A 55983-nucleotide genomic window follows, 5' to 3' on the forward strand; every position below is an offset into this window, starting at 1 on the left:
GTCGCCGTGGCCGCCGAGAACGAAGGCGGTGACGTCCTGGACCGAAACGTTGAATTCCTGGGAGAGGAACAGGCGGAAGCGCGAGCTGTCGAGAACGCCGGCCATGCCGACGACCTTGTTCTTCGGCAGGCCCGAGAACTTCTGCAGCGCCCACACCATGGCGTCGAGCGGGTTGGTGATGCAGATGACGAAGGCGTTCGGGGCATACTTCTTGATGCCGGCGCCGACCTGTTCCATGACCTTGAGGTTGATGCCGAGCAGGTCGTCGCGGCTCATGCCCGGCTTGCGGGCAACACCGGCGGTGACGATGCAGACGTCGGCGCCTTCGATGGCGGAGTAGTCGCTGGCACCCGTCAGGTTCACGTCGAAGCCTTCGACCGGGGAGGACTGACCGATGTCGAGGCCCTTGCCCTGCGGAATGCCGTCGGCGATGTCGAAGAGGACGATGTCGCCCAGTTCCTTCAGGCCGGCGAGATGTGCCAGCGTACCACCAATCATCCCTGAACCGATAAGTGCGATCTTGTTGCGCGCCATGAAAGTGCTTCCTTTGTGATCCCAAATCTGATCGAGGCCTGGAACGCGGCAAACGCCAAACCTTCGCCGCAAGCCATTAAACGGCAAACGTTAAAATATCAATCGATACTTTTTGGCGAAGTAATTTCAATCGGTTAGATCATAAAACTCTTACGTAAACGTAAGAGTTTTCGCCACGATCACGTCACGAAACAGCAATATTGGCGGGGTGCGCGGCGGCATACTCCTCGCTTTGCATCTCGATCAGCCGCGAAACCGTGCGATCGAACTCGAAGCCCTCCGTGCCCTTCTTCTGGGTCAGCAGATCCTGCGGCTGCGCCGCAGCCGAAGCAAAGAGCCGGGCACCATTGTCGTAGAGCGTGTCGACCAAGAGGATGAACCGCTTGGTCTCGTTGCGCATGTGCGGACCGAGATGCGGCACATGGTCGACGAAGATCGTCGAATAGCGCTCGAGGATCGCCAGATAGTCGGCAGCCCCAAGCGGTTGCTGGCAGAGGTCGGCGAAATTGAAGCGGGCACTCTTGCCGGACGCGGCCGGCACGGGGATCTTGCGCCCCTTGCGCGGCACCTCCGCCGGAGCGGCCGGTGCATTGCCGGTCTCATGCACCCAGGCCTTCGCCATCGCCGCATCGGCCTCGGGCCCGAGCGGCGAGAGCCACACCGGGCTGCCATCGGTCTTTGTCAGCCGGTAGTCGGTGTCCGTGTCCAGCGAGATGACCTCGGCATTCGCCTTCAGGAGATCGATGAAGGGCAGGAACAAGCCGCGGTTGAGGCCGTCGCGATAGAGATCGTCGGGCGCGACGTTCGAGGTCGCGACCAGCACGCAGCCCTTGGCGAAGAGTTCGCCGAACAGGCGGCCGAGGATCATCGCATCGGCGATATCGGTCACGGTGAATTCGTCGAAGCAGAGCAGCCGCGCTTCACCGAAGAGCTCGGAGGCGACGGGCGGGATCGGATCGGCCTGCTTGGTTTCGCCGTTCTTCAGCTTCTGCCGGTGCTTGTAGATGCGCTCGTGCACATCGGCCATGAACTCGTGGAAATGCGCCCGGCGCTTGCGCTGGATCGGCACCGCGTCGAAGAACATGTCCATCAGCATGGTCTTGCCGCGCCCGACACCGCCGTGGATGTAGAGGCCCTTGACCGGCGGATGGTCCTTCTTGCGCGAGGCAAACAGCCAGCCGAGCGCATTGGTCTTGCGCGACGGACGGCTGGCGAGCAGCTCGGCGGAGAGATGATCGAACCGCCGGGCGATCGTAAACTGCGCGGGGTCACGCTTGCGCTCGCCGCTCGCGACGAGCGCTTCGAGCTTGCGGTAAATGCTGTCGTCAGGATTGAGCACGTCTCACCCGAGATGGGACGGAAAACAAAAGCCCGGCACGAGACCGGGCTGGAGAGACATCAGCGGCTGAGGCTGACCGGCTGGCCGCCATTGGTCGAGCCGTCGAAACGGGCGTCGGCCGTCTTGTAGAGGCGAGCGATGGCATTGCCGTTGCGGTCTTTGAGGACCACCTGCTTGCCGGCCACTTCCCAGGAGCCCATGGTCGTCAGCTCGCCGGCGCATCCGCGGGTACCGCCGCGCGAGCCGGAACCGAGATTGGTGAGCGTCAGGAACATGTCGCAGGAGCTGCCGGCGCTCGAAACACGCCAGTTGCCAACCATCGATTCCTTGGTGACGTCAAGTCCGCCACCCGCCGCCGCAGCGACCTGCGTGCCGGGCTGCTGAACCGTACCGGGCATCGCCGTGCCGCTCGTCGGTGCAGCCGGGAATTGTGAGGTGTTTCCGGTCGGCGCCGGAAGCTGGCTCGACGAAACCGACGGAACCGGTGCTGCCTGGATGGGAGCGGGCGAGGCGTCCTGGGAGCTGAAACCGCCCATCGACGTCCGTTGGCATCCGGTCAGCGCAAGCACAACCGCCAGCCCCGCCGCCGCATGAATTACCCGCATATCCCTACTCCTGTTCGTGTCCGCGAACCATGATGCAACGCGATAATATAGGCCGAAATACAGCAAATCCACCTGACAAATCAAGGGACGACGATTCCTGGCGACCTGTTGCAGGATTGAAACGTCCGAACGGCCCGATCGCGCGGCCACGGCCTCGCCAGGTATCCTCGCCTCGACCGGCAACCCGCCTCTCCCGCACCGGCACAATCACGAATTGTCCGCCGCCCTGGAGAGAGGCAAAACAGAAAACGGCGAGCCATGGCCCGCCGTTTCCAAAAGCTTCATCTCCGGTCCGACCGGTCAGACGCGGCGCTCGACCAGCATCTTCTTGATCTCGCCGATCGCCTTGGCCGGGTTCAGGCCCTTCGGACAGGCCTGGGCGCAGTTCATGATCGTGTGGCAACGATAGAGGCGGAAGGGATCCTCGAGGTTGTCGAGGCGCTCACCGGTCGCTTCGTCGCGGCTATCGATCAGCCAGCGATAGGCCTGCAGCAGAACCGCCGGACCGAGGTAACGGTCGCCGTTCCACCAATAGCTCGGACAGGAGGTCGAGCAGCAGGCGCACAGAATGCACTCGTAGAGGCCGTCGAGCTTGAGGCGGTCCTCGTGGCTCTGCTTCCATTCCTTGGCCGGCGTCGGTGATACCGTCTTCAGCCAGGGCTCGATCGAGCGATGCTGGGCGTAGAAGTTGGTGAGGTCGGGAACCAGGTCCTTCACAACCGGCATATGCGGCAGCGGATAGACCTTCACCGCGCCCTTCACCTCGTCCATGCCCTTGGTGCAGGCGAGCGTGTTGGTGCCGTCGATGTTCATGGCGCAGGAGCCGCAGATGCCTTCGCGGCAGGAGCGGCGCAAGGTCAGCGTCGGGTCGATCTTGTTCTTGATGTAGAGCAGACCGTCGAGCACCATCGGGCCGCAATCGTCGACATCGATATAGAAGGTATCGATGCGCGGATTGGCGCCGTCATCCGGGTTCCAGCGGTAGATGCGGTATTCGCGGACATTGGTCGCGCCGGCAGGCTTCGGCCAGACCTTGCCTTCCGTCATCTGCGAGTTCTTGGGGAGAGCGAGTTCAACCATGTGGCTTGTTCCTCAAGATCAATAGACGCGGGCCTTCGGCTCGATCTTCTTGGGATCGATGCCGTCGGCGATCAGGTCGGTATGGACGGGGCGGTAGTCGAGCTTGACGTCGCCGGCCTCGTTGACCCAGGCGAGCGTGTGCTTGCGCCAGTTGACGTCGTCGCGGCCGCCGAGCGGACCGTCGGTGTAGTCCTCGCGGGCGTGCGAACCACGGCTCTCCTTGCGCGCTTCGGCGCCGTAGATCGTCGTGATGGCGTTGGCCATGAGGTTTTCGAGTTCCAGCGTCTCGACGAGGTCCGAATTCCAGATCATCGAGCGGTCGGTGACCTTGATGTCAGGCAGTTCCTTCCAGATCGCCGAGATGCGCTTGCAGCCCGATTCCAGCGATTCCTGCGTGCGGAACACGGCCGCGTCTTCCTGCATGGCGCGCTGCATCTTTTCGCGCAGCACTGCCGTCGGCGTCGAGCCATTGGCGTTCCGCAGGCGGTCGAAGCGGTCCATGATCCGGTCGCAGGCGGCCTTGTTGATCTCCGGGATAGCCTCGTCGCGGTCGATGACCTGACCGGCGCGGATGGCGGCGGCACGGCCGAAGACCACGAGGTCGATTAGCGAGTTGGAGCCGAGGCGGTTGGCGCCGTGCACCGAGGCGCAGCCGGCTTCGCCGACGGCCATCAGACCGGGCGCGATGCGCTCGGGGTTCTGGGCGTCGGCGTTGAGCACCTCGCCCCAGTAGTTGGTCGGCACGCCGCCCATGTTGTAGTGCACCGTCGGCAGAACCGGGATCGGCTCGCGGGTCACGTCGACACCGGCGAAGATCTTCGCCGATTCCGAGATGCCCGGCAGGCGCTCGTGCAGGACGGCCGGATCGAGGTGATCCAGGTGCAGGAAGATGTGGTCCTTGTTCTTGCCGACGCCGCGGCCTTCGCGGATTTCCATCGTCATGCAGCGCGAGACGACGTCGCGCGAGGCAAGATCCTTGGCGGACGGCGCATAGCGCTCCATGAAGCGCTCGCCTTCGGAGTTGACGAGATAGCCGCCTTCGCCGCGTGCGCCTTCGGTAATCAGGCAGCCCGCGCCGTAGATACCGGTCGGGTGGAACTGGACGAACTCCATGTCCTGCAGCGGCAGGCCGGCGCGCGCGATCATGCCGCCGCCGTCGCCGGTGCAGGTGTGCGCCGACGTGGCCGAGAAGTAGGCGCGGCCGTAACCGCCGGTCGCTAGCACCACCATCTTGGCGGAGAAGCGATGGATCGTGCCGTCGTCGAGGTTCCAGGCGACGACGCCGGTGCAGCGGCCGTCATCCGACATGATCAGGTCGAGCGCGAAATACTCGATGAAGAACTCTGCGTTGTTGCGGAGCGACTGACCATAGAGCGTGTGCAGGATGGCGTGGCCGGTACGGTCGGCAGCAGCGCAGGTGCGCTGTACCGGCGGGCCTTCGCCGTAGTTCTGCATGTGGCCGCCGAACGGGCGCTGGTAGATCTTGCCTTCGGCGTTACGCGAGAACGGCACGCCGTAGTGCTCGAGCTCATAGACCGCCTTCGGCGCTTCCATGGCGAGATACTGCATGGCGTCGACGTCGCCGAGCCAGTCGGAACCCTTGACGGTGTCGTAGAGGTGCCACTGCCAGCTGTCCGGCGTCATGTTCTGCAGCGAGGCGGCAATACCGCCCTGGGCGGCAACCGTGTGCGAGCGGGTCGGGAAGACCTTGGTGATGCAGGCGGTCTTCAGACCCTGCTCGGCCATGCCGAGGGTCGCGCGCAATCCGGCGCCGCCGGCGCCGACGACGACGACGTCGAAGGCGTGATCGACATATTGATAGGCCTTGCCGTTTGCAGCAGGTGAACTGTTCGATGCCATGGCGAAATTACCCTGCAAAAGCGATCTTCAGGATGGCGAAGAGACAGAGCCCGCCAACCGCGATCGTGAAAAATGTATTGAGCATGAGAAGCACGATCTTCATGCCTTCGCCATGCACGTAGTCTTCGATGATCACCTGCATGCCGAGCCGCATGTGAACGAGGCCCGAGAGCACAACGAGCGCCATGACGACGGCGACGAAGGGGTTCGCTAGCGCGGCAAGGACATCCGCGTAAGGGGCGCCTGCGTAGCGAACGAGGAAGATGACGAAGAAGATCAACAGCGGAACGTTGGCGACGGCCGTCAGGCGCTGGCGCCAGAAATGATCCGTGCCTTCCTTGGCTGAGCCAAGACCGCGAACCTTGCCGAGAGGAGTGCGCATATCCATGAGTATTCTCCCCTCAGTCAGCGAACGAGATAGCCGACCACCCAGATCAGCAGCGTCAGCGCCACCGAACCGATGATCGTTGCCTTGGCCATCTTGGTGGCGAAGTGCTTCTCGTAGCCGTAGCCGAGATCCCAGGCGAAGTGGCGCAAGCCACCGAGCATGTGGTGCACCAATGCCCAGGTATAGCCGAACAGCACCAGCTTGCCGATCAGCGTACCGAACAGCCAGCTGACCCAGTCGTAATAGGCAGCGCCCGACGCGGCGGCGATCAGCCACCAGGCAACGAGGATGGTCCCGAAGTAGAGCGCGCCACCAGTGATGCGGTGCACAATGGACATCACCATCGTCGGGATAGGTTTATAGATTTGAAGATGCGGCGAGAGTGGCCGGCTTCTTGTGACATTCGTCATCGGAACCTCACGGAATGCCCGGATTTCCGCCCAAAAAACTGGACGATTTTAGTCCGGTATCGCACCTGATTGTGCGCAATTCAGTCATTCGGACCTTTAATCACCATAAAGCTTAACGACAAGTGTGTTTGCGGTGCAAAATCAATTTAATCGATTAGACGAATTGCGCCATTTTCCTGCCAGCCGGAGACATGGGCGCGCGTTAACGATAGCGACAAAAAGCCAAGCAATTCCGTGACTTTCCCGCCGATGTGGCTCAGAGTGCCCTTAACGATTTGTTAAGCGTCACCCGGAGGGCGGGCAGAATGATTCTGTTCAGGGCAATCCATGCGACCAAAGTGCTAGCGCTTGCCGGCCTGGTCATCGCCACCAGCTACATTCCGATGGAAGCCCGAGACCGGGGCGGACTGCCGGAGGTGCAGACGCGAACGCGCCATGTCAGGCTGAACGCCGATCGTCCCTATCCTCGCCACGATTTCGATCGCACCGGTTATCGCAACGACCGGGACCGCCATCGCGGACCGCGCCGCGACTGGGCGTCCAACGGTGGGCCGCCGGAAGTGAACACGCGCACCCGGCACGTTCGCCTGCCGCGCTACCGCCCCTACCCCGACGCTTACGCCGGACGGTTGGAGCAGCGTGGCGGATGGGTGCGCGACGGCGCCGGCCGCGACTACTGGACGTCCGACGCCCGCAGGCACGACGGCCGCCCTGGCATCTATGACGTGCCGCCGCAGGCCTCGACCCGCACCCGCCATGTCCGCCTACCGCAATATCGGGCCTATCCCGAACGTTGGGGCAACGGCGGCGGATGGATGCGCGATCAGGCCGGGCGGGAGATCTGGACATCGAACAACCAGGGCCGTGACTATCGCCCGAACTATTATGGCGGTGACGAATATCCGGACGTCATTCCCGGCATCGGCACCTATGTCGGCGGCATTTCGGCCTATGTCGACGTCGGCAACGGCATCTATTTCAGCCAGGAAGGCGACTACGGCTATGCGGATGAGGCAGACTTTGCGCCTCAGCCCGAGGCAAGGCGCGGCAAGATCATCGACGTCACGCCACAGACCATGAACAGCTCCTGCACCTACGAACACGGCGTCTGCGTCATCCGCCGGTAATCGCGGCGACGGGCCTTGTCAGGCTGTCAGGTCAGCGGCTTCGATGATCGGGTGTATCGTCGGAGATGCGGGCACGATTAATCGTGTACGGCTGTGCCGAAGCGCCAGACGGTTGTGCGCTTGACCTCGCTGTCCTCCAGCGCCCGGGTGACGGGAACCTCGTAGGTGGCAAGCGACGTCATCATTTCGCGCGGGCAGTAAGAACGGCCGGGATCGCCGACGATCACCGAGACGCCCTTTGCGGCAAGCCCCGAAAACCACGGCTTCAACCGGTCGGCAAAAGCCTTGTCGTAAAAGACGTCTCCGGCGAGATAGACTTCGGCTTCAAGGTCGCGGCCGGTGATATCGTCGCCGGTATAGGAAAGGGAGACGCCGTTGAGTGCGGCATTGAGCCGGACGGCCGTTTCCGCCCAGGGGTCGATATCGGCGGCGAGCACCGATGCTGCGCCCGCCTTCATCGCCGCGATCGCCACCAGACCCGAACCGGAGGCAAAGTCGACGACACGGCGACCGCGCACGACCTCGGGATGATCGAGGATGTAGCGGGCGAGCCCCTGCCCGCCGGCCCAGGCAAAGGCCCAGAACGGCGGCGGCAGGCCGATCTCCTGCAACTCTTCCTCGGTCTTCAACCAGAGCTCATGCGCTTCCGTCGCCAGATGCAGGCGGATCTCCGGCACATGCGGCGGCGTGAGCACGTCGGTGTTTTCGAGGATGAAGCTTTCCGGATCGGTCTTCACGAAACTCTCCACGCCTGCCCGAGCGTCCCGGACAGGCGGAAAACAGGACTAGCGCGGCGGATTGTCGAGCCCGCCCATGCGGCAGACCTCGATCCACTCGTCCTCGGTCACAGGCTGCACAGACAGGCGCATGGAGGTGACGAGCGACATATTGGCGAGCTTCGGATTGTCCTTGATCTCCTTCAGCGTCACCGGCCGCGGCATATCCATCACGGCGCGGATATCGACGCAGTCCCAGCGGGCGTCACCCTCGGCGGTCGAATCCGGATGCGACAGCGCACAGACCTCGGAGATGCCGACGATCTCCAGCCCCTCATTCGAGTGGTAGAAGAAGCCTTTGTCGCCGATCTGCATCGCCCGCATGTTGTTGCGCGCCTGATAGTTGCGCACGCCGGTCCATTCGGTGCCCTTGGCGCCCGCGTCCTTCTGCATCTGCCAGGACCACTTGAACGGTTCGGATTTGTAGAGCCAATGCGCCATCTTGGTCTCAAGCCTCCGGATTGTTGAAGACCCAGTTGAAGGCCTTGATCTCGACATTGGAAAAGAGCCCGGCCTTGGCATAGGGATCGGCTTCGGCGATCGCCCGCGCCTCGTCGATGGTCTCGGCCTTGACGAGCACCAGGCTGCCGGTCGGCTTGCCGTCGTCGCCGAGGAAGGGGCCGGCCATCTTCAGGATACCCTTGGCATTCAGATCGTTGAGATAGGCGACGTGATCGGGACGGGTGTCGAGCCGAAGCTGCAGCGCGCCTGGCTTGTCGGTGCAATGAAGTGCGAAGAGCATGCTTCCTCCTAGAGTTTTCCTTGACGCGGGATGCGGGCGGAAGACCGCCGCTCCCTTCATTCCTGGGTGATCGGGCGGGTCATCAACTGTTCGAGCGCGGTGCGGACATCGAGCTTGCCGTCGATGATCGCCGCCACCGCTTCGGTGATCGGCATTTCGACGCCAAGATCATGGGCGACACGCGCGGCGACCGATGCGGCGAACGCGCCTTCGACCAACTCGCCCTTGCGTCCGCTGGCCCGACCATCCTTGCCGAGCGCGATGCCGAAACGCAGGTTGCGCGACTGGTGGCTGGTCGCCGTCAACACGAGATCGCCAAGCCCAGAAAGACCGCGCACCGTATCGGCCTCGCCGCCTTCGGCAGCAATGAAGCGCGACATCTCGGCAAGGCCGCGCGAAATCAGCGCCGCACGGGCGCTGTCGCCAAGGCCCGCACCCTCGACGATGCCACAGGCGATCGCCAGCACATTCTTCAGCGCGCCGCCGAGCTGCACGCCGATGCGATCCTCCGAGGGATAGAGCCGGAAGGTCGGGCCCGAGAGCACCTCGGCCAGCATCGTCGCCGTCGCGGCATCGGCCGCTGCGATCACCATGGCGGTCGGCAGGCCCTTGGCGATGTCGGCGGCAAAACCGGGACCGGAGAGCACGCCGATCGAACGGCCGGGCAGTTCCTCCGCCAGAACGTCGGTCAGCAAGCGGCCGGTCGCCTGCTCCATGCCCTTGGCACAGGTGACGATCGTGGCTGCAGCGTTGATCTGAGGGCCATACTGCCGTGCCGCATCCCGGTGTGCCTGCGACGGCATGACGAAGAGCACGACTTCGGCGTCCGCGAGCACGGAGACGTCGGCCGTATGTTTCAGCGCCACCGGCAGGTCGATACCCGGCAGGGCATCCTCATTGCGGTCGGTGTCGCGGCAGGCTTCGGCAATCTCCGGACGACGGGCCAGCAGCGTCACGTTGCTGCCTTCAGCCGAGGCGGCAACCGCAGCGAGCGCGGTGCCGAAGGCGCCAGCGCCGACCACGACGATCTTCGGCCCGTTCTTGGAAATGTCGTTCATGCTCTATCCGTATGCTCTAAATCTTGTCACGCCTTGGCGCCGCGTTTGCCGGAACCGAGCAGCGCCTGCGCCTGGGCGTCGAGCGGCCAGCGCGAGCGCGGCGCGACATCAAGGCCGTCGGCTGCCATGCCTGCCGCCAGCCGTTCGGCACCGGCCCAGGCGATCATCGCCGCGTTGTCGGTGCAGAGCGAAAGCGGCGGCGCGATGAACTCGAAGCCGTTCTTGTCACAGAGTTCCTGCAGCGTCGCCCGCAGCACCTGGTTGGCGGCAACGCCGCCGGCCACTACCAGCGCCGGACGCGCAACACCGCCATGCTCCGCCTTGAAGCGCTTCAGGCCGCGACCGACGCGATCCTTGAGCGTGCGCGAGATCGCCCGCTGGAAGGAGGCGCAGATATCGGCGATGTCCTGCTCCGTGACCGGCTCCAGCGATTGCGCCGCCTGGCGCACTGCCGTCTTCAAACCGGAGAAGGAGAAGTCGAGCCTGGCATCGCCGACGAGCGGGCGCGGAAAATCGAAACGCTGCGGATCGCCCGCAAGCGCTGCCCGCTCCACCGCCGGACCACCCGGATAGGGAAGGCCGAGCAGCTTGGCCGTCTTGTCGAAGGCCTCGCCGAGTGCATCGTCGATCGTCGTGCCCCAGCGCTCGTACTCGCCGACACCCTTGACGAGGATCAGCTGCGTGTGGCCGCCGGAGACGAGCAGCATCAGATAAGGGAAGGAGAGCCCGTCGGTCAGCCGCGCCGTCAGCGCATGGCCCTCGAGGTGGTTGACGGCATAGAGCGGCTTGCCGGTTGCCCGCGCAATCGCCTTGCCGGTCATCAGCCCGACGATCAGGCCGCCGATCAGACCGGGACCACTTGTCGCAGCAATGGCGTCGATGTCGGAAAGCGTGACGCCGGCCCTGAGCAGCGCTTCCTCGATCAGCGTGTCGAGCGCTTCCACGTGGGCGCGCGCCGCGATCTCCGGAACCACGCCGCCATAGGCGCTGTGCTCTTCCAGCTGGCTTAAGACCACGTCGCCGAGGATATGGCCCTTGCCGTCGGAATCGCGCAAAATGACGGAAGCGGCGGTTTCGTCGCAGCTTGTTTCTATGCCGAGGATGCGCAGGGGCGGAGACATCAGGGTTTACTCAAAGATTGCGGTCGCACCGAAAGGTGGGTACACGGAACTCCGGTAACAATGGATAGCCTTTGATGCAAACAAAACCTTTCCGGATCGGCACGCGCGGCAGCCCGCTGGCGCTCGCTCAAGCCCATGAAACGCGCGATCGCCTCGCAGCGGCGCATGGTCTTTCGCCGGAAATGTTCGAGGTCGTCATCCTCTCGACCAAGGGCGACCGGATCACCGACCGCTCGCTCGCCGAGATCGGCGGCAAGGGTTTGTTTACCGAAGAGATCGAGCAGCAATTGCTGTCGGGCGAACTCGATTTCGCCGTGCATTCGTCCAAGGACATGCCGACGAAACTGCCTGACGGGCTCTGTCTTTCCGCCTTCCTGCCGCGTGAGGACATTCGCGATGCCTTCATCGGCCGGACGGCAAAAAAACTGATGGATCTGCCACAGGGCGTGACCGTCGGCTCCTCGTCGCTGCGACGCCAGGCGCTGATCCGCCGGCTGCGTCCGGATATCAATGTCATCACCTATCGCGGCCAGGTGGAGACGCGGCTGCGGAAGCTCGCCGAGGGCCAGGTCGATGCGACGCTGCTCGCCTATGCGGGCCTCAAGCGTCTCGGCATGACCGACGTTCCGACCGAGCTGCTCGACCCCCAGCAATTCCCGCCGGCTCCGGCGCAGGGCGCGATCTGCATCGAGAGCCGCATCGGCGACAGCCGCATCAACGACCTGCTCGCAGCCATCGACGATGCCCGCACCCATGAGGCCGTCGCCTGCGAGCGTGGCTTCCTTGCGACGCTCGACGGCTCCTGCCGCACGCCGATCGCCGGTCTCGCCACCTCGGACGGCAGCCATCTGAGCTTCTCCGGCATGATCCTGACCCCCGACGGCCAGACACATCACCGGGTCACGATCGAGGGCAAGGCCACCGACGCCGAAGCGCTTGGGCAAAAGGCCGGCGAAGAGATCCGCACCAAGGCCGGCCCCGGCTTCTTTGCAAGCTGGACCTAAAGCCATGCGCGTGCTCGTCACCCGGCCGCTTCCGGCCGCCGAGGCGACGGTACGCCGGCTCGAGGCCGCCGGACACCGGCCGATCCTGCTGCCCTTGATGCAGGCGACCCATCTTGCTGCTGCCGCCGTCACCGCGCTCGAAGTGCCGCATGCGGCGATCGTACTCACCAGCGCCGAAGCCATCCGGGTGCTCGTCTCGTCCGATGCAGACCTGTCACAACATCTGGCGACCCCGTGCTTCTGCGTCGGCGCGGCCACGGCGCAGGCGGCAGCCGGGCTCGGCTTCACCGATCTGCGCATAGCGGAGGGAACCGGCCAGTCCCTTGCGGAACTGATCGGCGCGACCATCGACACGCTGCCGCCGCTTCCCCTGCTCTATCTCGCAGGAACGCCGCGCTCCGAAGGGCTGGAAATGGGCCTGAGGCAAAACGGAATAGAGCACCGGACGGTCGAGTGCTACCGCATGGAGCCGATCGCCCATCCGCGCGCCGCGATCGAAGATCTTCGGCGAAGCAACCGTCCCGACGCCGTGCTTTTATACTCGCGGGAGACCGCGCGACAGTTCGTTCGCCTGCTTTCCGAAGCCGGCGTCGATGCCGCTTCCTTTGCGCCGCGCTACCTCTGCCTCAGCCCCGTGGTGGCCGAGGCGCTGCCGGGTAACGTCGTGGCAGAGACCGCCGCAAAGCCCGATGAAGACAGCCTTTTCAGTCTTCTCTAACATCGAATTCATCCAAAAACGGAACGGAGGGGCTTTCCCTCACCGTTCCGGCTGACTAGGTTTGAAGGAAGAGCCGACAGGCACCAACGGTAAGAGGTCACCATGGTATCGGAAAACCCGCCGCGCCGCTCGAAGTCCGAGAAGGAACCGCTGACGATCGACCTCGAAGCGGAGAAAACCGTTGCGGAACCGGCCGGCCCGGAAGCAACCGGCGAGACGCTGGCAGACGCTACGACCGAAAGCGCATCGAACAAGACCGAGACGGATGATCCGGTAACGGACAGCAGCGACAACAGCGCCGCCGGATCCCGCCTAGACGAAGAAATCGAGGAGCAGCGCGCCGATGCTGCCGCCGACGCGGCCGCGGCCGCCTTTGCCGAAGAACCGCCGCACGTCGTGACGCGTGACCCGGAACCGGCTCCGCCACAGAAACAGGTATCGAACTCCGGTGCGCTTGCGGCCGGCATCGTCGGCGGTCTCGTGACGCTGCTTGGCTTCGGCGGCCTGCAATATGCCGGCATCGTCCCCGGGCTCGGGCCGACCCGCGGCGTCGAGCAGAACATTTCCGGCGAGCTGCAGGCCCTGCGCGACCAGATCGCGGCGCTGCCCACGCCCGCAGCCGTCGTCGACAACACCGCGCTCGAAGGTCGTATCGCCGCGCTCGAGCAGTCCGCCTCCCAGCCGGCCAAAAACGGCGCACCCAGCGCCGAGGTCGAGACGCTGAAGGCGGAAGTCGACAATCTCACCAAGGAGCTTGCAGGCCTGAAGACAGCGCTCGCCGACGCGCAGCAGGCGGCAACCGCCGAGAAAGCGGAACTGACGAGCCGCATCGAGACCGCCGAGCAGAAGCTCAACGAGCCGGTCAACGATATCCAGATGGCGAAGGCCGTTGCGGTCACCGCACTGAAGTCGGCGATCGATCGCGGCGGGCCCTTCCTCGCCGAACTCGACGCGCTGCGCAGCATCGCGCCGGACGAACAGGCCGTCGCGGCGCTCGCCCAGGATGCCCAGGTCGGCGTGCCGACCCGCACGGATCTGCGCCGCGAATTCCCGAAAACCGCCGACGCCATGCTCGACGCTCTCAACCAGCCCGATCCGAACGAGGGCATCTTCGACCGGCTGGTGTCCAGCGCCATGTCCGGCATCCGCGTGCGTCCCGTCGGCAGCGTCGAGGGCGAAACGCCCGAAGCCGTCATCGCCCGGATCGAGGACAAGCTGAACAATGGCGACCTCAAGGGCGCCGCTTTGGAATGGGATGGGCTGCCGGACGCGGCCAAACCTGTGGGCGAAGCCTACAAGGCCAAGCTCGACCAGCGTTTGCGGGTCGAAGCCGCAATCGATGCCGCCGTCGCTGCGACGATGGCTAAACCAGGCACGGAAGGCTGAGGGAACCAGATATGATCCGCATTCTGATTTTCATCCTGATCGTGCTTGGTCTCGGCCTCGGCTTCGCCTGGCTCGCCGACCGGCCGGGTGAACTCTCGGTCGTCTGGCAGGGCCAACTGATCGAGATGAGCCTGATGCGCGCCGCATCGCTGCTGATCTCGCTGATTGCCGCGGTGCTGATCGTCGTCTGGCTGGTGCGCACCATCTGGCTCTCGCCGCACACGGTCACCCGCTATTTCCGCGCCCGCAAGCGCGACCGCGGCTACCAGGCCCTCTCGACCGGCCTGATCGCCGCCGGCGCCGGCGACGCCAATCTTGCCCGCAAGATGACTGCCCGCACCCGCGGCCTGATCAGCGCCGACCAGGAACCGCTGATCCACCTGCTCGAAGCCCAGACAGCCCTGATCGAAGGCAAGTACGACGACGCCCGACGCAAGTTCGAGCTGATGGCCGACGATCCGGAGACGCGCGAACTCGGGCTCCGCGGCCTCTATTTAGAAGCCAAGCGCCTCGGCGCCCATGAGGCCGCCCGGCAATATGCCGAGCGCGCTGCCGAAAAGTCGCCGCACCTGCCCTGGGCAGCACTTGCGACCCTCGACAGCCAGAGCCAGGCCGGACAGTGGGACGATGCGCTGCGCCTGCTCGACCAGAGCCGTGTCGCCCATGTGGTCGATCGCAAGGAGGCCGACCGCAAGAAGGCGGTGCTCTTGACCGCCCGGGCCATCAGCAAGCTCGACGGCGACATGAAGGCGGCGCGCGACGATGCGCTTGCCGCGCTGAAGCTCGACGAACATCTGGTGCCGGCGGCGCTGACGGCCGCCAAGGCGCTGTTTCGCGAGGACAACCTGCGCAAGGGCACCGCGATCCTCGAGAAGAACTGGAAGCACGAGCCGCATCCTGATGTGGCACGGCTCTACGTGCGCGCCCGCGGCGGCGACACGGCCGTCGACCGGTTGAAACGGGCACGCAAGCTCGAAGCCTTGAAGCCCAACAATGCCGTGGCGATGGCCGCCGTCGCCGAGGCAGCACTTGAAGCGCGCGAGCTGCTTCTCGCCCGCACCAAGGCGGAAGCCGCCGCCCGGCTCGACCCGACCGAAAGCATCTTCCTGCTGCTTGCCGACATCGAAGAGGCCGACACCGGCGACGAGGGTCGCATCCGTCACTGGATGGCGCAGGCGCTGAAGAGCCCGCGCGATCCCGCCTGGACCGCCGATGGCGTGACCTCGCCGACCTGGCTGCCAGTCTCGCCGGTCAGTGGCCGTCTCGACGCCTTCGAATGGAAGGCGCCGCCGCATACGCTTTCGGCCACGGTCGACCACGACCAGTCGAACGCCGACGAGGCGATCCGCAGCCTGCCCGCCGTGGTGGAGGCGCATGTGCACGAGCCGGCACCCGCAGCCCGACGCAGCGAGGCGCCCGTGATCCTGGAGGCCGAGCGCGAGGAACCGCGTCCGGCGCCGCAGCCGATCAAGGTCGCCGAGCGCAAGGCGCCGGAACCGGTCGCCGACAAGCCTCCAGTCAAGGCGGAAAAGGAAGAGGGCGCGAATGGCGAGCACATGCCCGATCCCTTCTTCGGCCGTCCGCCGGATGACCCCGGCGTGCGCGATCCGGTCGCCGGCGAGAAGGCGCCGGAAAAGACGACTTTCCGATTGTTCTGAATTCTCAAGGGGCTGTGGCAAAATACATGTTTGAACGCTTACGGACGTTTCTCGATGGCCTGACCGGCCCGGCGAAGCGCATAGAGCATGGCGATCCGCGCGTGGCGGTCATCGCTCTCTGTTTCCAGGTGATGGAGGCCGACGGCCGGATCCTCGCGTCCGAGCGGCGCAAGATGCGCAAAGTCGTCAAGGAGCACTACAAGCTCGACGATGCCTCGCTCTCCGCCTTGATCGAAGCCGGCGAGACTGCCGAAAGCGAGGCGATCGACTTCTATCAATTCACCGCCGAGCTCAAGCGCCACCTCTCCGAGGAGCAACGCGTCGAACTCGTTGGCATGCTCTGGGACGTCGTCTATGCCGACGGCGAGCGCAGTGAGATGGAAGATCACGTGATCTGGCGTATCGCCGATCTGCTCGGCGTTTCCGGTCGCGACCGGGTGCTGCAGCGCCAGGAGGCGGCGGCCAGAAGCGACACGGTCGAGAAAGCCGAGTCACAACAGGATAACTGAAATGCCGATGCCCGACGACAGCGCGCGAAAACCCGTCCTGATCATCCTGCATCAGGAGCGATCGAGCGCCGGCCGCGTCGGCCAGATACTCGAGCAGAAGGGTTTCGGGCTCGACATCCGTCGCCCGGCGCTTGGTGACGACCTGCCGGAAACGCTGGAACGGCACAGCGGCACAATCGTGTTCGGCGGTCCGATGAGCGCCAACGACGAGGAAGAGTTCGTCCGCCGCGAGATCGACTGGCTTTCCGTGCCGCTCAAGGAAAACAAGCCTTATCTCGGCATCTGCCTCGGCGCGCAGATGCTGGCGCGCAACCTCGGCGGCTCGGTGGCGCCGCATCACGAGGGCATGACCGAAATCGGCTGGTATCCGCTGGTTGCGACCGAAGCCGGAAAGGCGCTGATGGACTGGCCGGCCATGGTCTATCATTTCCATCGCGAGGGCTTCGATCTGCCCTCCGGCGCCGAGCTGCTCGCAACCGGCGACACCTATCCCAACCAGGCCTTCCGCTATGGCGACAATGCCTGGGGCATCCAGTTCCACGGCGAGCTTACCCGCGCCATGATGCACCGCTGGGTCGTGCATGGCGCGCACCGCTTCGAGATGCCCGGCGCCCAGGTGGGCAAGGCCCATCTCGACGGCCGCATGCAGCACGACGGGCCGCTGCGCACCTGGATGGAAAACTTCCTGGAGCTGATCTTCCTGCGAAACGAGCGGCCGGCAGCAAAAGCGGGAAGCGTTTAACGCGTCGTCCGTCCGCACCCGCGACCCTGCTTATTTGTGGTGATCAGGCACGTCGAGCGTGTCGATCTTGCGCAGTTGCGGGAAGCCGAGCGCCCAGAGCCCTGAGACGAGCAGTGTGCCCATGCCGCCGAAAACGACGGCAAAGACCCCGCCGAAACCGGACGCCATCATGCCGGCGCGGAATTCGCCCAGCTCGTTCGACGCGCCGATGAAGACCATGTTGACGGCGTTGACCCGGCCGCGCAGCTCGTCCGGCGTCCAGAGCGTGATCAGCGTCTCGCGCACATAGACCGAGACCATGTCCGCAGCGCCCATGACGACGAGGGCGGCAATCGACACCCAGGGGGTTGCCGAAAGGCCGAAGATAACGGTGCCGAGGCCGAAGAGCGCCACGCCGACGAACATGTAGAAGCCGGCCCGGTGGCGGATCGGATGGGCGGCCAGCCAGATGGCCATGCTCACCGCACCGATACCGGGTGCCGCTCGCAGGAGACCGAGCCCCCAGGGGCCGAGATCGAGGATATCGCGGGCAAAGACCGGCATCAGCGCCACAGCACCACCGAGCAGCACCGCAAAGAGGTCGAGCGATATGGCGCCGAGCACCACCTTCTCCGCCTTGATGTAGCGAAAGCCGGCGGTGATCGTTTCCCAGCTCTGGGCGGATGGCGCGGTGCGCGTCGCCGGCTTCGGAATGGCAAAGACCATGAATGCGGAGGCGAGGAAGAAGCCGAAGCCGATGGCATAGGGAAAGACCGCGCCGAGCGCATAGATGAGACCGCCCGCGACCGGACCGACGATCATCGCGGTCTGCCAGGAGGTGGAGTTCCAGGCGATCGCATTGGGTAGGTCCTCCGGCGGCACGAGGTTCGGCGCCAGCGATTGCGATGCCGGCGCCAGGAACGCGCGTTCGATGCCGAAGACCACGAGAACCGCATAGACCGGCCAGGGCGAAAACAGCCCGGTGACCGTGAGCGCGAGCAGCGCCGCCGCGCAAAGCGTGCTGACGATCATGCAGACACCCATGATCATGCGCCGGTTGTAGCGGTCCGCCACGGGTCCGGTGACGAGGATCAACACCAGCGACGGCAAAAACTGGAAGAGACCGATCAGGCCGAGATCGAAAGGATCGCGCGTCAGATCATAGATCTGCCAGCCGACGGCGACAGAGATGATCTGGATCGCGAAGTAAGCGAGGAAGCGGGAAAAGAAATAGCGGCGATAGCCGACATGCCGAAAGGCGGCAAAACGATGCGAGGCATGAACGGCGGACATGGGGAGGCGCTCCTAAAGCACGTCGCGCAAGAGTGTGTAGCGGCTTTGCGAGAACGACATGCGACAACTCAGAACTTAAAGCGCAAGCGGCGGGTCCGAAAGATCACACCGCGCTTTACTGACACCGACTGTCGAACGGCCTCATGTTAAACATGATCGCGCCCGATAAACCGGCGTACTTGCTCGTTTAGGTCTCAATGTCTACATGTCTGTCAATAACGATTTGGAGACCGGCATGCTTGCTGTCATCGGCACTTTGAATTTCATCATCAACATCGCGTGGTTTCTGGTCATCGCGTCGGCTATCTTTTCCTGGCTCTACGCGTTCAACGTCATCAACGTGAACAACCAGGCGATCAACATGATCGGCCGCTCGCTCTACCAGCTGACCGAGCCGCTCTATCGCCCGATCCGCCGCGTGCTTCCCGACATGGGCGGCGTCGACCTGTCGCCGCTGGTCGTGCTGGTGATCCTCTATTTCATCCAGCTCTTCCTCAACACCACGATCGCACCGGCCCTGCTTGGCTAACCATGGCCAGCAGGGCCTTCACCGCGCACGGCGATCACATTCGCCTGACGGTGCGCCTGACGCCGAATGGCGGCCGCGATGCCATTGATGGCGTGGAAACGACTGCCGACGGAGACGAACACCTGAAGGTGCGCGTCAGCGCAGTTCCCGAGAAAGGCAAGGCCAACCAGGCCCTGCTTGCCTTTCTCGCCAAGAAGCTCGGGCTCGCCAAGAGCAAACTCTCCCTCATCTCAGGCGAAACACAGCGCAAAAAAATCCTCCGGATCGAGGGCGACCCGGAGGATTTGATAAGGCGTCTTGCCGAACTGGCCGGCAGGTAAGGCTTACTTGGCGCCCTTGGCGCGCTCAACCGCTTCCGCGATCAGCTGCTTGGCGACGGAAGCGTCCTTCCAGCCGAAGATCTTCACCCACTTGCCGGGCTCCAGATCCTTGTAGTGCTCGAAGAAGTGCTCGATCTGCTTCAGCGTGATTTCCGGCAGGTCGGTGTATTCATGCACCTTGTCGTAGCGCTGGGTCAGATGAGCCGACGGAACGGCGATGATCTTTTCGTCCTTGCCGGAGTTGTCTTCCATCATCATCACGCCGATCGGGCGCACGTTGATGACGCAGCCGGGAACCAGCGGACGGGTGTTGCAGATCAGAACGTCGATCGGGTCGCCGTCGTCCGAGAGCGTGTGCGGCACGAAGCCGTAGTTGCCCGGATAGGTCATCGGCGTGTAGAGGAAGCGGTCGACAACCAGCGTGCCGGCTTCCTTGTCCATCTCGTACTTGATCGGATGGCCGCCGACGGGAACTTCAACGATCACGTTGACATCTTCTGGTGGATTCTTTCCGATGGAAATCGCGTCGATGCGCATGGATCTACTCCAGGGTCGGTTTGAGAAGTTTGCCCGTCGGATAAAGGGAAACATGCCGCGATGCAACATAACTTTCGTCCGTAGCGCAGATTCAACCGGTCGTTTCGCGGCTGTCGATCGACCGCCAAGGGTCTGCCAATCGCGTTTGAGGGAGTTTCGCATGAACGGAAGGGTTGCATGCCTGGCGCTGGTGCTTTTGTCCGCCGGCCCCGTCTTGGCCAATGAGAGCGTCTATACCGACTTAGGCCGCGACACGTGCAAGACGATCGCCGAAGAAGAGGGCATGTACGCGCTGATGACCTGCCCCGGTCATGCGGACTACCCCGTTCGCTTCAAGGAGGCCGACATCCGCCAGAGCGTCTCGTTCGGTCACCTGAACCAACGCTATGCCGACGATGCTTTCGAGAGTTTCATTCCGTTCAACCACGCCGGCACGACCGTGGAGTGGCGGATTGCCAAGGATGGCAAGGCCGTCGCGACGATCCTGCGCTGGTTCATCGAGAACACCGACGCGTCCGGCGCTTCGGTTCCCGCACTTCAGGGACAGGTGCTTGTCATCTCCAAGGTGGCCGAGAAGGATGACGGCAAGGGCTGCGTCGCCGGCTATGTCGATGCGCTTGCCAATCCCGATCCGAATGCGCTCGCCCGCAAGATCGCCGACGAGGTGGCACCGACCTTCCGCTGCGGCATCGACAAGCCCGCCTATCACGGCACGCGGGGCGACAAGGCGGCCGCCCCCAACAACCAACTGCCTGAATAAGTCTTTGATTTCAGTGTTGCGAAGGCATCGCGCCTAGTTCCAGGCGAAGCCGACCTTCTTCAGGTGCTTGTCGCCGAAATCTTCCATGCCTTCGGCGATATCGGTACCGCCGGCACCCTGGAAGAACTGGTAGGCATGCTCGCTGTCCTCGAGGCACCAGACGACGAGGCCACGGCAGCCGAGCGAGCGCAGCAGGCTCTTGGCCTCGCCGAAGAGGATGCGCCCGAGGCCGATGCCCTGGTATTCCGGCCGAAGGTAGATCTCGTAGATCTCGCCTTCCTGCGGCAGCGCCTTGGCCCGGCTCAGGCCGAGCGTTGCATAGCCGGCGATGGTTCCGGCCACGTCGACCACGAGCAGCGTGGCAGGCCCGCGGGTCGCCTTGCGCCACCAGGTCTCGTCGCGGCGATTGACCATCTGAACGAGCGGACGATGGGGGATGAGACCACCATAGGTCTGCAGCCACGAAACGCGGTGCACATCGGCAATTGCCGACGCTTCCTGCGGCTCTCCGGGCCGAATCTCTATTGAAACAGTCTTCATGACTCGCGACTCTAAACACACACAAGGCGAACAGGAATCCCGCCCGGTTGCCGGCCTGCGTTAACCCACAGGCAACTTTAACGGCACCCAATGGAAGGTTAACGCCTTTTTAACTTTATCCGCAAGTCGCCCATCGGTGGCACACACAGCAAAAAACCCCGGATCGCTCCGGGGTTTTTCTGAAAGTCATGGGATCGATCAGGATCGATCAGGCAGCGCCGGCCGTGCGGGCCTTTTCGAAGCGCTTGCGATCGTTCGGGTCGAGGTGCAGCTTGCGCAGACGGATCGACTTCGGCGTCACTTCGACGAGCTCGTCGTCCTGGATCCACGAGAGCGCGCGCTCGAGCGTCATGCGGATCGGCGGCGTCAGGCGAACAGCTTCGTCCTTGCCGGCGGCGCGCATGTTGGTGAGCTTCTTGCCCTTGAGAACGTTCACTTCGAGGTCGTTGTCGCGGGTGTGGATGCCGATGATCATGCCGGCATAGACCTTCTCGCCGGCGTCGATGATCATCGGGCCGCGGTCTTCCAGGTTGAACATCGCGTAGGCAACCGATTCACCGGCGTCGTTCGACAGGAGAACGCCGTTGACGCGACCACCGATCTCACCCTTGTAGGGCTGGTAGGCGTGGAACAGGCGGTTCATGATCGCCGTGCCGCGGGTGTCGGTCAGAAGTTCCGACTGGTAGCCGATGAGGCCGCGGGTCGGAGCGAAGAACACCAGGCGGACGCGGTTGCCGCCGGACGGACGCAGCTCGACCATTTCGGCCTTGCGCTCCGACATCTTCTGCACGACGACGCCCGAATGCTCTTCGTCGACGTCGATGACGACTTCTTCGATCGGCTCGAGCAGCTGGCCGTTGTCATCCTTGTGCATGACGACGCGCGGACGCGAAACGGCAAGTTCGAAGCCTTCGCGGCGCATGGTTTCGATCAGAACCGCAAGCTGCAGTTCGCCGCGGCCCGATACGAAGAAGGAGTCCTTTTCCGAGGATTCTTCGATCTTCAGCGCGACGTTGCCTTCGGCTTCCTTGAACAGGCGATCGCGGATAACGCGGCTCGTGACCTTGTCGCCTTCGGTGCCGGCAAGCGGCGAATCGTTGACGATGAAGGACATGGTGACGGTCGGCGGATCGATCGGCTGGGCGGTCAGCGCTTCGGCAACGCTCGGGTCGCAGAAGGTGTCGGCGACGGTGCCCTTGGTGAGACCGGCGATCGCGACGATGTCGCCCGCATGCGCTTCTTCGATCGGCTGGCGCTCGATGCCGCGGAAGGCGAGGATCTTCGAGATGCGGCCATTTTCAAGCAGCTTGCCGTCCTGGCCGAGGACCTTGACGGCCTGGTTCGGCTTCAACGTGCCCGAATGGACGCGGCCGGTGATGATACGGCCGAGGAAGGGGTTGGCTTCCAGGATGGTGCCGATCATACGGAACGGGCCTTCGGCAACCGTCGGCTCCGGCACGTGCTTGAGCACCAGGTCGAGCAACGGCGCCATGCCCTGGTCCTTCGGACCTTCCGGGTTGACGTTCATCCAGCCATCGCGGCCCGAACCGTAAAGGATCGGGAAGTCGAGCTGCTCGTCGGAGGCGTCGAGGTTGGCGAAGAGGTCGAAGACTTCGTTGATGACTTCTTCGTGGCGACCATCCGGGCGGTCGATCTTGTTGATCGCGACGATCGGCTTCAGGCCGACCTTCAGCGCCTTGCCGACGACGAACTTCGTCTGCGGCATCGGGCCTTCGGAAGCGTCGACGAGAACAATGGCGCCATCCACCATCGACAGGATGCGCTCGACTTCACCGCCGAAGTCGGCGTGGCCGGGGGTGTCGACGATGTTGATGCGCGTTCCCTTCCACTCGACCGAGGTCGCCTTGGCGAGAATGGTGATGCCGCGTTCTTTTTCGATGTCGTTGGAGTCCATGACGCGTTCGGCAACGCGCTGGTTTTCGCGGAACGAGCCCGACTGCTTCAGGAGCTCGTCAACAAGGGTCGTTTTCCCATGGTCGACGTGCGCGATAATCGCGATGTTACGAATGCTCATTTTTCGTCTCGGAAGGTTCAGGGCAAGCCCCGATGGGCCACGCCGCTTTTTCAATGGTCGCGCTCATACAGGTTTTTTTGCGATTGCGAAAGGGGGGCGCACGCATCAGCGTCGTGGTCAAATGCCGGTAGGCCATGGGTTTGCACTCGCCAGGGGTCTCGCGAACGCCGTTTGGAAAGCTGTTGGCCGCGACCGAATTCCTCATGCAATTGCGGCCGGATCGAGCGTCACGCGCCAGAGTTCCTGGTCCTGCCGGTCCATCAACCGCACCGTCATTTGCTGTGTCTGGCCGTTGATATCGACGATGCCAAAGAATTGCAGGCCGGCCGATGGCGGCAGGTTGCTGTCGATGCCGCCGCCGGACGCCTTGATGAAGCGGACCTCCGGCCCGAAGGTCATGTCGAGCTCCTTCGGCCCGTAGGTGCCGGAATGCAGCGGCCCGGACACGAACTCCCAAAACGGCGTGAAATCCTTGAAGGCGGCGCGACCCGGATCGTAGTGATGCGCGGCGGTGTAATGCACGTCCGCCGTCAGCCAGACGAGATTGTCGATGCCGTTGTCGCGGATGAAGCGCAGAAGATCGGCAAACTCGCGTTCGCGCCCCGTGGGCGGACCGTTGTCGCCATTGGCGATCGCGTCCGAACCGCGCCGGTTGGTGTAATCGTCCCAGACGACGAGACCGATCGGCATGTCGCAGGCGATCACCTTCCAGGTGGCCCGCGAGGCAGCCAGCTCGCGCTTCAGCCAATCGACCTGCCGCCAGCCGAACAGCGCGCCGCCGCCGTCTTCCTGGTTTGCGCCGCGATAGGATCTGAGGTCGACGAAAAACACGTCGAGCAATGGGCCATAGGCGATCTTCCGAAAGATGCGGCCGGGCTGCGTCGCAACGTTGCGGATCGGCGTCATCTCGTTGAACGCTCGTGCCGCCCGCTCGGCATAGACAGCGACATCCTTTTCCGGATAGCGGGCATCGTCGCGAAGGTCGGTCGAGGCCGACCAGTTGTTCAGCACCTCATGGTCGTCCCACTGGTAGAAAGTGGGACAGACGGCGTTCAGCTGCCGCACATGCTCGTCGAGCAGATTGTATTTCCATTGCCCGCGATATTCTTCGAGCGTGCGCGCCACGTCGCGCTTTTCATGCGTCACCACCCGGTTCTTCCAGATGCCGCCGTCGCGAAGCTTGATCTCGTCGGGGATCGGGTTGTCCGCATAGATCGTATCGCCGGAGTGAATGAAGAAGTCCGGCTCGTGCTGGCGCATCGTCGAATAGGTCTTCATGCCGACATCGTCGATGCCCCAGCCCTGCCCGGCGGTATCGCCAGACCAGACGAAGCGGATCGAGCGCTTGCGCAAGGGGGCCGTGCGGAACCGGCCGGTGACCGGCTCGGAGACGCGGTTCACGTCGTAGAGATCCGTGGCGGTGAAGCGATAGAAGATGTCCTGGTCCGGCAGCAACCCATCGAGCGAGCACTTGACCGCACAGTCCGTCTGCGACGTCGCTGTCAGATCGGCAAGGCGAAAGGGATTGGTGAAGCTCTCGGTGGTCGAATATTCGACCGACACCTTCGACGGGCGATCGGCCCGCGCCCAGATCATGCCCGACGACGTGTCGACATCGCCCGATTGCACGCCATGAATGAATTCCGGCCGCCCGTAGCCGCGCGCATAGAACGGCGTCGCGAGACCGGATGAGGCCACGAAGCCCGCGGCACCGGCGGAAAGCAGGAAAGAACGCCTTGAAAGCGTCTTGAGGATATCGGCCAAACAGACCTCCGATTCGGCAGCGCCACCGCGCGTGCCGGACCTTTGGTCATCTGGGTGTCAGCGACGTAACAGGGCCATGAAACTATTTGAACGGTTTGGCGACAGTTCGGTGAAGGTCGGCGCCGGCCGCGGCGACAATGGCACGATGGCAATCGCCACCAATGCTGCTATCAAGGTGACCGTCGTTGACCTCGGTGAACCCAGGCAACGACCCCGCCCCTGCCGCCGATGGCGGCCCCTATTCGACAGGTGATCATCGTGCCCCACGCCGCCAACGTCTCCGTCCGCGACCGCCTGGAACAGATCCTGAGCCGGCTCAACGATCGCCGGCACGCGGAAAAGGCTTTCGTCCGTCTCTACGAAGAGAGCGCGCGCCGCGAGGCCGACGCAGCCGACCGTCGCCGGCAGGAGGGGGACAGCCTTGGGCCGCTCGACGGCAAGATCGTTTCGATCAAGGATCTGCTGGATGTCGCCGGCGAACCGACGCTTGCCGGCTCCATCATTCGCCGCGATGCGCCGCCGGCCCAAAAAGACGCGCTCGTTGTCCAGCGGCTGCGCGCTGCCGGCGCCGTGATTATCGGCAAGACGCATATGACCGAATTCGCCTTCACGGCGGTTGGGCTTAATCCGCACTACCCCGTGCCCGGCAACGCCACCGACGAGCGCCTGATCCCCGGCGGCTCGTCTTCGGGGGCCGGCGTCTCGGCGGCCGAAGGTACCTGCGACATCGCCATCGGCTCCGACACCGGCGGCTCCATCCGCATCCCTGCGGCGCTGAACGGCATCGTCGGCTTCAAGCCGACGGCGAACCGCATCCCGCTCGACGGTGCCTTTCCGCTCTCGCCGGTTCTCGATTCGCTCGGACCGCTCGCCCGGACCGTTGCCGATTGCGTTGCAGCTGACGCCGTGATGGCCGGCGAGCAACCAAAACCGCCCGTCGGCCGTTCGATCGCAGGCCTACGGATCGGCATCCCCCGCGGCAGGTTGTTTGAAGACCTCTCCCCCGAAGTCGCCGATGCCTTCACAGCGAGCCTCGACCGGTTGGAGAAAGCGGGCGCTGAGATCGTCGACTGCACCATCGACGACTTGATCGAGAAACTCGGCGAAGCGACACGCATCGGCTCGATTGCGGGCCTAGAGGCAAGCCGTGTCCACGCCGGCTGGCTGAACGACGAGACCGCCCCCGTTGACGACAGGGTCAAAGTCTCGCTTCGCCGCCGCATCTTGGTGGCCGACGCGGCGATCTCGGATCTGCTGCAAACCCGGCATGCGCTCACCCTCGCCATGGACGAGCGGCTTTCGCCCTATGACCTCATCGCACTGCCGACGACGCCGATTGCCGCCGTGTCGATTGCCAGCGTCGACAACGACGCCAAAGAATACGACCGCGTGGAAAGTCTGCTGCTGCGCAACTGCCAGGTCGCCAACCAGTTCGATCTCACGGCCATTACCCTGCCGATGCCGGGCCTCGTGCGTCCGGCTGGACTGATGCTGGTGGGGAGAAACGGAACCGATGCGACGGTTCTATCCGTCGCTCTTTCGGCCGAAGCGTTGCTGCAGGAAAGCTGAGCAGCAGCCGGCGGTCATGCCACGGATCGTCGGCCTGTAAGCAGGCCGGGGCGGCAGTCGTTATGGACAAGGGTGCCGGAGCGACGACGGGGCCGTCCAAACAGGATCCGCAAAGCCCTGTCCTCTGCAGCCGCGCGCCCGCCTGCGGGCATAGCGTCAACGTTTCAGGGCGCGAAGGATCAGCCAGACGGGCACACCGATGACCAGCAAAATCACCACCCAATGCCAGATAGAAATTGTCATCCTGCGCCTCGCCCCTCGTGCTGGCGACACGCATTCCGAACTCTCTCGAAAAGGTCGACACGTCGCCGGTTAGAATCGGGCGAAGATAGGATGTTTCCTCGCCGATTCGCAACCGATGGTGGATCGGCCCAGAGGGGTAGCCCGCCGGGGAGACGCGCCCTGCTTCAGTGCATCGTTTCGCCGGAGATCTCGTCGCTCAGGATGCGGAAGGCATCTTCAAGGGCAGCGACCAGCACGTCGGTCAGTTCGTCGCCGTCATTGTTCGCGAGATAGAGGGCAACCATCGAATCGGATGGATCGCGGTAATGCTCGATATCGTTTGACATATCATTGTCCTTTATTCGCCGTGTCACATCCCGGCCATTGAGGTGACGATAGGCGAAGGGACTTGCGTAAAGCTGGATGCATGATGTCCGGCAAAGGGCATTCTGCACGCAACGTCGCGTTACTCTCCTTGCGTTCCCTAACGAGGCCGGCCGACAAAGGATAGAGGATAGCGACCTATTTCGCTCGCGCCGGGCGGCCGAGCACGCTAGAGCATGTCGCGGACGAACGGCGCGGGAATGAGCATGTCGAAGAAAACCAAGAGCGACGAAACCGCGGACGTGCAGCGCCTGAAGCTCGATTTCCCTGATATCCATGCGGATCTCATCGCCGGGCGCATCCCGTCGCTGCGCAAGGCGCTTATCGTGGCAGGGCTCAAGGACGAGCGCACGCGCCTCGACAAGCTCAAGAACTCCTGGACCAAGGCAAGCCCGGCCGAGCGTGAAACGTTCCTCAATTGGCTGAGCAGCAACGGCGCCGCCGACGGGCTTGCTCCGCGCGCTCAAATCGATCCACCGCTTGCATCGCCCCCGGCGATTGCCAGCGGTCGCTACCTGCTTCCCGAAACGATCGCCGAAATCCGCGCGATCATGAACCGCCGCCGGATGCGGGCGAACGACATCATGGCCGAGATGGGATTTGCCGGCGACGACCTGTCCCTCACCCGCGCCCTGGCGAAGGGCGCTAGCCTGCGGCTCTCAGTGATTGCCGCGCTGGAAACCTGGCTGCGCAACAACGCGGCGGAATAAACCCACCGGTCAATCGTCCGCTTTCGACGCCCATTTCTCCCCGCTGCAACCCGCATTGCCGGCGCCGCGACCGTTGCGCGCGTTCAACAAAAGAAAATTGCAACTTAAACCTGAGCAGATCCTTGAAAGCACGAAAGCGGTGCTTTATGTTATTGCTCATGGCCCAGAGCAACCACACGTCGATCTTGTGCTACGACCTCGCGCCGGACGCGGACGCCAGACACGCGCTGGAAGAAACCTTCGTGGCCTACGCCGACATGCTGGCGATGCTCGATGAACTCGCCGGCGAAAAGGCGGGCGCCAACCTCGTAACGCTGCATGAACTTGCCTACGAAACGGTCCGGGAGCGCACCGGGCTTCCGGCACGCATGGTCACGCTGGGATTGCGTGACTTCGCGGCAAATCGCGGACAGCAGGCCAATGCCGGCCGGCTGCCGCTGGACGACAAGCTTTTTGCAATCAAGGGACCGTCGGACCTGACCGTCGCCACCGTGCGCGGTCGCGTCGCGATCCCATACGACGTCGCCGGTTATACGTCCGGCACCCTGAATATCTTCGCCGCCCAACTCGTTGCGCAGGACGGCGGCTATCAGATCCACATCGGCGTCACCCCGCATTCCGACCGAACGGAGAAGAAAATGATGACGAATGAAGGCATCCTGTCCCGCATGGGCCGCTTGATCGCCGGTCTCGCCAATGCCGCCGTCGACAAGGCGGAAGGCAGCAACAAGATCGTGATCGTCGAGCAGGCACTCCGCGAAATCGACGCGGCCGCCGAAGAGGCCCGGGTCGATATCGGCCAGGCGCGCGCCGAGGAGTATCGCATCCTCAGCCGCCGCGACGAAATCGGCGCCGATCTCGAAAAGCTGGACGAAAAGATCCGCACCGCAATCTCCGCCGCGCGAGAAGACCTCGCCAAGGCCGGCGTCGCCCGCCAGATCGACCTGGAATCGCAGCTGGCCGCGCTGGACAAGGCGCTCGCCGGCGCCCGCACCGATCTCGAAGAGGGCCAGCAGGCGCTGCAGGCGGTGCTGGCCACCCGCCGCGAGGCCGAGGCGCGGCTTGCCGATCTCAAGCGCAGCATCGCCCAATTCCCCGACAGCAAGGTTTCTGGCCTGGCGAAGCCCAGCCCGGTGGACGGTGCGGCCCGCGCCGCTGCCGCCGTCTCCCGCGCCACGGGGGTACCGGGCGGAGAACACAGCAGCAGCGCCGAGCTGGACGAACTCGACCGCCTGCATCGCGACCAGGCGATCGAGGCAAGGCTGGCCGCGCTCAAGGCAAAGCAGCACTAACGCCCATGCTGTTCTTCCTCGCCCCGGAATCCCTACCCTTCGCGGTTGCGGCGGTGATGTTAGCCGCCTTCACCGGCATCGAGCTCCTTTGCCTGCTGCTCGGCTTCTCGCTGGGCGAGGCGATCGACAAGGCCTGGCTGGACGACCACAACGCATTGGGCGGACTGATGTCCTGGTTCAATGTCGGCGGCGTGCCGCTGCTGGTCCTCCTGATGCTTTTCCTCGGCCTCTTCGCGATGACCGGCTTTGTCATCCAGGCGGTGGCCGGGGCCCTGTGGGCGCCGTTGCCGGCCCTTGTCGCGGCGCTGCCGGCCCTCGCCGTCTCGCTGCCCGCGGTTCGGATGTCGAGCCGATGGGTGGCAAAGATCGTGCCGCGCGACGAAAGCTATGCCGTCGATCTCGGAGACTTCGTCGGCCGCAGCGGCGAAGTCACCGTCGGCCCGCTGGACCAGGGCCTGCCGGGACGCATCCGCCTCAAGGACCGCCACGGCAACTGGCATGTGCTGCGCGCACGCGCTGCCCGCAACGAGCAACCGATCGCCATCGGCGCGCAGGTGCTGGTGGTCGACCGCGTTTCCAACATTTTCATTGCGATATCGGCGCCGGCAGACCTGCTGACGCCGCCCAATCCTTAATATTCCCTCGTCTTAAAGTCTCACGGAGCAACCATGTTTTATGAACTCTTGGTGCCGGCCGGCATCGGCATCGTCCTGATCCTCGGCATCGGCTTTGTTCTTGCATCGCTCTATACCCGCTCGAGCCGCGACGAAGCCTATGTGCGCACCGGCCTCGGCGGCCAGAAGGTGGTGCTCGACGGCGGCTCCATCGTGCTGCCGATCTTCCACTCGATCGCCCGCGTCAACCTCAAGACGCTGCGCCTCGAAGTCCGGCGCGGCGAAGGCGATGCGCTGATTACCAAGGACCGCATGCGCGTCGATATCGGCGCGGAATTCTATGTCCGCGTGAAGCCCGATGCTTCCTCGATCGCGCTGGCAGCCCAGACGCTCGGCGACCGCACCAACGACGCCGAACAGCTGCGCGTGCTGATCGAGGCCAAGTTCGTCGACGGCCTGCGCTCGGTTGCCGCCACGATGAGCCTCGACGCGCTGCAGGAACAGCGCATGGATTTCGTCAAGGCAGTGCAGGAAGCCGTCGGCGCCGACCTGCAGTCGAACGGTCTCGAGCTCGAGTCCGTTTCGCTGACACGGCTCGACCAGACGGATATCAAGCACTTCAACGCCAACAACTTCTTCGACGCCCATGGTCTTGCGGCGCTGACCCGCATCACCGAGGGCCGCAAGAAGGAGCGCAACGAGATCGTGCGCGACACCGAAGTCGCGATCGCCCAGAAGGACCTGGAAGCCCGCCAGCAATCGCTGACGATCGAACGCACCAAGCGCGAGGCGGAACTGAACCAGGAACGCGACATCGCCAACAAATCGGCCGCCACGCGCGCCGAAACCGCACAGCAGGAACAGGCGGCCAAGCGCGCCGAGGAAGAGGCCCGCATCGCCGCAGAACAGGCGATCGCGGAGCGCGAAGCGCTTGCCAAGCAGGCGCGCGAAAGCGCCAACATCGACGCCACCCGCGCCGTGCAGCAGCGTGACACCGAAGCCCGCCGCGACCTGCAGATCGTTTCGCAGGAGAGCGCCATCGCCGTTGCCAACAAGAGCCGGGAAGAGTCCGAGGCCAAGGCCCAGGCTGAAACCGCCCGCGCGCTCGCCATTGCCGCGGAAGAAAAGGTGGAGACGGCAAAGGCCGTGGAAATCGCCGAACGCGAACGCCAGATCGCCGTCATCGACGCCCGCAAGAACGCCGAAACGGAAGCAACGGCCGTGACCGTCGGCGCGGAAGCCGAAAAGCAGGCGGCCCTCGACCAGGCCGATGCGATCAAGACGCTTGCCACCGCTGAGGCCGACGCCGCCATCATCAAGGCCAAGGGCGTGCTCGAAACCGGCAAGGCTGCGGCCGAAAGCGAGGCGCTGCTCAACGACGCCCGCAACAAGCTGAGCTCCGCCATCATCGAGTTCGAGATCCTGCGCGAACGCATCCGCATCATTCCCGAAGCGCTGGCCGAAGCGGTCAAGCCGATCGAGAAGATCTCCGACATCCGCATCTTCGACACCGGCGGCATGCTCGGCCGCAACGGCGGCGGCGAAGGTGCTACGAACGGCATCGGCCTTGGCGACGGCCTGGCGGGCCAGCTCCTGTCCTACCAGGCCAACAAGCCGATCGTCGACCAACTGCTGAAGGAAGCAGGCTTCAACGGCGAAAACGCGATCTCGTCGCTTCTCGGCAACCTGCAGGCGGCACCGACGCCTGCAGAGAAGGCACCGAAGAAGTAAGCCGAACTGTGCGATCTCCGGCCCCAGGGCCGGAGATCGCACGCGCAACCCAGGTCGCGATCGCGGCTGCGGCGTTTGAGCGTATCGCCAAGCCGCAACGCTCCAGCCGTCTCGCTAGGATCGCGTTCGGTTTTCTTGCGCAGATGCCGACCACACCGCGCCATCTTTGGCGGACGCGCCGATGGCAGGAGCAAGCATTGCCCGCATCGGGCTCAGCCGTTCCACAAGTTGCCTGGAACTGGCCAGCTGCATCCACAAGTGCTAATATTTGTGCGCCGAGGGTTCCAGACGAACCGGTCTTGCAGCCGACAATCAGATAACAGCGAATTGCTTGCAGCCAATTGCCGCGCCGTCGGACGACCGCTCCATGATTGCCGTCGTTTTCCGACGACATCACGTGGAGGAAAAGCCCATGGCCAGCAATCTTGTTTCCTACATCGCGCAAATGCTTACCCCGGACATGATCGCACGCATCGCCTCGGCGCTCGGGCTCGATAGCAGCAAGGTACAAAGTGCTGTCGGGGCCGCCATACCTGCGCTACTGGCAGGTCTGTCTGGCGTCGCTACGCAACCGGGCGGCGCACAGAAGATCGCCGAGACCGCCCGGCAGCAGAGCGGATCGCTCGACAATCTCCTCGGAATGCTTACGGGCGGCGATCAGGCTTCGCTCGCCCAGAGCGGATCGCAAATCGTCTCGTCCCTGTTTGGAGCCAACAACGGCAGCGCACTGGCAAGTGCCGTCGGCGGCGTTTCCGGCATGGATCAAAGGGCGAGTGGCTCGTTGTTGGCCACGCTCGCGCCCCTGGTCATGGGCGGGCTTGCCCGTCAAAGTGGCGGAGATTTTAGCGCCAACGGCATTGCCGGATTGCTCGCGAGCCAAAAGGACAACATCGCCGCCGCATTGCCGTCCGGCGTCAGGGATCTGCTGGGCGGTACCGGCCTGCTCGGCGCGCTTGGCGCCAATGCGCAATCTGCGGCGGCCTCCGCCACGCAGGCCGCCGGCCAAGCTGCCCGGGCTTCCGCCAGTGCTGTCAGCAGTGCCGGCCAGCGTGCCGCAGAAACGGCGGCACCGGGGTCGCGATGGCTCTATTGGGTGATCGGCATTCTGGTGCTTGCCGGCCTACTCTTCTACCTGTTCGGCAGACCAACCGAGCCGGCACCGCCTCAGGCCGGAACGGCCGAACAGAACCTGACGGTCGGTGGGATCGATGTCGGGCAGGAGATCAAGAGCGGCCTGGCAAACCTGCAGACGACACTGACCGGCGTTACCGACGCAGCTTCGGCCACGGCAGCGCTGCCGAAACTGGAAGGTGTGTTGAACGGTCTTAACAAGGTCAGCAGCGTGGCCGGCCAAATGACGGCAGAACAAAAGGCCGCCCTTGTCGCAGTGATCACGCCGATGATGCCGACGCTCAACACATTGTTCGACAAGGTTCTGGCCATACCCGGCGTGTCGGACATCCTGAAGCCGGCGATCGACGCGTTGAAGTCGAAGCTGACGGCGCTGACGACCTGACATCCGGAACGACCGCCTGCACGACAAGCCGCCAGGTGGCGGCCTGTCGTGGTCACGAAAACAGACAAAGGAGGTCAGCGATGGCTGACAAATCGACATTCACCGCGGACGAATGGGCGCTGCTTCTGGAGAGCGTGATGATGGCCGGTATTGCCGTGACTGCGGCGGAACCGAGCGGCCTGTGGGGCATGATGAAGGAAGGTCTCGCCAGCAGCACTGCCCTTCTCCAGGCAAAGTCTGACGGCGCAAATCCTCTTGTCAAAGCGCTGGTCGCCGACTTCGAAACCTCGGAAGGACGCACCGCCGCCCGTGACGGCCTGCAGGCCAAACTCAAGGGCGCCAAAGCCGCAGACATGAAGGCCAGATGCATAGAGACACTGCAGCAGGCCAGAACCACCGTCGAGGTCAAGGCGCCTGACGACGCTGCGGCCTTCACCGCATGGCTTTACCAGATCAGCCAACGGGTAGCGGAAGCCGCCAAGGAGGGTGGCTTCCTCGGCTTCGGCGGCGTCGCCGTCAGCGACGCCGAGAAAGCCACGTTGTCGGAGATATCGGCAGCGCTGAAGATCGCTTAATACGGCACCGCCTTGCGCGGGCTTCGGCAAACGGCGACAGCTCAGGCAATCGCACCGGGGCGACGCAAGACGTAAGGCTCAGGGGAAATTGCACAGAGAAGGCGGGACAAGCCCGCCTTCTCCTCAATCTATCGGCGCTTCTTGCGCCAGGGCGCATCCTTCTGCCAGTCGCCCGCCATGATGCATCCGTAAGGGATCACCTCGTCGACGATGTCGGCAAGGCCGTACTCGGCGATCTGCTCCCGAACGGCCGCGGCATTCTTGTAGGCGCTCGGCAACTCCGAAACGTCGGGGTGGCCGGAAAAGAAGCGTGCGTCGAGGCCGACGGTCTCGCGCTCCATGACGGCAGCGATGTTGTTCGGGCTGAGCCCGCGACCGTCTGCACCGAAATCGTCGCCGAGCCGGCGCATATGTGCCGTACGCGAAAAATTCCGGCCGGCCCCGTGCGGCGAAAACCCGAGTCCGTGAGCCGCATTGGACCCACGCACGATCAGGATCGGCTCCGCCATGTTGAGCGGAATGATCGTCAGATCGGTCGCATCGCCAGCCCACCCGTCAAAGGCGGGCGTCGCCCCCTTGCCGTGATAGAACAGGCCGTCGGACTTTCTGAAAACGAAGTTATGCTCGTTCCAGAAGCGGTCGCCGACACGCGCAGCCAAGCGTTCCGCCGTCATGTCATGGATCGCGTAGTGGTTCTCCTTCGTCCACTGGCGGATCGTCTGCAATGCCGACCAGTACATTTCCCCCTCGTCGCTGTCGGCCGGAATCCAGGCATTGTCCCGGAGCGTTTCGGGCGACAGCTCCTCACGGAACCGGTTGGCGATCTTCATGCCGCGATCGTAAAGCCGCGCACCGGGCGCACGCGATCCGTGATGCGTGACGAGCGCCGTCTCGCCAGTCGACTTCATCTGTCCGACATAGGCGAAGTGGTTGCCGTCGCCCTGGGTGGCGAAGTGGTCGATGCCGATGCTGATGAAATCCTTCAACAACGGGTTTTCCTCGAACGCCGACAGGGTCGCTTCCGAAGGCTTGATCTGGGAGCCGCGCGGACGACCACCCGGACCGAAATGCGTCACCGCATGCACGGCATCGAGCAACGCCTTCGGGGCCACGCCCGGAAAGATGGAGATCGCCATCGAGCAGCAGATATCGGCCGAATGCATGCCCGGATGGATCGCTTCGGACGCGACCACGCCGCCAACCGGGATTGTTCCGACCGGTCCAGACGGGCAGGCGTCAGGCATGATCGCCGCCGACCGCACGACCGGCGTGCGGGCGAGCTCGCGCATGGTCGCGCTCACCTTTTCGATATTCTCCTGTTCGTGGGCGTTCTCGGCGCGGATGTTCATGTGGATCGGCACGTCGTTGGCGGCCTTCAGCGGCAGGGTCGGCCCCGGCTGATAGCCACGAGCGATTTCCAGCGCATCGGTCATGGAGCTGCCGGCGCTAAGCGCCCTGTTGGCGGCGTCCAGCGCATCGCGAAACCACTTGCCCTGGCTCATGCCGGCATCGATCAAATCCTGTCCGCTCATTATCTCGGTCATCTTCTTTTCTGCGTTCGCAGTCCTTCTGTGCTCTGTGTTTCATCTTGTACCCAACCGACAAGCGTAGGCCGGAGACATTGCCGCCACGGTCGTGGCGCGATGCGACCCAATGGTCCAGCGACATTCGCTGTGGGTCGTCTCCCGGCGACGAGTGTTGGCAGGACGGTTTGCTGAGCTACGCTCCGCCTTTCGGGAAGCGGGATGACTTGAACATCCGACCTGCCCGCCGAAACCGGCGAGCCGCTCTACCTGTAGTCCTGCCGGCATTCGCCGGGCATTTCACGCCCGCCAGGCGGACGTCATTGAAAGCCATGCGGCGGCGACGAGGGTGGACGAAACCGGATGGCCCCGCTCGTGCCAGAGAGCGTATGCCGAGGAGGAGTCGAACCTGCCAGGCCATCCAGTTGTGGTGGCGATGTAGTTCCGTCCGGCATTCGCCGCTGCATTCGGTCCTGGCGACAAGTGATTGAGAAACGCCCCGCTACCGAAGGGATGCGTGATCCCTTGCAGGATTCGAACCTGCCGCGGCCATGTAGTTCCTCTTGCATTCGCCATGTCTGTGGTCCGTGACGACGAGGTGTGGTGAAACGTCCTGCTCTATCCGCTGAGCTACGGGTCCACAAAGTGGAGGACCCGACGGGATTTGAACCCGCGACCTGGAGATTAACGATCTGTAGTTTCAACCGGCATTCGTCACGGTCCCCCGCGCCGTTCACGGCGGCGCGAGGGTATTGCCTTGTTTTTAGAGTTCGGTCGCCTCGATGGTTTTCACCCAGCCGTCCGCTCCGTTGGTGCCGGCGGCAAAGGACGCGATGACCCCATAGACGGCATCCGAGAAGCCGCCGATGTTGAGAACGTCGTCCCGTGTCGGCGCCTGCGTCGTGGCATAGGGCTGGATGTCGAGGCAGACCAGCTTCGCAGCCGGGTTGACCCGCTTGATCCTTGCCCATTCCTCCATGACGGCCGTTGCATGACCGCCCCGGGTCGCATCCACCCAGGATTCATTGTCCGAGATGAAAACGACGAGATCGACCTTGGCCTTCTCGTTTGCGAGCGCCCTCAACGGTGCGGAGCAGTTCGTTCCGCCACCGCCGACGGCAACCAGTTTCTCGGCATTGGTCATGACCGTGTCTCGCCGGTTGAGGCTGACGTTCACCACGTTGTTCTCGAACGGCAACACGCGTGCTTGCGGGTTGCGCTGCAGGAATGCGGCCGTCATCAGCGCGGCAACGTCGATGCAACGAACCGCGGATGTGGCGCCCTGGCGGTAGCCGGTCACGGACGAACCCATCGAGCCGGAAACATCCGGGCACAACACCACATGGCCGGCGAGCGACGGCACATTGCCGACGGCGATGTCCATCGCATCCTGCAATGCGTCTCGCACGACTTCCGGCACCTGACCGTCAACCATCTTCCACGCCATCATCAACTGGTAGGGGAAGACCTTCGACCTATGGATCTCGTCCGGATCCGCGAGGCGCCGAGCGATCGCCTCGGCGACCCCTTCCACCTCGAACACGTCGTTGCGCGCGAAGGTGTTGAGGTTCTGCCGCAGCATCTGCCAGCCGCCCTTGGCTGCGATCTCGACCCAATGCTCCCGCGTCAGGGCAAGAGACGTCAGCAACTGGAACGGAACGTCCGGCAGCGGCTGGGTCTGATCGCGCCTGAAGGCCTGCAGAGCTTTCACCACGTCCGGCAGCGCCGCGTAATCGTGCGGCTTGCCGAGCGCCCAGGCGTAAAATGCCTGTCGCTCCGGCGTGGCCGGCCGCGGGTGAACCATACGGATCACATCGGCCAAGGATGGATCGTTGCCCACCATTGCCCTGAGGACCTGCATCGTGCTGGCGTGCTCCAGCCAGGCCTGCACCGCCTTCTTCGGCCGCGTGCCGAGCGACTTGCGCCCTGCCGCGCCCGAACGCATCACCTGTACGAAGCCGCGCAGCATCTTGCCGCTCTTGACCACACGCGGGAATGCGCGGGCAAAGACGTCGCTTTGAAGGCTCGAAAGCAGGGCCAGCAGCATCACCGGCATATCCTTCATGTGACCACGCTCGGCGGCATAGACTGCCACCTTGGCCACGAATTCCGGCTCGACCTCGACTGCCAGCGCCCTAACCGCCTCGAGTTGTTCTGCGCCGTCGGCGTAAAACGTGCCGTTGAAGGTTCCCGTCACTGCATACTGCGCCAACGCTTCGCGCGGGGTCAGCCTATAGGCCGGCGCGGCTGCGTGGTTTTTCGTGTCCGTGCCCGGAAGCAATTTTCCGAGATAGGTTTTGAAGATCGCCTTGTTGACCATGACGGCACCTCTTGTTCGTTTCATGCCAGATACAATTCAAGAGGCGTGCCAGTTTCGAAAACTCCGCAGAAAAATCAATCTCTGCTCATTCATATTATTGTTTTAAAACGATAAAAATTTTTGGCGACGAATTTCGACGAAAATTTGCGAAACGACGCAACGCAAGATATCTTATCCCAGAATATACGCTCTTATAAATTTGGATAATCATGAAACGTCGTGTCGTCATCAGCATCCTGGGAACCACGCTCGACATGGGCAAATGGGAGGACCGCTGGAACCGGTGGCGGCCCAATGTCGGGCTATGCCAACAGCCCGGGCTTTTCGTCGACCGACTGGAACTGATCCACGACAATCACGCCTCGCCGCTGGCCCGGCGGATCATCGGCGACATCGAAACCGTATCGCCGGCCACGCAAGTGCGCAGCAACACCATCAATTTCAGAGATCCCTGGGATTTCTCGGAGGTCTATACCAGCCTTAGGGACTTTGCCCGCAACTATGCCTTCGACCCGGATGCCGAAGACTATCTCATCAACATCACCACCGGCACGCACGTGGCGCAGATCTGCTGGTTCCTGCTCACCGAGGCCCGCATCATTCCCGCCCGACTGCTTCAACTGTCGCCACCGCGCGACCGCGAACCGGGCCAGGATTTCGCCGGCACGCACCGGATCATCGACCTGGACCTGTCGCGCTACGACGAGATCGCCAAACGCTTTGCCTCGGAACGTGAGGACGCCGCCTCTTTCCTGAAGTCGGGCATCTCGACCCGCAACGTCGCCTTCAACCGGATGATCGACGAAATCGAACGCGTGGCGATCCGCTCGACCGCGCCCGTCTTGCTGACCGGACCGACCGGCGCCGGAAAATCGCAGCTTGCCCGCCGTATCTATGAACTGAAAAAATCGGAACGGAAGGCGAGCGGCGCCTTCGTCGAAGTCAATTGTGCGACACTCAGGGGCGACCAGGCGATGTCGACCCTGTTCGGGCACGTGAAAGGTGCCTTCACGGGGGCCGCCACCGAACGGGCCGGCCTGCTCAAATCGGCGGACCAGGGCGTGCTCTTCCTCGACGAGATCGGTGAACTCGGCCTCGACGAACAGGCCATGTGCCTGCGGGCGATCGAGGAGAAACGCTTCCTGCCGGTCGGCGCGGACCGCGAAGTTTCCGCGGACTTCCAGCTTCTCGCCGGCACGAACCGCGACCTCGGCGTGGAGGTCGCCAAGGGAAGGTTCCGCGAAGACCTCTATGCGCGCCTCAATCTCTGGACATTTCGACTGCCGGCCCTGCGCGAACGGCGGGAGGACATAGAGCCCAATCTGGAGTTCGAACTGAAACGCTTTCTCGAACGCGAGGGCGAGAACATCACCTTCAACAAGGAAGCCCGCGAACGCTATCTGGCCTTTGCAACCGGGCCTCAGGGCGTCTGGAACGCCAATTTCCGCGACCTCTCGGCCTCCGTCACCCGGATGGCGACGCTGGCGCCACACGGACGCATCACGACTGACGTCGTCGATGACGAAGTCCAACGCCTGAACGCGTTCTGGCACACGTCGTCGGTCAAGGACGCAGACGATGCGACCCTTCAGGACCTGCTCGGCACGGAAGCCGCCGCCCGCCTCGACCGCTTCGACGCAGTCCAACTCTCCGCCGTCATCCACGCCTGCCGCGAGCACCCGACGCTCAGCGCCGCCGGCCGCGCCCTGTTCGCTCAGTCACGGCTGGAAAAGAAAAGCAGCAACGACGCCGACCGCCTGAGCAAATACCTGGCGCGCTTCGACATCAGATTCGACGACATAAGACGGAGCTAGGTGGTTGCGGAGGAAACGTCACGGCGCCCGCAGTCAAGCGGGCGGCAGACCAGCGAGAACGACATATTCAAGAACAAAGGAGATTGCCGCAGAGGCATCAAAAAACTCCGAAACCGGAGTTCAGCATGGCGGAGAGGGTGGGATTCGAACCCACGGTACGGTTGCCCGTACGCCGCATTTCGAGTGCGGTGCTTTCGACCACTCAGCCACCTCTCCGCTTTGCTGGTCGGCGCTTGTTCGGCGCGGTCGGGTTCATAGCGGCAGATTCGGGTGCTGGCAAGGGCCTTGTTTGAAGAATATGTAACGGCCCCGTTGCTTTCGCCTTGACACACCTGTGCAAATCCTTGTAATCCGCGCAATGAAGTGGTGTGGCCTAGCTCACCGCATCGGGTGTGATTTGCGCCCATTCACCGGTGGATATCCGAAAAGGAGATCCACTCAACTGTCGACTGAGAAAAAGACGGCCTTGTCTTCGGGCAGAGAGCCGGATCGAACATGAAAGGATAAAAAATGTTCGCAGTCATCAAGACCGGCGGTAAGCAGTACCGCGTGGCCGCCAACGACGTCCTCACCATCGAAAAGCTGGAAGGCGTTGCAGGCGACAAGATCGAATTCACCGAGATCCTGATGGTCGGCGTTGGCGCCGATGCAACCATCGGTGCTCCGTTCGTTGAAGGCGCCGTAGTCAGCGCTGAAGTTGTTGAGCAGGGTCGCGCCAAGAAGGTCATCGCCTTCAAGAAGCGTCGCCGCCAGAACTCCAAGCGCTCGCGCGGTCACCGCCAGCACCAGACGACCGTCCGCATCCTGGACATCGCTGCTGCCGGTGGCAAGGCAAAGAAGGCTTCGAAGAAGTCTGAAGCTGCCGCTGAAGCCGCTGCAAACTGAGTTCCTGGATCTAAGGTTTAAAGGAGAACACCAATGGCACACAAAAAAGCTGGCGGTTCGTCGCGTAACGGTCGCGATTCTGAGTCCAAGCGCCTTGGCGTGAAGAAGTTCGGCGGCGAGCAGGTCATCGCCGGCAACATTATTCTGCGTCAGCGCGGCACCAAGTGGCATCCGGGCGCCAATGTCGGCCTCGGTAAGGACCACACGATTTTTGCACTTACGGCCGGCAACGTGAACTTCCGTACGAAGGCCAATGGCCGCGTGTACGTGTCTGTAATGCCGAAAGCCGAAGCAGCGGAATAAGCCGGTAGCGCTCTAAAACAGCCGGCGTCTCATCGACCCGGCTGACGCACCTGATGGTTCCAAGCCAGACTTCAAAGGGGAGATGGGGCAATACCCAACTCCCCTTTTTCGTTTCTGGAGGAAACCATGCAAACCGAGTTGTTGAGGGAAGACCAATCCCGGTCTCCCGAGCAGAGGCTGCGGCCCCAACGGTCAAGGACCGATTGCCCGATATTGTTGTCACCCCGGCTCGTTCTGCGCGCCCCCCATGAAGACGATATCGACGCCCTTGCCCATCTTGCCAACAATGCCAATGTCGCGACCATGGTCTCGCGCATGCCGCACCCGTATACGACGGCCGACGCCGCCGACTTCGTGCGACGCGCGAAAGCCGGCACGATTGGCAAGTGCGTCTACGCGATTACCAAAGCGGACAATGGCGCATTTCTCGGCTGCTGCGGTATCGAACCGCATCCCGACGGCAAGACGGCGGAACTCGGCTACTGGCTGGGCGAGCCTTACTGGAACCAGGGTTATGCCACCGAGGCGGCCCAGGTCCTGACCGACATGGCCTTCCGCACCCGTGATATCGACCAGATCGATGCGCGCTGCCGCGTCATGAACCTCGCGTCGCGCCGAGTCATCCAGAAGTGCGGCTTCCAGTTCCAGGGAAGCGGCATGGTCGGCAGCCTGGCGCTCGGCGGCTCGATTTCAGTCGAATGGTACCGGCTCGACCGCAAGACCTGGGTCTCCTTGAGAAGCTGGGGAGGCATGCGATGAACGCGCTCGCTTCCGAACGCCAGCGGGTCGTTGCCCGCCCCGGTCCCGGCCCCTGCCCGATCATAGAGACCAAGCGCCTGGTCCTGCGCCCGCACCGACGGAACGACGCCGAGGCGATCGCCCAGTCGCTCGGCGATTTCCAGGTGGCGCGCATGCTTGCGCGCGTGCCCGCGCCCTACGATCAGCAGGACGCACTCGACTGGCTGACGGCGCAGACCTCGGGGCTGACGCCCGACTGGACCTTCGCCGTCACCACCGGCGACGACGTGCATATCGGCTGTGTCGGCATCGAGCTCCGCCACGGCCAATGGCATGTCGGCTACTGGCTGAACCGCTTCTACTGGGGCAAGGGCTTTGCCTCGGAGGCGGCCTATGCGGCCGTCGAGCGCTTCTTCCGCCGCATGCCCGAAACGACCCTGCATTCCGGCGTCTTTGCCGACAATCCGGGATCGCTGAAGGTGCAGGAGAAGATCGGCTTCCAGATCACCGGCTGCACCCAGGTCTATGCGCTCGCGCGCAACGCCATGGTCGCCCATATCGAGACGCGGCTGACCGCCGCGGATCTGCGCCGTCCGCACTAAAGAAGAACATCCCCGCGATGCTCGGGCTTCGCGGGGACTTTTTTGTCATGCGAGCGTGAAACCGACAGGCAGGTGGTCGGAACCCTTGGCCTCATAGTCGGTCCAGGCATCGGAGAGACGGGACGCAAGGCCCGCGCTTACGAAACAATAGTCGAGATGCATGCGTTTTTCGGGGTTTTCCGGATGGATCCAGCTATAGCTTTCAGGCGTCAGGCGGCCGAGATGGGCGAGCGCATCGACAGGATTTTCAAGCCGCAGCGAGCGGCCGTAGTAGGCGTCGCGCGAGCCCACCATGGCGCAATACTCCGGCGTCTCCGGCTCCATGTTGAAATCGCCCATGACGACGAAGTCCTCCGGATGCGGTGGCTCGGCCATACCAAAGTCGGCCGCCCCGGTGATCGCCCCGCCCTCGAGCGGATAACCGAGCAGGCGGTCCTTCAGGTAGCGGATCTGGGCGATGCGCTCGGCCGGAAGCACATGATCGAGATGCACGGAATAGACCCGCAGTGGTCCGCCGGGCGTTGCGATCAGCGCTTCGGTCGCGCCACGCTGCAGGTTCATCGGACTGATCGTGCGGGTGCGCGGCAAGGGGATGAGCCTCGTCGCAAGGATTGGCCAGCGCGACAGGATCATGTTGCCGAACTGGAAGCGGCGGCTGACGGCGCGTCCATCCTCGATCGCCGAACCGACGTCGATGTCGCAGGGCGCATGGAAGGCGGAGAAATGGCCCGGAAACAGCTTTTCGAAGCGGGTGACGAGATCGACATGGCCGTTGCGGTGAAAGCCACGCGTCACTTCCTGAAGCGCAATGATGTCGGCGTCCCCGATCGAAGCGGCGATACGTTCGGGATCAAAGCGGCCGTCGAGGCCGATGCCGTATTGGATGTTGTAGCTGACGAACCGCACGATATTCTTTGACCTCCGAATAAACCGCCTATATCGATGGCGGCAAATTACAGCGCCGCGCATCCTTTAGGACCTGCAAGGTCGCTGTAACACTTTCTAAGACCGCGCACTTACACCGAACAGATGGCAGCCCAATGAAATTTCTCGACGAAACGAAAGTCTATATCCGCTCCGGCGACGGTGGCGCAGGCGCCGTCTCGTTCCGGCGCGAGAAGTTCATCGAGTTCGGCGGACCGGACGGCGGCGACGGCGGCCGTGGCGGAGATGTCTGGGTGGAGGCCGTCAACGGCCTCAACACCCTCATCGACTTCCGCTACCAGCAGCACTTCAAGGCCAAGACCGGCCAGCACGGCATGGGCCGCAACCGCACCGGCGCCGGCGGCGACGACGTGACGCTGAAGGTGCCGGTCGGCACCCAGATCTTCGAAGAAGACAACGAGACCCTGATCGTCGACATGGTCGCTGAAGGCCAGCGCTACCGGTTGGCCGCCGGCGGCAACGGCGGCTTCGGCAACGCTCATTTCAGGTCTTCGACCAACCAGGCGCCGAACTGGGCCAACCCCGGCCTCGAAGGTGACGAGAAGACGCTGTGGCTGCGGCTGAAGCTGATCGCCGATGCCGGTCTCGTCGGCCTGCCGAACGCCGGCAAGTCGACCTTCCTTGCTGCCTGCACCCGCGCGCGGCCGAAGATCGCCAACTATCCGTTCACGACGCTGCATCCCAATCTCGGCGTCGCCACCATCGACGGCAACGAATTCATCATCGCCGACATTCCGGGCCTCATCGAAGGCGCGCATGAAGGTGTGGGCATCGGCGACCGCTTCCTCGGCCATGTCGAGCGCACCCGCGTGCTGTTGCACCTCGTCTCCGCCCAGGAAGAAGATGTCGCCAAGGCCTATAAGACCGTCAGGCACGAGCTCGAAGCCTATGGCGGCGGCCTCGAAGACAAGCCGCAGATCGTGGCGCTGTCGCAGATCGACGTGCTCGACGAGGACGAACTGAAGGTGAAGGCCAAGGCACTGGCGAAGGCCTGTGGAGAGCAGCCCCTGCTGCTGTCCGCCGCGGTCGGCAAGGGCATGACCGAAGCGTTGCGGGCATTGCGCAGTGTCATCGTCGCCGCCAAGGCCGGTGAAGGCTTCGGCGAGGAGAACCTCTGAGATGACCAAGACCCGCAAGCCGCTTTTGAAGTATCGCCGGGTCGTCATCAAGATCGGGTCGGCATTGCTGGTCGACCGCGCCACCGGGCTGAAGAAAGCCTGGCTCGACGCCATGTGCGCTGACATCGCCGGCCTCAAGGCCAAGGGCGTCGAAGTGCTGGTCGTCTCCTCGGGCGCAATCGCGCTCGGCCGCACCGTACTCAACCTGCCGGCAGGTGCGCTAAAGCTGGAGGAGAGTCAGGCCGCCGCCGCCGTCGGCCAGATTGCGCTGGCGCGCGCCTGGTCGGAGAGCCTTTCGACCGACGCCATCGTCGCCGGCCAGGTGCTTTTGACGCTGGGCGACACCGAAGAACGCCGCCGGTATTTGAACGCCCGCGCCACCATCAACCAGTTGCTGAAGCTCGGCGCCGTGCCGATCATCAACGAGAACGATACGGTCGCCACCACGGAAATCCGCTATGGCGACAACGATCGCCTCGCCGCCCGCGTCGCCACCATGGTCGGCGCCGATTTGCTGGTGCTGCTCTCCGATATCGATGGGCTCTACACGGCCCCGCCGCATCTCGACCCCAACGCCCGCTTCCTCGAAACGATCGCCGAGATCACGCCCGAAATCGAGGCGATGGCCGGCGGTGCGGCATCCGAGCTTTCGCGCGGCGGCATGCGCACCAAGATCGACGCCGGCAAGATCGCCACGACCGCCGGCTGCGCCATGATCATCGCGTCGGGCAAGCCCGACCATCCGCTTGCGGCGATCGAAGACGGTGCCCGCTCGTCCTGGTTCGCACCATCAGGTTCGCCGGTGACCGCGCGCAAGACCTGGATTGCCGGGCAATTGCTGCCGGCCGGAACGCTCCGCGTCGATGCCGGCGCCGAAGAGGCGCTGCGCTCTGGCAAGAGCCTGCTGCCCGCCGGCGTCCGTGACGTGACGGGCAGCTTCAGCCGCGGCGACACGATCGCCATTCTCGGCACCTCCGGCCGCGAGATCGCCCGTGGTCTTGCCGGCTACGATGCCGACGAGGCCCGCCAGATCGCCGGCAAGAAATCGGCCGAGATCGCCGCGATCCTCGGCTATGCCGGCCGCGCCGCCATGGTGCACCGCGACGACATGGTGATGACCGGAAAACGCGCTGAGGCCGAGAGCAGCCGGAAGGATGAAGTCCATGCTTGACGAGGTGAAGAACAGGCAAGACGTCGAAAGCGTCATGCTGGAGATCGGCCGCAACGCCAAGGCCGCCAGCCGACCACTCGCCATCGCCAGCGCCGAACGCAAGCATGCCGCCCTGATCGCCATGGCCGACGCGGTGGTCGCCCGCACGGACGCGATCCTGGCCGCTAATGCGATCGACCTTGAAAACGCCCGCGAAAGCGGCGTCGCCGCCTCTTTCATCGACCGCCTGACGCTGAGCGAAAGCCGCATCCGCGACATGGCGAACGGCATTCGTGCGATTGCCGAGTTCAAGGATCCGGTGGGCGACGTGATTGCCGAATGGGATCGCCCGAACGGACTGCATATCGAGCGCGTGCGCACGCCGCTCGGCGTCATCGGCGTCATCTATGAAAGCCGGCCCAATGTGACGGCTGACGCCGGCGCGCTCTGCCTCAAGGCCGGCAATGCCGTGATCTTGCGCGGCGGCTCCGACAGCTTCCATTCCTCGGGCGCGATCCACGCCTGCCTGGTCGAGGGGCTGAAGGCTGCCGGTCTGCCCGAACACGCGATCCAGATGGTGCCGGTCGCCGACCGCGCCGCCGTCGGCGCCATGCTTTCGGGTCTTGGCGGCACGATCGACCTCATCGTTCCCCGCGGCGGCAAGAGCCTGGTGGCTCGCGTCCAGAACGAGGCGCGCGTGCCGGTCTTTGCCCATCTCGAAGGACTCTGCCACATCTATGTCGACGCCTCGGCCGATCTCGCCATGGCGGAGAAGATCGTCGTCAATGCCAAGATGCGCCGCACCGGTATCTGCGGTGCTGCCGAAACGCTGCTGATCGACCGCAACGACGCCGACCGGCTGGTCAAGCCGTTGCTGAACGCGCTGTTGGCAGCGGGCTGCGAAGTGCGCGTCTCCGACGAACTCGCAGGCACCGTCGACGGATTGAAGGCCGCCAGGGACGAGGACTGGGCCACGGAATATCTCGACGCCATCATCTCGGTGAAGCTGGTCGACGGGATCTCGGGCGCGATCGAACACATCACCACCTGGTCGTCGGCGCATACGGAAGCGGTGATTGCCGAAGACCCGCAGGTCGTCGAGCGCTTCTTCTCGGAAATCGATTCCGCGATCCTCTTGCACAACGCCTCGACCCAGTTTGCCGATGGCGGCGAATTCGGCATGGGCGGCGAGATCGGCATCGCCACGGGCAAGATGCATGCGCGCGGCCCGGTCGGCGTCGAACAGTTGACCTCCTTCAAGTATCGGGTGCGTGGTGCTGGACAGGTCAGGCCCTGAGGTGACGGCGGGCAAGGTCAACGCCCGCTATCTGCGCATGCCCCATGTCGAAGACGGCATGGTGGTCGGCCTTTTCGGCGGATCCTTCAATCCGCCGCACGAAGGCCATGTGCTTGTTGCCGACACAGCGATCCAGCGGCTCGGGCTCGACCAGCTCTGGTGGATGGTCACACCCGGCAATCCGCTGAAAGACCACAACAATCTCGCGCCGCTTGCCGACCGAATCGCCATGAGCGAGAAGATCGCGCGTAACCCGCGCATCAAGGTGACCGCTTTCGAAAAGGCGCTTGGGCAGAGCTATACCGCCCGCACGCTCGAGATCGTGCAGGCGCGAAACCGCGACATTCGCTTCGTCTGGATCATGGGCGCCGACAACCTGAAAAGTTTCCACCGCTGGCAGAACTGGCAGAAGATCGCCCGCACCTTCCCGATCGCCGTCATTGATCGGCCGGGCTCGACGCTCGCCTATCTCTCCTCGCGCATGGCGAAAACCTTCGACTATGCCCGCATCGACGAGGACGATGCGCGGCGCCTCCCCTTCCACCGCGCGCCCGCCTGGACCTTCATCCATGGACCGCGCTCATCGATGAGTTCGACGGCGCTGCGCGCCGCCGGTGGAGTATGATTTCCTAGGATTCAGTTCTGCTGTCTTGAAACAGCTACGGTTTGATGCCTACATTCATGGACGGTTCGATCTTTGTTCGAATCGAAAGTGCCTGTTCTGTTCATGTGGAAAGGAAAGACCCTGACAACAGCACACGCCAAGGGATATGCGGTTACCGCATTCCCGCGCAGCACGGGATCTAGCGACGAAGCCGCTGTCCGTGCGCTTCAACTGGTCCTCGAGAGCCTAGAGGACTCGAAGGCAGAAGATATCGTCAGCATCAACATTGCCGGTAAGTCGGCGCTGGGAGACTTCATGGTCGTTGTCTCCGGGCGATCGAACAGGCATGTGATGGCCATAGCCGATCACCTGACGACCGACTTGAAAGACGGGGGCTTTGGCAATGCCCGTGTCGAAGGTCTGGAAGGTGGTGACTGGGTGCTGATCGACACCGGTGATGTGATCGTTCACATCTTCCGGCCGGAAATCCGGGAGTTCTACAACATCGAGAAGATGTGGGCGGCTCCCGAGATCGAGGACGGCACCTTGCATTGAGACCGACCGGGTCGCCGCGCAGCTAAATGCCGGACGAGCCGAGTTGCGGTCATGCATGAATGTGAAGGGCTGGCGCCGCCTCGGGCGGCGTTGTCAGCCGGATGTTTGTTGCGACTGATCGTAACTTTCAGGCCCGTCAACCGGACAAGGCGCGCAGCGGCGCTGCAAGGCTCCAGGAACGCGGCATAAGATTCTCCTTGAATCGACCCGATTTCAGGAACTATGCAGTGCGCGTTGCAGCACTACAGCGCCGCGCGTCTTATCGGACGCGCAAAGAACGCTGAAGGAAACATGCAGTAGCGAGGACGGACAAGGTCATGCGTATCGGACTTTTCGCAGTCGGCCGCCTCAAGGCGGGGCCGGAAAAGGATCTTGCGGCCCGTTATCTCGATCGCTTCTCCAAGGCCGGTCCAGCGATCGGGCTTGAGCTTTCCCGCGTCGTCGAAGTCAACGAAAGCCGCGCTTCGAACGCCGAGACGCGCAAACGCGAGGAAGCCGCACAGCTCGAAAAGGCGCTGGCCGAAGGCAGCCTGCTCGTGCTTCTGGACGAACGCGGCAAGGCGCTGGATTCGGAAGGCTTCGCATCGCTTCTCGGAACGTTCCGCGACAGCGGCAAGCGCGACCTGATGGTCGCGATCGGTGGCGCCGATGGCCTCGATCCGAGCCTCCACGCCCGCGCCGATGCGGTGCTCAACCTTGGAAAGATGACCTGGCCGCACCAGCTCGTGCGCATCCTGATCGCCGAACAGCTCTACCGCGCCGTCACCATTCTCTCCGGTCACCCCTATCATCGGGTCTGAAGCGACGGGACTGCCGTGCCGGATTCCCCACCCGCTACACGCGGCGATAACGAGAATATGCTTGGTCGTGCGCGCCAAATCAGATTAGGTTTTTTCCTCATATTTTCGGATGGACGTACGCAACGGATGACGCCCCGAGGCAGGACCAGCGTTTTCGGCATGGGAAGAGACGACGCAGGACGGCTTGCCCGTAAAGCGGCGGCCTTTGCGCTTGCGCTTGCAATCGGCCTGCCGGCGAGCGCCCAGGAGGCCACGCCGCCCCCCGCCGCCACGACCGGTCAGGAACAGGGGCCACCCGACCCCGCCGCCGACCTCACGCTTCGCCGCAACAGCACGCGCAGCGAACTGGATGCGCTGTCGAAGACCATTACGCTTTCCCAGGAGCGCGCCAATGCGCTGACGGAAACCATTGCCGAGATCGACAAGACCAACGAGGCGCTGCGCGCCGCGATCGTCGAGTCCGCGAAGAAGCGCCAGGATCTCGAGCAGCAGATCGTCGACGGCGAGAAGAAGCTGAGCGACCTGAGAACCAAGGAAGATACGGTCCGCCGCTCGCTGCGCTCCCGCCGCGGTGTGCTTGCCGAGGTGCTCGCCGCTTTGCAGCGGATGGGGCGCAACCCGCCACCGGCGATCCTGGTGACGCCCGAGGATGCGCTCGGCTCCGTGCGCAGCGCCATCCTGCTTGGCGCCGTCGTGCCCGGCCTGCGCAAGGAAACCGAGAACCTGGTGGCCGACCTCAAGGCGCTCGCCGATATCCGCGCCGGCATCGACCGGCAGCGCGAAGACCTGACGGCGGCAATGACCGCCAATGTCGAGGAAGAGCGCCGCATGTCGATGCTGGTCGCCGAGAAGGAGAAGCTGCGTCAGTCGAGCGCCACCGAGCTTGCCGCCGAACAGCGCAAGGCGCAGGAGCTTGCCTCGCAGGCGACCAATCTCCAGGGCCTGATCGGCTCGCTCGAGGATCAGATCTCCTCCGTTCGCGAGGCCGCCGAGGCGGCGCGCGCGCAGGAGGAAGAACGCCGGCGCATGAGCGAGGCCGAGCGCGAAGCGGCGCGGGAACTGGCCCGCAACGCGGTGCCTGACAAAAACCGCATTGCGCCCGCATATGTGTTTTCGGAGCTGAGGAACAAGCTTGCCTATCCGGCTGCGGGATCGCTGTTGCGCAAATTCGGCGATGCAGACGGCACGGGGCACTCCCTGCAAGGGATCATGTTGGAAACCAATCCCGGCGCGCTGGTGACCGCGCCGTCAGATGGCTGGATCGTCTATGCAGGCAATTTCCGCAGTTATGGACAGATGATCATTCTCAACCCGGGCGACGGCTATCATGTCGTGCTTTCGGGGATGGAGAAGGTGAGCGTACAGACTGGGCAGTTCGTCGTGGCCGGAGAACCGCTGGCGACGATGGGCGCAAAAAGAGTGGCGAGCGCTGCGGCCTTGGCGCTGGAAACGGACCGGCCGACGCTTTACATTGAATTCCGAAAAGACGGAAAACCGGTTGATTCCCGACCTTGGTGGACCGCAGCAGAGGTTGGAAAGGCGCGAAATGATACGTAGGGCTTCACTTGTTCTGGTCGGGGCGCTGATGGGCGCGACCGCGATGGGCGTCGTTTATTCGGCTGTCGTTCCGGCCGTCGCTGCCAACACCTCGACCTACCGCGAACTGGCAATCTTCGGCGACGTGTTCGAACGCGTGCGGGCGCAATACGTGACGCCGCCGCAGGACGACAAGCTGATCGAGAACGCCATCAACGGCATGCTTTCCTCGCTCGATCCGCATTCGAGCTACATGAACTCGGCTGACGCCGAGGACATGCGCACCCAGACCCGCGGTGAATTCGGCGGCCTCGGCATCGAAGTGACGATGGAAGACGACCTCGTCAAGGTCACGAGCCCGATCGACGACACGCCCGCAGCGCGCGCTGGCGTGCTTGCCGGCGACTTCATTTCCAAGATCGACGGCGCGGACGTTCGCGGCCTGAAGCTCGAGGACGCGGTCGAAAAGATGCGCGGCGCCATCGGCACCCCGATCAAGCTGACGATCCTGCGCAAGGGCGCGGACAAGCCGATCGAACTGACGATCGTCCGCGACGTCATCGCCGTTCGCGCGGTCAAGTTCCGCACCGAAGGCGACGTCGGCTACCTGCGCGTCATATCCTTCACTGAAAAGACCTATGACGACCTGAAGAAGGGCATCGAGAAGATCAAGGCGGAAGTGCCGGCCGACAAGCTGAAGGGCTACGTGCTCGACCTGCGCCTCAACCCGGGCGGTCTGCTCGACCAGGCGATCAACGTCTCCGACGCCTTCCTGGAGCGCGGCGAAGTCGTTTCGACCCGCGGCCGCAACCCGGACGAGACCCGCCGCTTCAACGCCACGCCGGGCGACCTGACCGATGGCAAGCCGGTGATCGTGCTGGTCAACGGCGGCTCTGCCTCCGCGTCGGAAATCGTCGCCGGCGCCCTGCAGGACCTGAAGCGCGCAACCGTGCTCGGCACCCGCTCCTTCGGCAAGGGTTCGGTCCAGACGATCATCCCGCTCGGCGAAGCCGGTGCGCTGCGTCTGACGACCGCGCTCTACTACACGCCGTCAGGCAAATCGATCCAGGGCACGGGCATCACGCCCGACATCAAGGTCGAACAGCCGCTTCCGCCGGAACTGCTCGGCAAGGTCGAGGCTCAGGGCGAGTCCGATCTGCGCGGCCACATCCAGGGCCAGAGCGAGACCGACGAAGGCTCCGGCTCGGTCGCCTATGTTCCGCCGGAAACCAAGGACGACCTGCAGCTGAACTACGCGCTCGACCTTCTGCGCGGCAAGAAGACGGACCCGTCCTTCCCGGCGAGCCCCGAACAGGCGCAGCTGAAGAAGTAAGCCTGACAGACACGAAACAAGGCGCCGCATGTTCACCCGAACATGCGGCGCTTTGCGTTTGGCCCCAAAGCTGGGCCGGCCGATGCACTGGTCAAGCCTTCGCCACTAAATTATAGGGTTAGCAAGCGCTGCCGCGGCCACTGATTCTTCGAAGGCATACGGCGTGCGACGGGAGAGGATCGGCACGCGTCCTGGCGCCGGCCTCACTCCAGCGGCAACATCCCACAGCTCGACCGAGGCTCCGTTTTGGGAACTGATCTCAATGCACCGCTCGGCCAGAACCGGCGGGCTAAGCCAGCGTCGAAGCGCAATCCCCGGCGGCTGCTCGGGTTTTCTCTTGCCGGCCTTTGCATCGCCGCGGTGATTGGCCTTTCCGCCTGGAACACGCTTTCGCCGGACGGTTTGCGGCGTGATTCCGGCTTGCCGATCGCAACCGCCGAGAAGGCGAAGAGCCCGGGCGACAAGGCATCCAATCCGGAAAGCGGCCGGACGGGCGTCGGCTCCGGAACGATGACGCCGGGAACGGCCTATTCCGGCGCCGATGTCGAGCACACGCTCACCGATGACGGCTCCACCGTCACCACATTCTCGCCGCGCAGCCGCGACGGCAAGGGTCCGGCGCTGATCAATGTCGGTCCGATCCGCGGCCAGGATCCGCGCATGGCGGCGATGCCCAATGACGACCTGCTGGAAGAAAGCCCCGCCGGGCGCCTGCCGATCATCGGCCCCGACGGTCTGCGGCCGCTCGATCAATATGCACGCCCCTGGTCGGGTGCGCGCGGCACGCGCATCGCACTTGTCGTCGGCGGGCTCGGCCTCAGCCAGACGGGAACCCAGAAGGCGATCCGCGACCTGCCGGGCGAGGTGACACTCGGCTTTGCCACCGCCGGAAACAGCCTGCAGCGCTGGATGCAGGAAGCGCGTCGGAGCGGCCACGAGATCCTGCTGCAATTGCCGATGGAGCCGTTCGACTATCCGGCCAACGATCCCGGCCCCAATGCGCTGCGCGTCGGCCTCAGCGAAAAGAAGAACCTCGCGGAACTGCACCGTAACCTCGCCGAGATCACCAACTATACCGGCGTCATGAATTATCTTGGCGGCCGCTTCCTGTCCGATGCCGATGCGCTGGAGCCGGTCATGCGCGATCTCGGCAAGCGCGGCCTGCTGTTCCTCGACGACGGGACCTCGGCGCAATCGCTCTCCGGCAAGCTTGCCGGCGCCTTCGACGTGCCGCACGGCTTTGCCGACCTGACGCTCGACAGCGAACTCAGCCGCGGCGCGATCCTGCGCAAGCTCGACGAACTCGAGCGCATCGCGCGCCGCAACGGGACGGCCATCGGCGTCGCTTCCGCCTTTGACGAAAGCGTCGGCGCGATTGCCTCCTGGGTCAGCGAGGCGCAGGCCCGCGGCATCGAGATCGTCGGCGTTTCCGCGCTCGTCAAGGATCCGCAACAGAACTAGCTTAAAGCCGTCCCGACGGGACCAATCGACGTTTGCAAAGAAGAGGCAGCCGATGAGCAAGGACAAGAAACTGAAGGCGGACGACCTTCCCTATCGCCCCTGTGTGGGCGTGATGGTGCTGAACCGGTCGGGCCTTGTCTGGGCCGGCCATCGCATCGCCGTCGGCAATTCCGAATATGACGGTTCGCCGCAGCAATGGCAGATGCCGCAAGGCGGCATCGACAAGGGCGAGGATCCGCTGAAGGCGGCCTATCGCGAGCTTTACGAAGAGACCGGCATGAGCACCGTCTCGCTGCTTGCGGAAGCGCCCGGTTGGATCAACTACGATCTGCCCGAACACCTGATCGGCATCGGCCTCAAGGGCAAGTATCGTGGCCAGACCCAGCGCTGGTATGCCTTCCGCTTCGAAGGCGAGGAAAACGAGATCGCCATCAACCCGCCGCCGGGCGGGCACGAACCGGAGTTCGACGCCTGGGAATGGAAACCGATGCGCGACCTGCCGGAGCTGATCGTGCCGTTCAAGCGCAAGGTCTACGAGGAAGTGGTCGCAGCTTTCACGCATCTGGCGCCGTGAACCGGCGCTGCGCGCTCCTGAAACGACAAAGGCCGGCGAGATCGCCGGCCTTTGTATTTCTAGGCTTTCACCAGGCTCAGTCGGCTTCGGCCTCGTTGGCAGGTGACGCATTGAGCTGGCCGTACTTCTCTTCGCCGATCTTGTCGAGCAGCTCGAGCTGGGTTTCGAGGAAGTCGATATGGCCTTCCTCGTCAGCGAGCAGCTCTTCGAAGAGCTTCATGGAGACATAGTCTCCGGCGGCATGACAGATGTCGCGGGATTTCTTGTAGGCGGTGCGGGCGTCGTATTCGCCGGCGAGGTCCGCCTTCAGCACTTCCTTGACGTTCTGGCCGATGCGCAGCGGCGCAACCGTCTGCAGGTTGGGATGGCCTTCAAGGAAGATGATGCGCGCGACGAGCTTGTCGGCATGCTGCATCTCCTCGATGGATTCGGCCCGCTCCTTCTTGGCGAGAAGCGTATAGCCCCAGTCTTCGAGGAGGCGGTAATGCAGCCAATACTGGTTGACGGCACCGAGTTCGAGATAGAGCGCTTCGTTAAGCTGCTCGATGACTTTTTTGTCGCCTTTCAAGATCCGCCCTCCGGTTGTCGTCGTGGAATTGTCTGAGGCGGGTCATGAAATCAAATATCTCTGCGTCCGTCGAGTCGCGGTGCGCGTGATATTGCTCGGTGGTGCGGATGATGATGTCGACGACATTGGGGAAACAGCCGCAGCAACGGCCACGTTTTTCCATCGCGTGGTAGACTTTCGCCGGCACGATCAGCTGCCAACAGTCCTCGTCGAGGAGACCAATGATCGTGTCCTCGATCTCTTTTTCCGTGATGAAATTGCAGCTGCAAACCAGCATGTCGTCTCGCCTGTCGTACGCAACGCCCTGTATCAGCGCATAAAGCAAAACAGGACATTTAGTGTCAACTAAAAACTCCGCGAGCGGAAGTTGCGGGTGGATTAGAACGACTCTAAACTTGACAAAAAACTTCGCCTTTTCAGAATTTTAGAGATTCCTGAGCGACTGATCTTGCAAACCCTGAATGGGTCACGAGGCGCGCAGCCTGCGACATTTTTACACACCTCCGATCGCGACCGCGGGAAACCCTGCCCGTGACCTGCGCCGGAAGCACTCCATGGAATCCTTCCGGCGACCCGGCAACGCTTCCCCAGACAGCCCCACTCACTTTGAGAGGCGGCTGAGCCCAGCCGGAGCCTTTCAATGGAAATTGCGCCCCTTCGGCATCACGTCGGCCACCTCGGCTGTCGACCGATCCGGATTGCTGGAATTGCTGCCGGAGTGGCGGGGCATCGGTAGGCGCTGGTCGCCTTGCGCCCGCTTCATGCGCGCGTCACCGGTCGGTCTCAGTGCTTCGTCGGCACGCTCGCTTGCGCCGAACCGCCGCGCCTCCTTACGCAACAGCCCGAGCATCGGCGTGATGTCCTCGATGTGTTCGGCGACTACATGAATGACGCTGCTTTCGCGCTGCAGCCGGCCGCGGATCTTGACCAGACGCGCGCCCATGACCACCGGCCGATAGGTCGCAAACACCTTCGGCCAGACGATCGCATTGGCAACACCGGTCTCGTCCTCGATCGTCATGAAGATGACGCCCTTGGCCGAACCCGGGCGCTGGCGGACGAGCACCAGCCCGGCAACGGTCACCCGCCGCCCGACCGGGGCGGTCGCAAGCATGCGGCTCTGCACGATCCCCTGTGCGGCAAGCGTATCTCTGAGGAAGGAAACCGGATGCGCCTTCAGCGAGAAGGAGAGATAGCGGTAGTCGTTGATCACCTGCTCGCCCGCCAGCATCTCCGGCAGGACCATCGCCGGCTCCGGCCGCAACTCCTCTTTCGCAGCCCCCTCGAAAAGCGGCAGCCGCTCGGCCGCACTCTTTTCATCCAGAGCCTTCACCGCCCAAAGCGCCTCGCGACGATCGTGCCCGATCGAGCGGAAAGCATCCGCGTCGGCAAGCCTTTCGAGCGCTGAACGCGATAGCCCCGACCGCAGCCAGAGATCGCGCACCGTTGCGTAACCGGCGCCCCGGTTGGCGACGAGCTTATCCTCGATCTCCTCCTGCTTCAGCCCCTTGATCGAGCCGAAGCCGAGACGCATCGCTTTCGTCGTCCTGATCACATCCTGCATCTCGCGATGCCGCGGTTCGATGGCGTTTCGATCCAGGCCCCCATCTTCGAGATCGGCATCCCAGACCGAGTGGTTGATGTCGACGGGCAGCACCCGGACTCCATGCTCGCGCGCATCGCGCACCAATTGCCCGGGCGCGTAAAAGCCCATCGGCTGCGAGTTCAGAAGCGCAGCACAGAAGACATCGGGATAATAGGTCTTCAGCCAGCAGGAGACATAGACGAGCAGCGCGAAAGACGCGGCATGGCTTTCTGGAAAGCCGTATTCGCCGAAGCCTTCGATCTGCTTGAAGCAACGCTCGGCGAAGTCCCTGTCATAACCGTTCGTGACCATGCCCTCGATCATCTTCTCGTGGAAGGTATGGATGGTCCCGGTGCGCTTGAAGGTCGCCATCGCACGCCGTAACCGGTCGGCCTCGCTGGGTGAGAAGCCAGCGGCAGTGATGGCGATCTGCATCGCCTGCTCCTGAAAGAGCGGCACGCCAAGCGTCCGTTCCAGAACGAGCTCCAGTTCCTTGCTCGGATACTCGATGGGAATGCCGAGTGCGTGCTGCTCCCGCCGTTTCAGATAGGGATGCACCATGTTGCCCTGGATCGGTCCGGGTCGGACGATCGCCACCTCGATGACGAGGTCATAGAATTTCTTCGGCTTCAGCCGCGGCAACATGCTCATCTGTGCCCGGCTCTCGATCTGGAAGACGCCGATCGTATCGGCCCGGCAGATCATGTCGTAGACGGCGTCCTGATGATCCTTGAAGAGCTGATGCAGGTTCTTCCGCTCGCCGTAATGCCGGTCGAGCAGGTCAAAGGCCCGGGCGATGCAGGTCAGCATGCCGAGCGCCAGAACGTCGATCTTCAGGATCTTCA

The 55983-nt window shown here is 63.5% G+C and carries 56 protein-coding genes and 1 tRNA gene (2 of these 57 cut by a window edge); 32 read left to right on the forward strand and 25 right to left on the reverse strand.

The window, feature by feature from the left end; all coding sequences use genetic code 11:
• The 7 genes from mdh to sdhC form a co-directional block, all read right to left on the reverse strand.
• Positions 1–534, reverse strand: the 5' portion of a protein-coding gene (gene mdh, locus ACIQUG_RS29455; protein ID WP_034802565.1) for a malate dehydrogenase. 432 nt of this gene lie to the left of the window's left edge; only the first 534 of its 966 coding nucleotides appear in the window; the start codon lies at positions 532–534; its stop codon lies off the left edge, out of view.
• Positions 535–718: 184 nt separating this feature from the next.
• Positions 719–1873, reverse strand: a complete 1155-nt coding sequence (zapE, locus tag ACIQUG_RS29460) for a cell division protein ZapE (protein WP_402325797.1) — start codon at positions 1871–1873, stop codon at positions 719–721.
• Positions 1874–1932: 59 nt separating this feature from the next.
• Complete coding sequence (locus ACIQUG_RS29465; RefSeq protein ID WP_402325799.1) at positions 1933–2478, reverse strand: protease inhibitor Inh/omp19 family protein; 546 nt, start codon at positions 2476–2478, stop codon at positions 1933–1935.
• A gap of 300 nt (positions 2479–2778) precedes the next feature.
• Entirely contained in the window at positions 2779–3558 is a 780-nt protein-coding gene (locus ACIQUG_RS29470) for a succinate dehydrogenase iron-sulfur subunit (RefSeq protein ID WP_034802573.1), read from the reverse strand.
• An 18-nt stretch (positions 3559–3576) separates the two neighbouring features.
• Complete coding sequence (gene sdhA / locus ACIQUG_RS29475; protein ID WP_402325800.1) at positions 3577–5418, reverse strand: succinate dehydrogenase flavoprotein subunit; 1842 nt, start codon at positions 5416–5418, stop codon at positions 3577–3579.
• A 7-nt stretch (positions 5419–5425) separates the two neighbouring features.
• Entirely contained in the window at positions 5426–5806 is a 381-nt protein-coding gene (sdhD, locus tag ACIQUG_RS29480; RefSeq protein WP_043613972.1) for a succinate dehydrogenase, hydrophobic membrane anchor protein, read from the reverse strand.
• A gap of 17 nt (positions 5807–5823) precedes the next feature.
• Entirely contained in the window at positions 5824–6216 is a 393-nt protein-coding gene (sdhC, locus tag ACIQUG_RS29485; RefSeq protein WP_034802580.1) for a succinate dehydrogenase, cytochrome b556 subunit, read from the reverse strand.
• 305 nt (positions 6217–6521) lie between these two features.
• Here sdhC and ACIQUG_RS29490 point away from each other — a divergent pair, with 305 nt between their 5' ends.
• Positions 6522–7343, forward strand: a complete 822-nt coding sequence (locus ACIQUG_RS29490; RefSeq protein ID WP_402325801.1) for a hypothetical protein — start codon at positions 6522–6524, stop codon at positions 7341–7343.
• Between the two features lie 77 nt (positions 7344–7420).
• On the opposite strand, the gene ACIQUG_RS29495 is transcribed toward ACIQUG_RS29490, so the two are convergent.
• The 5 genes from ACIQUG_RS29495 to tsaD are packed head-to-tail and all read right to left on the reverse strand — an operon-like array spanning position 7421 to position 11040.
• Positions 7421–8080, reverse strand: a complete 660-nt coding sequence (locus tag ACIQUG_RS29495; protein ID WP_402325802.1) for a class I SAM-dependent methyltransferase — start codon at positions 8078–8080, stop codon at positions 7421–7423.
• 48 nt (positions 8081–8128) lie between these two features.
• Entirely contained in the window at positions 8129–8560 is a 432-nt protein-coding gene (locus tag ACIQUG_RS29500) for an EVE domain-containing protein (protein WP_043613977.1), read from the reverse strand.
• Positions 8561–8567: 7 nt separating this feature from the next.
• Positions 8568–8861, reverse strand: coding sequence for a YciI-like protein (locus ACIQUG_RS29505; protein WP_034802587.1), 294 nt, complete (start codon positions 8859–8861; stop codon positions 8568–8570).
• Positions 8862–8917: 56 nt separating this feature from the next.
• On the reverse strand, positions 8918–9919 hold the full coding sequence (locus ACIQUG_RS29510; RefSeq protein WP_402325803.1) for an NAD(P)H-dependent glycerol-3-phosphate dehydrogenase: 1002 nt from the start codon (positions 9917–9919) through the stop codon (positions 8918–8920).
• A gap of 26 nt (positions 9920–9945) precedes the next feature.
• Entirely contained in the window at positions 9946–11040 is a 1095-nt protein-coding gene (tsaD, locus tag ACIQUG_RS29515; protein ID WP_402325804.1) for a tRNA (adenosine(37)-N6)-threonylcarbamoyltransferase complex transferase subunit TsaD, read from the reverse strand.
• A 74-nt stretch (positions 11041–11114) separates the two neighbouring features.
• On the opposite strand from tsaD, the gene hemC reads away from it, so the two are divergent.
• The 6 genes from hemC to ACIQUG_RS29545 all read left to right on the forward strand — a co-directional run bounded on the left by hemC (position 11115) and on the right by ACIQUG_RS29545 (position 17057).
• Positions 11115–12044 carry a hydroxymethylbilane synthase gene (gene hemC, locus ACIQUG_RS29520; protein ID WP_402325805.1) on the forward strand — a complete coding sequence of 310 codons (930 nt, stop codon included), beginning with the start codon at positions 11115–11117 and terminating at the stop codon, positions 12042–12044.
• 4 nt (positions 12045–12048) lie between these two features.
• Positions 12049–12762, forward strand: coding sequence for a uroporphyrinogen-III synthase (locus ACIQUG_RS29525; protein WP_402325807.1), 714 nt, complete (start codon positions 12049–12051; stop codon positions 12760–12762).
• Between the two features lie 102 nt (positions 12763–12864).
• The gene (locus ACIQUG_RS29530; protein ID WP_402325808.1) at positions 12865–14148 is read left to right on the forward strand and encodes a mitofilin family membrane protein; all 1284 of its coding nucleotides are present in this window, start codon (positions 12865–12867) and stop codon (positions 14146–14148) included.
• A gap of 11 nt (positions 14149–14159) precedes the next feature.
• Positions 14160–15806, forward strand: a complete 1647-nt coding sequence (locus ACIQUG_RS29535) for a heme biosynthesis protein HemY (protein ID WP_402325809.1) — start codon at positions 14160–14162, stop codon at positions 15804–15806.
• A gap of 26 nt (positions 15807–15832) precedes the next feature.
• The gene (locus ACIQUG_RS29540) at positions 15833–16315 is read left to right on the forward strand and encodes a TerB family tellurite resistance protein (RefSeq protein ID WP_402325810.1); all 483 of its coding nucleotides are present in this window, start codon (positions 15833–15835) and stop codon (positions 16313–16315) included.
• 1 nt (position 16316) lies between these two features.
• Entirely contained in the window at positions 16317–17057 is a 741-nt protein-coding gene (locus ACIQUG_RS29545; protein WP_402325811.1) for a glutamine amidotransferase, read from the forward strand.
• Positions 17058–17087: 30 nt separating this feature from the next.
• On the opposite strand, the gene ACIQUG_RS29550 is transcribed toward ACIQUG_RS29545, so the two are convergent.
• Positions 17088–18329: an MFS transporter gene (locus tag ACIQUG_RS29550; RefSeq protein ID WP_402325812.1), complete on the reverse strand. Its 1242-nt coding sequence runs from the start codon at positions 18327–18329 to the stop codon at positions 17088–17090.
• Between the two features lie 235 nt (positions 18330–18564).
• Here ACIQUG_RS29550 and ACIQUG_RS29555 point away from each other — a divergent pair, with 235 nt between their 5' ends.
• Both ACIQUG_RS29555 and ACIQUG_RS29560 read left to right on the forward strand, forming a co-directional pair.
• A complete protein-coding gene (locus ACIQUG_RS29555) occupies positions 18565–18858 on the forward strand; it encodes a YggT family protein (protein ID WP_139108271.1) in 294 nt (97 codons plus the stop codon).
• A gap of 2 nt (positions 18859–18860) precedes the next feature.
• The gene (locus ACIQUG_RS29560) at positions 18861–19178 is read left to right on the forward strand and encodes a DUF167 domain-containing protein (protein WP_402325814.1); all 318 of its coding nucleotides are present in this window, start codon (positions 18861–18863) and stop codon (positions 19176–19178) included.
• A gap of 3 nt (positions 19179–19181) precedes the next feature.
• Here ACIQUG_RS29560 and ppa read toward each other — a convergent pair whose 3' ends face one another.
• On the reverse strand, positions 19182–19715 hold the full coding sequence (gene ppa / locus ACIQUG_RS29565) for an inorganic diphosphatase (protein ID WP_043619957.1): 534 nt from the start codon (positions 19713–19715) through the stop codon (positions 19182–19184).
• Between the two features lie 160 nt (positions 19716–19875).
• Here ppa and ACIQUG_RS29570 point away from each other — a divergent pair, with 160 nt between their 5' ends.
• Positions 19876–20475: a hypothetical protein gene (locus ACIQUG_RS29570; protein WP_402325816.1), complete on the forward strand. Its 600-nt coding sequence runs from the start codon at positions 19876–19878 to the stop codon at positions 20473–20475.
• A gap of 33 nt (positions 20476–20508) precedes the next feature.
• On the opposite strand, the gene ACIQUG_RS29575 is transcribed toward ACIQUG_RS29570, so the two are convergent.
• From ACIQUG_RS29575 to ACIQUG_RS29585, 3 genes are all read right to left on the reverse strand, one after another.
• On the reverse strand, positions 20509–21015 hold the full coding sequence (locus tag ACIQUG_RS29575; protein ID WP_034802619.1) for a GNAT family N-acetyltransferase: 507 nt from the start codon (positions 21013–21015) through the stop codon (positions 20509–20511).
• 208 nt (positions 21016–21223) lie between these two features.
• Positions 21224–23050, reverse strand: coding sequence for a translational GTPase TypA (gene typA, locus ACIQUG_RS29580; RefSeq protein ID WP_043619962.1), 1827 nt, complete (start codon positions 23048–23050; stop codon positions 21224–21226).
• A 201-nt stretch (positions 23051–23251) separates the two neighbouring features.
• Positions 23252–24814: an alkaline phosphatase D family protein gene (locus ACIQUG_RS29585; protein ID WP_402325817.1), complete on the reverse strand. Its 1563-nt coding sequence runs from the start codon at positions 24812–24814 to the stop codon at positions 23252–23254.
• Between the two features lie 258 nt (positions 24815–25072).
• Between ACIQUG_RS29585 and ACIQUG_RS29590 the strand changes: the two genes are divergently transcribed.
• On the forward strand, positions 25073–26383 hold the full coding sequence (locus ACIQUG_RS29590) for an amidase (protein WP_402325818.1): 1311 nt from the start codon (positions 25073–25075) through the stop codon (positions 26381–26383).
• Between the two features lie 407 nt (positions 26384–26790).
• Here the strand turns inward: ACIQUG_RS29590 and ACIQUG_RS29595 are convergent, their stop codons facing one another.
• Positions 26791–26952 (reverse strand): hypothetical protein, encoded by a 162-nt coding sequence (locus tag ACIQUG_RS29595; protein WP_192450991.1) that lies wholly within the window; start codon positions 26950–26952, stop codon positions 26791–26793.
• Between the two features lie 243 nt (positions 26953–27195).
• Between ACIQUG_RS29595 and ACIQUG_RS29600 the strand changes: the two genes are divergently transcribed.
• The 6 genes from ACIQUG_RS29600 to ACIQUG_RS29625 all read left to right on the forward strand — a co-directional run bounded on the left by ACIQUG_RS29600 (position 27196) and on the right by ACIQUG_RS29625 (position 33427).
• Positions 27196–27699 carry a hypothetical protein gene (locus tag ACIQUG_RS29600; RefSeq protein WP_402325819.1) on the forward strand — a complete coding sequence of 168 codons (504 nt, stop codon included), beginning with the start codon at positions 27196–27198 and terminating at the stop codon, positions 27697–27699.
• 158 nt (positions 27700–27857) lie between these two features.
• Positions 27858–28991: a PspA/IM30 family protein gene (locus ACIQUG_RS29605; RefSeq protein WP_402325820.1), complete on the forward strand. Its 1134-nt coding sequence runs from the start codon at positions 27858–27860 to the stop codon at positions 28989–28991.
• A 5-nt stretch (positions 28992–28996) separates the two neighbouring features.
• Complete coding sequence (locus ACIQUG_RS29610; RefSeq protein ID WP_043619967.1) at positions 28997–29626, forward strand: OB-fold-containig protein; 630 nt, start codon at positions 28997–28999, stop codon at positions 29624–29626.
• A 33-nt stretch (positions 29627–29659) separates the two neighbouring features.
• Positions 29660–31336: a flotillin family protein gene (locus tag ACIQUG_RS29615; protein ID WP_402325821.1), complete on the forward strand. Its 1677-nt coding sequence runs from the start codon at positions 29660–29662 to the stop codon at positions 31334–31336.
• 412 nt (positions 31337–31748) lie between these two features.
• The gene (locus ACIQUG_RS29620; RefSeq protein WP_402325823.1) at positions 31749–32852 is read left to right on the forward strand and encodes a DUF937 domain-containing protein; all 1104 of its coding nucleotides are present in this window, start codon (positions 31749–31751) and stop codon (positions 32850–32852) included.
• An 80-nt stretch (positions 32853–32932) separates the two neighbouring features.
• Entirely contained in the window at positions 32933–33427 is a 495-nt protein-coding gene (locus tag ACIQUG_RS29625) for a hypothetical protein (RefSeq protein WP_402325824.1), read from the forward strand.
• A 128-nt stretch (positions 33428–33555) separates the two neighbouring features.
• On the opposite strand, the gene ACIQUG_RS29630 is transcribed toward ACIQUG_RS29625, so the two are convergent.
• Both ACIQUG_RS29630 and ACIQUG_RS29635 read right to left on the reverse strand, forming a co-directional pair.
• The gene (locus tag ACIQUG_RS29630) at positions 33556–34959 is read right to left on the reverse strand and encodes an RtcB family protein (RefSeq protein WP_402326057.1); all 1404 of its coding nucleotides are present in this window, start codon (positions 34957–34959) and stop codon (positions 33556–33558) included.
• 754 nt (positions 34960–35713) lie between these two features.
• Entirely contained in the window at positions 35714–37270 is a 1557-nt protein-coding gene (locus ACIQUG_RS29635) for an RNA-binding protein (protein ID WP_402326058.1), read from the reverse strand.
• Between the two features lie 209 nt (positions 37271–37479).
• Between ACIQUG_RS29635 and rtcR the strand changes: the two genes are divergently transcribed.
• Entirely contained in the window at positions 37480–39084 is a 1605-nt protein-coding gene (gene rtcR, locus ACIQUG_RS29640; protein ID WP_402325825.1) for an RNA repair transcriptional activator RtcR, read from the forward strand.
• A gap of 126 nt (positions 39085–39210) precedes the next feature.
• On the opposite strand, the gene ACIQUG_RS29645 is transcribed toward rtcR, so the two are convergent.
• A tRNA-Ser gene (locus tag ACIQUG_RS29645) sits at positions 39211–39300 on the reverse strand.
• Positions 39301–39594: 294 nt separating this feature from the next.
• Here ACIQUG_RS29645 and rplU point away from each other — a divergent pair.
• The 4 genes from rplU to ACIQUG_RS29665 all read left to right on the forward strand — a co-directional run bounded on the left by rplU (position 39595) and on the right by ACIQUG_RS29665 (position 41612).
• Positions 39595–39969, forward strand: a complete 375-nt coding sequence (gene rplU / locus ACIQUG_RS29650) for a 50S ribosomal protein L21 (protein ID WP_034802644.1) — start codon at positions 39595–39597, stop codon at positions 39967–39969.
• 33 nt (positions 39970–40002) lie between these two features.
• A complete protein-coding gene (gene rpmA / locus ACIQUG_RS29655; protein ID WP_043619976.1) occupies positions 40003–40272 on the forward strand; it encodes a 50S ribosomal protein L27 in 270 nt (89 codons plus the stop codon).
• A 126-nt stretch (positions 40273–40398) separates the two neighbouring features.
• On the forward strand, positions 40399–41031 hold the full coding sequence (locus ACIQUG_RS29660; RefSeq protein WP_043619979.1) for a GNAT family N-acetyltransferase: 633 nt from the start codon (positions 40399–40401) through the stop codon (positions 41029–41031).
• On the forward strand, positions 41028–41612 hold the full coding sequence (locus tag ACIQUG_RS29665; protein WP_402325827.1) for a GNAT family N-acetyltransferase: 585 nt from the start codon (positions 41028–41030) through the stop codon (positions 41610–41612). The genes ACIQUG_RS29660 and ACIQUG_RS29665 overlap by 4 nt, the downstream gene beginning before the upstream one ends.
• Before the next feature lie 45 nt (positions 41613–41657).
• On the opposite strand, the gene ACIQUG_RS29670 is transcribed toward ACIQUG_RS29665, so the two are convergent.
• Entirely contained in the window at positions 41658–42518 is an 861-nt protein-coding gene (locus ACIQUG_RS29670; protein ID WP_402325829.1) for an endonuclease/exonuclease/phosphatase family protein, read from the reverse strand.
• Positions 42519–42652: 134 nt separating this feature from the next.
• On the opposite strand from ACIQUG_RS29670, the gene obgE reads away from it, so the two are divergent.
• From obgE to ACIQUG_RS29720, 10 genes are all read left to right on the forward strand, one after another.
• Complete coding sequence (gene obgE / locus ACIQUG_RS29675) at positions 42653–43675, forward strand: GTPase ObgE (protein ID WP_043619985.1); 1023 nt, start codon at positions 42653–42655, stop codon at positions 43673–43675.
• Position 43676: 1 nt separating this feature from the next.
• Positions 43677–44846, forward strand: coding sequence for a glutamate 5-kinase (proB, locus tag ACIQUG_RS29680; protein ID WP_402325831.1), 1170 nt, complete (start codon positions 43677–43679; stop codon positions 44844–44846).
• The gene (locus tag ACIQUG_RS29685; protein WP_402325833.1) at positions 44839–46122 is read left to right on the forward strand and encodes a glutamate-5-semialdehyde dehydrogenase; all 1284 of its coding nucleotides are present in this window, start codon (positions 44839–44841) and stop codon (positions 46120–46122) included. The genes proB and ACIQUG_RS29685 overlap by 8 nt, the downstream gene beginning before the upstream one ends.
• A 37-nt stretch (positions 46123–46159) precedes the next feature.
• Positions 46160–46747, forward strand: a complete 588-nt coding sequence (locus tag ACIQUG_RS29690; RefSeq protein WP_402326059.1) for a nicotinate-nucleotide adenylyltransferase — start codon at positions 46160–46162, stop codon at positions 46745–46747.
• Between the two features lie 102 nt (positions 46748–46849).
• Positions 46850–47281, forward strand: coding sequence for a ribosome silencing factor (gene rsfS / locus ACIQUG_RS29695; RefSeq protein WP_034802667.1), 432 nt, complete (start codon positions 46850–46852; stop codon positions 47279–47281).
• Between the two features lie 317 nt (positions 47282–47598).
• On the forward strand, positions 47599–48081 hold the full coding sequence (gene rlmH, locus ACIQUG_RS29700; RefSeq protein WP_043619993.1) for a 23S rRNA (pseudouridine(1915)-N(3))-methyltransferase RlmH: 483 nt from the start codon (positions 47599–47601) through the stop codon (positions 48079–48081).
• A 159-nt stretch (positions 48082–48240) separates the two neighbouring features.
• The gene (locus ACIQUG_RS29705) at positions 48241–49638 is read left to right on the forward strand and encodes a murein hydrolase activator EnvC family protein (protein WP_402325836.1); all 1398 of its coding nucleotides are present in this window, start codon (positions 48241–48243) and stop codon (positions 49636–49638) included.
• A complete protein-coding gene (locus ACIQUG_RS29710; protein WP_043619997.1) occupies positions 49628–50950 on the forward strand; it encodes a S41 family peptidase in 1323 nt (440 codons plus the stop codon). The genes ACIQUG_RS29705 and ACIQUG_RS29710 overlap by 11 nt, the downstream gene beginning before the upstream one ends.
• A gap of 246 nt (positions 50951–51196) precedes the next feature.
• Entirely contained in the window at positions 51197–52411 is a 1215-nt protein-coding gene (locus tag ACIQUG_RS29715; RefSeq protein ID WP_402325837.1) for a divergent polysaccharide deacetylase family protein, read from the forward strand.
• A 52-nt stretch (positions 52412–52463) separates the two neighbouring features.
• Positions 52464–52985: an RNA pyrophosphohydrolase gene (locus ACIQUG_RS29720; RefSeq protein WP_402325838.1), complete on the forward strand. Its 522-nt coding sequence runs from the start codon at positions 52464–52466 to the stop codon at positions 52983–52985.
• Positions 52986–53061: 76 nt separating this feature from the next.
• Here the strand turns inward: ACIQUG_RS29720 and bfr are convergent, their stop codons facing one another.
• The 3 genes from bfr to ACIQUG_RS29735 form a co-directional block, all read right to left on the reverse strand.
• A complete protein-coding gene (gene bfr / locus ACIQUG_RS29725) occupies positions 53062–53553 on the reverse strand; it encodes a bacterioferritin (protein ID WP_043620003.1) in 492 nt (163 codons plus the stop codon).
• Positions 53519–53830 carry a (2Fe-2S)-binding protein gene (locus ACIQUG_RS29730; protein ID WP_034803108.1) on the reverse strand — a complete coding sequence of 104 codons (312 nt, stop codon included), beginning with the start codon at positions 53828–53830 and terminating at the stop codon, positions 53519–53521. The genes bfr and ACIQUG_RS29730 overlap by 35 nt, the downstream gene beginning before the upstream one ends.
• Before the next feature lie 360 nt (positions 53831–54190).
• Positions 54191–55983, reverse strand: the 3' portion of a protein-coding gene (locus ACIQUG_RS29735; RefSeq protein ID WP_402325839.1) for an error-prone DNA polymerase. Its footprint extends 1576 nt past the window's final position; only the last 1793 of its 3369 coding nucleotides appear in the window; its start codon lies off the right edge, out of view; it ends in the stop codon at positions 54191–54193.

This window comes from Ensifer sp. NPDC090286, from assembly GCF_044769565.1.
Lineage (GTDB): Bacteria > Pseudomonadota > Alphaproteobacteria > Rhizobiales > Rhizobiaceae > Ensifer.

Bases quoted from the DNA above. Each gene is read 5' to 3' on its own strand.
- ACIQUG_RS29465 (WP_402325799.1), bottom strand. From the start codon at position 2,478: ATGCGGGTAATTCATGCGGCGGCGGGGCTGGCGGTTGTGCTTGCGCTG.
- ACIQUG_RS29470 (WP_034802573.1), bottom strand. From the start codon at position 3,558: ATGGTTGAACTCGCTCTCCCCAAGAACTCGCAGATGACGGAAGGCAAG.
- sdhA (WP_402325800.1), bottom strand. From the start codon at position 5,418: ATGGCATCGAACAGTTCACCTGCTGCAAACGGCAAGGCCTATCAATAT.
- sdhD (WP_043613972.1), bottom strand. From the start codon at position 5,806: ATGGATATGCGCACTCCTCTCGGCAAGGTTCGCGGTCTTGGCTCAGCC.
- sdhC (WP_034802580.1), bottom strand. From the start codon at position 6,216: ATGACGAATGTCACAAGAAGCCGGCCACTCTCGCCGCATCTTCAAATC.
- ACIQUG_RS29490 (WP_402325801.1), top strand. From the start codon at position 6,522: ATGATTCTGTTCAGGGCAATCCATGCGACCAAAGTGCTAGCGCTTGCC.
- ACIQUG_RS29500 (WP_043613977.1), bottom strand. From the start codon at position 8,560: ATGGCGCATTGGCTCTACAAATCCGAACCGTTCAAGTGGTCCTGGCAG.
- ACIQUG_RS29505 (WP_034802587.1), bottom strand. From the start codon at position 8,861: ATGCTCTTCGCACTTCATTGCACCGACAAGCCAGGCGCGCTGCAGCTT.
- ACIQUG_RS29510 (WP_402325803.1), bottom strand. From the start codon at position 9,919: ATGAACGACATTTCCAAGAACGGGCCGAAGATCGTCGTGGTCGGCGCT.
- tsaD (WP_402325804.1), bottom strand. From the start codon at position 11,040: ATGTCTCCGCCCCTGCGCATCCTCGGCATAGAAACAAGCTGCGACGAA.
- hemC (WP_402325805.1), top strand. From the start codon at position 11,115: ATGCAAACAAAACCTTTCCGGATCGGCACGCGCGGCAGCCCGCTGGCG.
- ACIQUG_RS29525 (WP_402325807.1), top strand. From the start codon at position 12,049: ATGCGCGTGCTCGTCACCCGGCCGCTTCCGGCCGCCGAGGCGACGGTA.
- ACIQUG_RS29530 (WP_402325808.1), top strand. From the start codon at position 12,865: ATGGTATCGGAAAACCCGCCGCGCCGCTCGAAGTCCGAGAAGGAACCG.
- ACIQUG_RS29535 (WP_402325809.1), top strand. From the start codon at position 14,160: ATGATCCGCATTCTGATTTTCATCCTGATCGTGCTTGGTCTCGGCCTC.
- ACIQUG_RS29540 (WP_402325810.1), top strand. From the start codon at position 15,833: ATGTTTGAACGCTTACGGACGTTTCTCGATGGCCTGACCGGCCCGGCG.
- ACIQUG_RS29545 (WP_402325811.1), top strand. From the start codon at position 16,317: ATGCCGATGCCCGACGACAGCGCGCGAAAACCCGTCCTGATCATCCTG.
- ACIQUG_RS29550 (WP_402325812.1), bottom strand. From the start codon at position 18,329: ATGTCCGCCGTTCATGCCTCGCATCGTTTTGCCGCCTTTCGGCATGTC.
- ACIQUG_RS29555 (WP_139108271.1), top strand. From the start codon at position 18,565: ATGCTTGCTGTCATCGGCACTTTGAATTTCATCATCAACATCGCGTGG.
- ACIQUG_RS29560 (WP_402325814.1), top strand. From the start codon at position 18,861: ATGGCCAGCAGGGCCTTCACCGCGCACGGCGATCACATTCGCCTGACG.
- ppa (WP_043619957.1), bottom strand. From the start codon at position 19,715: ATGCGCATCGACGCGATTTCCATCGGAAAGAATCCACCAGAAGATGTC.
- ACIQUG_RS29570 (WP_402325816.1), top strand. From the start codon at position 19,876: ATGAACGGAAGGGTTGCATGCCTGGCGCTGGTGCTTTTGTCCGCCGGC.
- ACIQUG_RS29575 (WP_034802619.1), bottom strand. From the start codon at position 21,015: ATGAAGACTGTTTCAATAGAGATTCGGCCCGGAGAGCCGCAGGAAGCG.
- typA (WP_043619962.1), bottom strand. From the start codon at position 23,050: ATGAGCATTCGTAACATCGCGATTATCGCGCACGTCGACCATGGGAAA.
- ACIQUG_RS29595 (WP_192450991.1), bottom strand. From the start codon at position 26,952: ATGTCAAACGATATCGAGCATTACCGCGATCCATCCGATTCGATGGTT.
- ACIQUG_RS29600 (WP_402325819.1), top strand. From the start codon at position 27,196: ATGTCGAAGAAAACCAAGAGCGACGAAACCGCGGACGTGCAGCGCCTG.
- ACIQUG_RS29605 (WP_402325820.1), top strand. From the start codon at position 27,858: ATGGCCCAGAGCAACCACACGTCGATCTTGTGCTACGACCTCGCGCCG.
- ACIQUG_RS29610 (WP_043619967.1), top strand. From the start codon at position 28,997: ATGCTGTTCTTCCTCGCCCCGGAATCCCTACCCTTCGCGGTTGCGGCG.
- ACIQUG_RS29615 (WP_402325821.1), top strand. From the start codon at position 29,660: ATGTTTTATGAACTCTTGGTGCCGGCCGGCATCGGCATCGTCCTGATC.
- ACIQUG_RS29620 (WP_402325823.1), top strand. From the start codon at position 31,749: ATGGCCAGCAATCTTGTTTCCTACATCGCGCAAATGCTTACCCCGGAC.
- ACIQUG_RS29625 (WP_402325824.1), top strand. From the start codon at position 32,933: ATGGCTGACAAATCGACATTCACCGCGGACGAATGGGCGCTGCTTCTG.
- ACIQUG_RS29630 (WP_402326057.1), bottom strand. From the start codon at position 34,959: ATGAGCGGACAGGATTTGATCGATGCCGGCATGAGCCAGGGCAAGTGG.
- ACIQUG_RS29635 (WP_402326058.1), bottom strand. From the start codon at position 37,270: ATGGTCAACAAGGCGATCTTCAAAACCTATCTCGGAAAATTGCTTCCG.
- rtcR (WP_402325825.1), top strand. From the start codon at position 37,480: ATGAAACGTCGTGTCGTCATCAGCATCCTGGGAACCACGCTCGACATG.
- rplU (WP_034802644.1), top strand. From the start codon at position 39,595: ATGTTCGCAGTCATCAAGACCGGCGGTAAGCAGTACCGCGTGGCCGCC.
- rpmA (WP_043619976.1), top strand. From the start codon at position 40,003: ATGGCACACAAAAAAGCTGGCGGTTCGTCGCGTAACGGTCGCGATTCT.
- ACIQUG_RS29660 (WP_043619979.1), top strand. From the start codon at position 40,399: ATGCAAACCGAGTTGTTGAGGGAAGACCAATCCCGGTCTCCCGAGCAG.
- ACIQUG_RS29665 (WP_402325827.1), top strand. From the start codon at position 41,028: ATGAACGCGCTCGCTTCCGAACGCCAGCGGGTCGTTGCCCGCCCCGGT.
- obgE (WP_043619985.1), top strand. From the start codon at position 42,653: ATGAAATTTCTCGACGAAACGAAAGTCTATATCCGCTCCGGCGACGGT.
- proB (WP_402325831.1), top strand. From the start codon at position 43,677: ATGACCAAGACCCGCAAGCCGCTTTTGAAGTATCGCCGGGTCGTCATC.
- ACIQUG_RS29685 (WP_402325833.1), top strand. From the start codon at position 44,839: ATGCTTGACGAGGTGAAGAACAGGCAAGACGTCGAAAGCGTCATGCTG.
- ACIQUG_RS29690 (WP_402326059.1), top strand. From the start codon at position 46,160: ATGCCCCATGTCGAAGACGGCATGGTGGTCGGCCTTTTCGGCGGATCC.
- rsfS (WP_034802667.1), top strand. From the start codon at position 46,850: ATGTGGAAAGGAAAGACCCTGACAACAGCACACGCCAAGGGATATGCG.
- rlmH (WP_043619993.1), top strand. From the start codon at position 47,599: ATGCGTATCGGACTTTTCGCAGTCGGCCGCCTCAAGGCGGGGCCGGAA.
- ACIQUG_RS29705 (WP_402325836.1), top strand. From the start codon at position 48,241: ATGGGAAGAGACGACGCAGGACGGCTTGCCCGTAAAGCGGCGGCCTTT.
- ACIQUG_RS29710 (WP_043619997.1), top strand. From the start codon at position 49,628: ATGATACGTAGGGCTTCACTTGTTCTGGTCGGGGCGCTGATGGGCGCG.
- ACIQUG_RS29720 (WP_402325838.1), top strand. From the start codon at position 52,464: ATGAGCAAGGACAAGAAACTGAAGGCGGACGACCTTCCCTATCGCCCC.
- ACIQUG_RS29730 (WP_034803108.1), bottom strand. From the start codon at position 53,830: ATGCTGGTTTGCAGCTGCAATTTCATCACGGAAAAAGAGATCGAGGAC.